This is a genomic window from Limnoglobus sp. (assembly GCF_059499385.1).
On record NZ_JCABYM010000061.1, the window covers coordinates 1 to 57,069 of the forward strand.

Genomic DNA, 57,069 nt, shown 5'->3' on the forward strand with positions numbered 1-57,069 from the left:
TTCACCATCGGCAAGTACAAGCTGCTCGAGCGGGTCGGCGTTGGCGGCATGGGCCAGGTGTTCCTGTGCGAGCACATGTTCATGAAGCGGCGGGTGGCCATCAAGGTGCTGCCGCCCGCGAAGGCCGAGCAACCGGCCGCCCTCGGCCGGTTCTACCGCGAGGCCCGCGCCGCCGGGTCGCTCGAACACCCGAACATCGTCCGCACCCACGACATCGACCAGGACGGCAACCTGCACTTCATCGTCATGGAGTACGTGGACGGGTCGAACCTGCTGGAGATCGTCAAGAAGTTCGGCCCGATGAACGTCGGCCGGGCGTGCTCGTACCTGCGGCAGGTGGCCGGCGGCCTCGACTTCGCCTTCCGGGCCGGGATCATCCACCGGGACGTGAAGCCGGGCAACATCCTCATCGACCGCAAGGGGAACGCCCGCGTGCTCGACATGGGGCTGGCCCGGTTCTTCAAGGACCAGTCGGACATGCTGACCGTGAAGTACGACGACAAGATCGTCCTCGGCACGGCCGACTACGTCGCCCCGGAGCAGGTCGCGAACAGCCACGGGGTGGACGTGCGGGCGGACGTGTACGCCCTCGGCGCGACGATCTACTTCCTGCTCGCCGGCCACCCGCCGTTCCCGACCGGGACGGTGTCGCAGAAGCTGCTGTGGCACCGGACCAAGGAGCCGACGCCGATCCGCCAGATCCGCCCCGAGGTGTCCGAGGAACTCGCCGGCATCGTCGCGAAGATGATGTCGAAGGACCCAGGGATGCGGTACCAGACGCCGGCCGAGGTGGTGACAGCTCTGGCCCCGTTCGTACCGTCGCACGTCCCGCCGCCGGCGGCGGCCGAGATGCCGATCCTCTGCCCGGCCGTGACGGACGGCCAGGAGCCGGTCGTCGATCTCGTCGCCCAGGACGGCCACCTGTCCGAAGATGCGTCCGGCGTGCCGCTGCTGGCCGTGGCGGGGGCCGCGGCCGTCGCGACGGCGGAAGCCCGCCCGGCAAGCCGGCCGATGGTCAACCCGTTCGGCCCGCCGCCGGCGAACCCGTCGCCGTTCGGAACGCCGACGAACCCGGCCCCGTTCGGCGCGCTGCCGATGTCGAACAGCCGGCCGCCGATGCCGGGGCTGCCGTCGTCGCACAACCAGCCGCGGTTCGAGTCACCGGCCGGCCCGCGGTACGAGCCGATGCCGCTACCGACTCAGGGGCCGTTCGCGAACCAGACGGTCGAGGCCCGCCGCGAGGCGGTCCGCCGGTCCCAGGTGCATTCGCCGACGCCCGCGGCGTCCCCGGCCCAGAAGGCGGCGCTGTACCTGATCCTCGCCGCGTCCATCTTCGTCGGCGGCGGCATCATCTACTGGAAGTTCGTGAAGCCTCAACTCGCCGCCCCGGTCACGCAGCCGGCCACCACCAGGGCGAAGTAATTGGGGTTCAACCTGCCAGCGTTCCGTTTGACGGGTAGATAATTCGGGGGAAATCCGCCGCCCCTGCAAAATCGTTCTTGACTCGCGGTGAGAAAAGTTTAACATCGGTACTTGTGTAGTCGTACCCGAAGACACATGTTCCACCCTCTCCCATCCCTGACGCGGTTCGCCGTGGCAACTCTGTTGCTCACGGCGGGGCTGCTGTTCACCGGCGGGCGGGCGGACGCCGGGTGCGGCGAGCCGATGCTCACCCTCGGCCACGCGGGTCACGACAATCCGGATCACGGCCCCGCGAAGCCGTGCCACGGTCCGAACTGCTCGGCGGCCCCGGGCCCGACGCCCGCCCCGATCTCCTTCCCGCCCAAAGTCTCCCCGACCTCCGAACAGTGGGCCACTCACGCATTCGTGGCCCAACCGGGTTCCGACGGTGATTCTTTCCGTGCCATTCCGTCCTCCTTCGGCCGACCCGTCCGCCGCTCGATCTGCCTGCTCGACCCCCCTCGGTTCGCCTAATCGCGGATTGACCTGAGTTCGTTGAATTTCTGCGCTCGAATTCCGTGCGCAAACACTCGCACCCGACTCGTCAATCCGGTCCCCGTCGTGACCCTCGCCCTGCGGCGCGGCTTCACGATCAATCCCCGTCGATCGTTCACAGCCATCCGCGTACAGGGTCCGTTTTCCGGCCCCGTTCGCGCGCAGTCGGTTCGGACACGTCTCCCGCTTCGGGGGCGTGCGGATTCATACTCGGTCCGTCATTATTCTCTCCTTCCCAGGTGCTCTCATGGTCATTCGTCGTCGCTCCGGGTTCACGCTGATCGAGCTGCTCGTCGTCATCGCCATCATCGCCATCCTCATCGGGTTGCTGCTGCCCGCCGTCCAGAAGGTCCGCGAGGCCGCCGCCCGCGCGCAATGCACGAACAACCTCAAGCAACTCGGCATCGCCACGCACAACTACCACGACGTGTCCGGGTTCGTGCCCGCGTCGGACGCCGGCCCGCCGCCGGCCGGCGGCGGTAGCACGGGCATCTCCGCCCACGCCTACCTGCTGCCGCAACTCGAACAGGACAACGTCTTCCGGCTGATCGATCTGAACGTGGCCCACAACCACGCGAACAACGACGCCGCCCGCGGCATCGCGGTCAAGACGTTCCTCTGCCCGTCGGACCCGGTGACCCAGGTTCCGGCCGGGTGGGCCGGCAACAACTACCGGACGAACTCCGGCAACACGCTCTTGAACGGCCAGCCGTCCACCACGGCCGGCGACCCGAACGCGACGATGCCCCGGCCGAACGGCCCGTTCGTCCCGCGGCTGACGTTGAAGTTCGCCGCCATCACCGACGGGCTGAGCAACACCGCCGGGTGGAGCGAGCACCTGAAGGGGGATTTCAACCAGGGGCAGGCCACGTTCACCGACACGTTCCAGCCCGGCACGTACCCGAACACCGCCGACGAGGCCGTGGCGCAGTGCGCGGCCATCGACCCGAACAACGTCTCGTTCCAGGGCAACTCGGACATCGGCGCGCCGTGGCTCCGCGGCTACCACTCGACCACGAAGTACTACCACGTCTCGCTGCCGAACACCCGGTCGTGCATGTTCCCGCCCGGCCGGATCGCGACGACGGCCAAGAGCATGCACACCGGCGGCGTCATGGTCGGCATGATGGACGGGTCCGTCCGGTTCGTGACGAACAACATTAGCATCACGTCCTGGCGGGCGATGGGGTCCCGCGACGGCGGCGAAACGACCATCGACTGACCGCGGGTGAACGTCCGACAGACTTCTCGTCCTCCCCCGCGGGGCGGGGTTCGGGCGGGGTGAGCTTTAACCCGTGGCAAGGACCGCCTCGGAGAACGGGCGAGCTGCTCCCCCCAAACCCTCCCCGCGGCGGGAGGACGAAACCGAGCACCGCGACCGGCTCGACCGGCCGACAAGGATTCGAACACTCTCGAAGAGACCTTCGCCATGTTTCGCGTTCTGATGCCGGCCGCGGTACTACTGCTTGCCGGGTGCGGTTCCGACCAGCCGCTGCCGATGGCGACCACCGCCGAGAAGGCGCGGCCGGCCATCGAGGCCGCGCTAAATGCGTGGAAGGACGGCAAGACGCCGGACGACTTGCAGAAGCAGTCGCCGGCGGTGTACCTGCTCGACGCCGACTTCAAGCGCGGGGCGAAGCTCGCCAACTTCACGATCGACGGCGACGGCCGCCCCTACGGGACCGGCTACCGGTTCGACGTGACGCTCCAGCTCGACGGCGGGAAGGCCGGCGGCAAGAAGCTCGCCTACCGCGTCGTCACCGACCCGACCGTCAGCATCTCCCGCGAGGACGACTGACACCGATTCCCTCACCCGTTTCAGGACACAGGCCATGAAGAAATACTTAGCCGCGTTCCTCGGCACGCTCGCCGCGGGGTCGGCGCACGCCGACCCGCCGGCGGCGAAGCCGCTGCCGGTCCCGCTGACCCGGCCGGAGATGAAGCAGGCGCTCGAAGACCTGAAGGGCCGCACGCCGCGGTTCGAGCTCCCGCCGCCGACGCAAGAAGAGATCGCCAACGCCGGCGAGCGCGGCCTGAGCTACGAGGGCCGGCTGCGGTCGGTCTACATCGGCGGCGGAGAGAACCGCGGCCGCGGCGGGGCCGGGTTCGGCCGCGAGAACGAGCCGGGCATGACGCTGACCTATGCGTTCAAGACGCAACTGTTCTGGATCGTCAGCCGGACGAACAACTGCCTCTACTGACTGGGCCACCAGGAAACGAAGCTCGCGGTCGCGGGCTTAACGGAAGACGAGATCGCCGCCCTCGACGGCGACTGGCAGGCGTCCACCCCCAAGGACCGGACGGCGTTCGCGTTCGCCCGGAAGGTCAGCTTCGAGCCGCACCTGCTCTCCGACGCGGACATCGACGGGCTGAAGAAGCACTACACGGACCTCCAGATTTTGGAGATGCTGCTGTCCGTGGCGCAGAACAACGCGACGAACCGGTGGAAGGAGGGGGCCGGGATTCCGCAGTCGAAGGAGAGCAGCAACTTCGCCCGGAACGCGGAGAAGCCGCTGCCGACGGATCGAATTCTGCCGATCAAGACCTACCTCACGCCGACCTCGGAGAAGAACCGGAAGGCGGTCACGAAGGTGACGCCGCTGGCCGTCGATCCGAAGACCGGCAAGCCGACGACGGAGACCGTGGCCGTCCGCCCGGCGCTCGAACCGCGGGAAGAGGTCGAGAAGATGCTCGCGAAGGCCCGCGCGCGACAGCCGCGGCTGCCGCTGGTCGGGGAGGCGAAGGCCCGCGAAGTCCTGGGAGACGCCGTGACGGACAAGCCGCTGACGCGGTTCGAGCGGCTGCTCGCGAACTTCGCCGTCGCCGGGAAGGCCCGCGTCGCCGGCCAGCGGACGGCGGAGGAGAAGGGGAACCTGACGCCGCTGCTGAAGGCGCAGGTGAGCTGGGTCATCGCCCGGCAGGACCGGGCGTGGTACGCCACGGCCGAGGCGAAGCGGCGGCTGAAGGCGCTCGGGCAAACGGACGACCAGATTTACGCCCTCGACGGCGACTGGTCCGCGTTCGCGCCGGCGGACCGGGCGATGCTCACGGTCGCCCGGCAACTCGCCGCCTCGCCGATCGTCCTGACGGACGCGGAGGCGGCGGAGGCGGTGAGGCGGACGAGCACCCGCGACGTGGTGCAGCTCGTCAACTACACGACGGTGCGGGCGTCCTTCGACCGCATCACCGAGGCGGCCGGGCTGCGGGTCGAGGAGTGAGTTTCTTCCGCCCGAATGAGAGAGGGGTACTCGACGGTCGAGTACCCCTCGTTCGTTTCACGGCCCCCGGTTACCCTTCCTGGAGCGACTGGTTCTTCTTCCCCTTGTCGAACCCGCCCTCCTTTTCGGCGTCCTTGCCGGGCGGGGTCATCGGCCCGGCCGGCGGGATCGCCTTCTTGTCGTCCCCGCACCCGGTGGCCGCGGCGACGAGGACGAGTACCGCACATCGTAAGAATCGCGTCATCGGTATCTCCTTTTCCCCGGCGGGGGGTTAGTTCATGATGGCCGAGTAGTCGGGGGTGGTCCCGTCCGCCTTGGCGGAGATCTGCCGGAAGATGGTCGTGTCGCCGCCGGCCCGGACGGTACGGACGGCCCCGTCGGCCATGGCGAAGTTGATGACGCCGGTGTGGTTCGAGCTGTTGTTGTAAAACCCGGCCGCCGGGTTCGGGATGCCGAAGCTCGTCGGCGAAACGCCGCTGCTCATCCACCCGAGGGCGAGGTCCCGCGGCATCGTGCCGGTTCGGCCGAGCGTCTCCCCGAACATGAACGTGTTGCTCGTCCCGTCCGTGATGCCCACCAGCGTCGTCTTCGACCGGTTGCTGAACACCCCCTCCTGGCGGTCCACCGCCCCCGCCCCGGTGAACCCCAGCCGGCCCAGGCAGCCGGTGTAGTTCGTCCGCCCCAGGCCCTGCTCGGTCGCGGCCGCGAACGTCCGCCAGCTCAGCGTCCCGCTCGTGGCGGCGGCGGTGGCCGCGGACGTGGTCAGCCGGCTGACCATGTTCGGGCTGGTGTACGGGTCGTCCGACGACGGGCAGATGAACCCTGGTAGGCGGGTGTGCGCCGCCGTCCACGTCGGGCCGTCGCTCGTCCAGATCGGCCCGACCTGATCGACGTTCCAGTTCACGTTCAGTTGCCGGTAGACGTTCTCCTGCTCGAGGTGCGGCAGGAGGAAGGCCAGGACGCACACCCATTGGCCGTTGGCGAAGATGGTCGCCCCCGGAATGCCGCGGGGCAGGTCGCCGAGGTAGCCGGGCGGCAGGACGCCGTTCGCGCTTTCGTAGTTGTGGGCCGCCAACGCGATCTGCTTGAGGTTGTTTTGACACTTGAGGCGGGCGGCGGCCTCGCGGACCTTCTGGACGGCCGGCAACAGTAACCCGATCAGGATCGCGATGATGGCGATCACGACGAGCAGCTCGATCAGCGTGAACGCCGACCGCCGGGCGGGGTGGGAACGGGACGCTAGCATGAAACACTCCGTTGCGGCGAGCGGCGCGAATGATGTGGACGAAGTCCACGAAGATGCCGGTCGCCTGGCCAGGACGAAACAGGACACCGAATTAAGTCGTCGCGCGGGGCGACGAAGGGAGAAGACGAACGAGGACGAACCGAATGAAAAATGGCCCCCGCCGGCGAACCGTTCGCCGGATGGAGGCCGAGATTTCAATCGCTGAGTAACGCGAGTCAACTTGTAACCGACGTACCGCGCGGCAAGCGGCGAGAGTACTCGCGCGGACCGAGTCCGCGTGCGCGACGGCGGCTACTCATTCGTATGCGGAATCGCGCAGCGGTTCGCGCCAGGATTTCTCGTTTTTTTCTCAGTTCCATCCGGTCGGGCGTCACGCCAACAAGACCGCCTCCGCGACGAGGCCGGGGCCGAACCCGAGCATGACGCACGGCCGCGGGGCGTCCGCCCGGATCAACTCCCGGACGATGAACAGCACCGTCGGCGACGACATGTTGCCGTGGGTCGCGAACACCTCCCGCGACGCGGCGGTCGCGGCCCGCGGCAGGCCGAGGGCGGCCTCGACGGCTTCCACGATCTTCGGCCCGCCGGGGTGGACGGCCCAACTGCCGACCTCCGCGACCGTCAGGCCGTGTTCCCCTAACCAGGCCGTCATCCACGGGCCGAGGGATTCGGCGATCCGCTTCGGCACTTGCTTCGCGAGCGTCATCTCGAACCCGTTGTCGCCGATCAGCCACGTCATCGCATTCGCCGAGTCCGGGACGAGGCACGACCCGGTCGCCGCGACCCGCCACGGCCCGGCCCCGGCCGCGCCGACGACGGCCGCCGCGCCGTCGGCGAACAGGGCGTTCGCCACCACCTTCTCCGGGTCGTCGCCGAAGTGGTAGTGCAGGCTGCACAGCTCGACCGCGACGAGGAGCACGACCGCCGCCGGGTCCGCGGCCGCGTAGGCGTTCGCGACCCGTAGCCCGTTCAGCGCCCCGTGGCAGCCCATGAACCCGACGTGCGTGCGCTGCACCGTCGGCCGCAGGCCGAGTTCCCGAATCAGCGCGAAGTCGAGGCCGGGGGCCACGAACCCGGTGCAGGACACCGTAACGACGTGGGTGACTTCGGCCGGGCTGACGGCGGCGTTCGCGAGGGCTTCTTGCGAAGCCGTCACCGCGAGCGGCGGGGCACTCTCGGCGTACATCGCGTTCCGCACGCCGGTCGAGGGGCCGGGGAAGTTCGGGTCGCCGCTCGGCAGGAACGGCGAGCCGGAGTGCCGCGTGCCGTCGAACAGGTCGGCGATCACGTCGCGGCCGTGGACGAGCGCCCGCCGCCGGTTGCCGGAGCCTTCGTAGACGGCCGGGAGGAACCCGGACTCCCGCGAGGTCGGCCCGCCGATGACGCGGGCGACGCGGAGGCCCTCGTCGGCCGTGACGTGGCCGGGCGGCAGAGCCGTGCCGAGGCCGCGAATCTGAAAGCTCATGCGGGTCCACTTTCCTAAACGGCGGGCCGGTGCAGCAAGCGGATCACCGGCCGCGACAGTGCGGGAGCGAGGCGGAGCAGCTGCACGGCCGCGGCGCACAGCCGCGGCCGGCGGAGCGTCCACGCGACCGCACGACAGAGCGTTTGCCGGCGGCCGACGATCCGCCGGTGCGCCCGCGCCCAGTCATGGGCGAGTTCGTCATTCCACGAAGTCGCGGCCCGAACGGCGAAGGGACAAACCCCGACGGCGGACGAAATCGCCCATCCGATCCCCTCGCCGGTGAACGGCTCGACGTACCCGGCCGCGTCGCCGACGGCGAACCACCGCTCGCCCGCGACCTGACGCGCGGCCCGTGTCAGTGCGGGCGTCCCCTTCCAGTCGGCCGTCGAAAGCCCTGGAAAATCAGGCAGTCCCGCGTCGGCGAGGATTTTCATCGCCGCCGGCCCGAGGCCGCCACTGACCTTCACGAACGCGGCGTCGAACGCCGCCGCGACATCGAGCCGGCCGCCTTCGACGAGAACGAGGCCGACGTACCCGCCGGCCGCGGACGCCATGTAAACCGTACCCGGCGCGCACCACGCCGGCGGGTCGGCGACCATCGCCCCGGCCCCGATCCGCGACCCCGGCGCGGCGTCGGCCGCGAGTTGCCCGTTCAACCCGTCGGCCACGATCACGACGCGGGCCGATGTGAAAACTTGTTCGAGGCGTACACGCCGGTATCCATCGACGACCTCGCCCATCGCCGCCCGCGTGCCCGGAAGGAACTCCGCCCCGGCCGCGACCGCCTCGCGAATCAACTCGGCGTCGAGCGCTTCGCGAGACAGGCTCACGCCACCCGGCCACGCCAGCCGCGCCGTTCGCCCGCCGGACGCGAGCTTCACCCCGTCGAGGGGTAAGGCCCCCAGCCGCGACGGGACTTCGCCCACCCCGGCGGCCGTGAGCGCCGCGAGCGCGGTGCGGTTCAGGCAGCTGCCGCAGACCTTCGACCGCGGGAAGTGGGCACGGTCGATGAGCAACGTCTTCAACCCGCGGCCGGCCAGCAGCCCAGCCGTCACCGACCCGGCGGGTCCGGCCCCGATCACGGCCGCGCCCCAAACGGCGTTCGCGGCTTCGGAAGTCGTGATGGTCGCGGGAATGCTCACGGCTTCCCCCACGGGAGCAGGAACCGGGCCGGAAACTGCGAAGAAGCGGTCACGCCCTTCAGCCCGGCCCGATCCGCGAGGGCGAGGGCTTCCGCCCGCGTGAACGCCGCGCGGAGGGAAGTCGGCCCGTCGTGTCGAACGACCCGCGTTCGCCCGACGAAGTAACTCGCCAGCCAGACGAGGACGTAGTTCATTCGCGAGCGGTCGAGATCGCTGACGAGCGCCAAACGTCGCGCTGCCCGGTCCATGCGTTGCAGCAGGAGAATCGCATCCGGCTCGTCGAGGTGGTGGAGGAAGAGGGAGCACGTCACCACGTCGAACCCGGTGGGAAGGTCGGCTTTTAACACGTCGTGTTCAAAGAACGTCACGGGCGCGGCCAGTTCCTTCGCCCGTTCGCGGGCGGCCGCGACGGCCGTGGGGCTGATGTCGCACCCGACGACTTCCATTCGCAACCCGGACCGCGCGGCCCGCTTCCACAGGCCGAGCGGCGTGTCGCCCGACCCGGTCGCCACGTCGAGGACGCGGAGCGTCCTCGACTGTTCGCGGGCGAGTCGCTCGATGGGTCGCCACAACCCGGCGGCGGGCCGGCTGACGCGGTTGATCCGCGCCAGCCCCGCCAGCGCCCGGCGGTGGTCGGCGGGGTCGAGCCGCGGGTCGTCCATCAGTTCGGCCCGCCGGACGCGGCGGCTCAACGACGCGAGCATGACCTCATTCTAAGCCGGTCGATAAAACTTCGACATGACACCCCAGCAAGCCCTCGCCGCCGGCCGGCTGGCCGACGCCCTCGCGTTGCAGGAAGAGGAGGTCGCGGCCCGGCCCGATGACGCGGCCGCCCGGCTGTTCCTGTTCGAGTTGCAACTGCTCGCGAACCGCTTCCGCGAGGCGTGGCGGACGGTCAGTGCCATCGCGTCGGCGGACCCGGCGTGGCCGAAGGCGCGGCGGTGGTACCGGCGGTTGGTGCGGGCCGCGCACGCCCGCACCACGGGCCGGCGGCCGAGTTTCGTGGCGGACGTTCCGGCCCACGCCCGCCGCCGGTGGAAGGCAATTCGCGCGAACGACCCGGCGGCCGCGCTCGACTGGATCGACCGGGCGGACCACCGTACGCCGCACGTCCTCGGCCACGTGGACGGCCGCGAGTTCGACGGCCTCCGCGACGCCGACGACCGGTTCGCGAGCGTGTTGGAGGCGTTCGTCGGAGGCGGGTACGTGTGGCTGCCGTTCGAGCAGTTGCGGCGGGTGACGATCCCGGCCGCGACCGGCATCCTGGAGGGGGCGTATCGCCCGGCGCGGGTACGGCTCTGCGACGGCGAGGAGTTCAACGCGGTGCTGCCGCTGGTGTATCCGGGGTCGGATTCGGACGAGGCGTTCCTGTTGGGCACGGACACCGACCACGTGAACCCGGACGGCGGCCCGGTCCGGTGCGTCGGGGCGAAGCTGCTGCTGATCGGCGAGGAGGAACTGGCGCTCGGCGAGGTGAGGCAGCTCGACGTGAAGGCGTGGGCGTGAGACCTTGACTTCCGAAGTCCGGCTTCGACTTCGGAAGTCGATCCCGCGCAGGGGGAGTCCGAAGTCCCGGCACCCGCCCCTCCGTCCGCTCGACTTCCGAAGTCGAAGCCGGACTTCGGAAGTCGGCCGCTAAGCCGCCGCCTGCGGCTCGTCCGGCCAGTCGTCGATGCGGGTCGCCACCTGCTTGCTCACGCCGCTCTCCTGCATCGTCACGCCGTGCAGCACGTCGGCCATCGCCATCGTCCGCTTCTTGTGCGTGACGATGATGAACTGCGACTTCTCGCGGAACTCCTGAATGATGTCCGCCAGCCGCCCGGTGTTCGCCTCGTCGAGGGCCGCGTCCACCTCGTCCAGCAGGCAGAACGGACTCGGCCGGCTGCGGAAGATCGCCAGGAGGAGCGCGATCGCCGTGAGCGTCTTCTCGCCCCCGGACAGCAGCGAGATGCTGCGGAGTTCCTTCCCCGGCGGGCGGGCGGTGATCTCGATGCCGGTTTCGAGGATGTCGGTCGGGTCTTCGAGCACGATGTCCGCCATGCCGCCGCCGAACAGCTTGCGAAACAGCTCCTGGAAGTGGACCGTGATCGTCTTCAGCGCCTCGGAGAAAAGGCGGCGGCTGTCCGTGTTGATCTGCTCGATGATCTCCAGGAGCGACTTCTCGGCCGCGTTGAGGTCGTCGAAGTCGTTGCGGATCGCCTTCTCGCGGGCCTCCTCGGCGGCGAGTTGCTCGAGGGCTTCGAGGTTCACGCTGCCGAGCTTCGCGAGCTTCCGCTTCAACTCGTCGATCTCGTCCTGCAGCTCGTCGAGCGGCCGGTCGAGTTGAACCGCCTCCTGTTTCGCGAGTTCCGGCAGTTCGACCTGATAATCTTCGCGAATCCGGCCGGCGATCGTTTCGCGGCGGTTCACGAGGTCGCGGACGGTCAGCTCGTGGGCGTGGGCCTGGTCCTGCCGCTGCTTCCAGGCGTCGCGAATCGCCTTCAGTTCCTCCTGGACGCGGTCCCGCTCGGCCCGCAGCGCCTCCCGCTTCGCGGCCCACTCGGCGACGGCGTGCTCGCGGTGTTCCTTGTCCGCGTAAGCCTGGGCCGCGGCCGCCGTCGCCCGGAGCATCGCGAGCTGGCACTCGACGATCCGCTCCCGCGACGTGCGCTCGGCGTTTGCCAGGTTGATCGCGTCGATCTTCCGCTGCTTCGTTTCGGTTTCGAGTTCCGCGCACCGCGACCGTAACGCCGCGGCCTGTTGCTTCACCCGCGTCAGCGCGACCTGGGCGGCCGTGTTCTCGGCCTGCCGCGTCTCGCGGTTCTGCTCGGCGGCGCGAATCTGCTCCTCGGCTTGGCTCAGTCGGGTCCGAAGAGTCGTCGCTTCCGCGTCGGCCTCTTGGGCGAACCGTTTCGCGTCCTCCCACGCGGCCTCGGCTTCCTGAAGTTCCCCCGCCTGGATGGCCGACTCGCTCACGACCAGCGCGGCCTGCTCGGTCAGCCGCTCCCGCCGCTGCCGTTGCTCCAGCATCCGGTCGCGGAGCGTGCCGGCCTCGCCGGCGAGCGTCTGAATCTCCGCGGCCCGGCCGCCGATCGGCGCGTCGAGCGCGTCGGCCTTATGGCGAAGCCGCGTCTGCTCCCGTTCCAGGCCGGCGACCTTCGATTCGAGGGTCGCGACCTGCTCGCGGAGTTCGCGGAGTTCGCTCTTCCGCGAGACGATCCCGGCGTCCGTGCGGGCCGGGCCGACGACGACCGTGCCGTCCGGTTCCAACAGCTCCCCGTGCCGCGTCACGAACCGCCGGCCGGCGTGTTCGGCCGCCGCCGCCCGCGCGGCGGCGAGGTCGTCCACGATGACCACGTCGCCGAGCAACTGCCGCGGAACGTCGGGGAGGGCGCAGGACAGGAGGTTCGCGGCGGAATTGGGCACCAGACTGTTATCGTCGATTGCAGACTTCAACGGGATGAACCCGACGCGGCCGGGGAGGTCCGCGAACTGCGCCAGCACGGCGTCGAGCGCGTCCGCCCGCACGACGAACCGCTGGGCCGCGTCGCCGAGGGCGATGTCGATGAGCGGCGCGATCTCCCGCGGGACGGTCAGCAGGTCCGCGACGAGGCCGTGAACCGCCGGGTGCGGCAATTCTGACAGCACGGCCCGGACGCCCGCGCCGATCCCTTCCAGGCTCAGTTCGAGGTTCTGCAACACGTCGGCGCGGCCGGTCAGCGCGCTCCGCTGCTCGCGGAGCGAGTCGAGGTCCGGCTGCAACCCGTCGGCCTGCCTTCGGTGTTCGGTCTGCTGGTGCTGGAGGTCGGCCAGCCCCTGCCGCGCCGCCGCCAATTTCTGTTGAACGTCCGCGTCCGACCGCGACAGGTCGTCGAGGGCCTGGCCGATGGCGTTCGCCTCGGCCGTCACCCGCTCGCCCTCGGCCTTCTTCCGCGCCAGTTCCCGCCGGAGCCGCTCGACCTCCGACCGGTTCCGGTCCGCGGACGAATGGAATTGGGCCGCCCGGCCGACGACGGCGAACTGCTGCTCGCGGTCCGCCTGCGCCTGCCGGGTCAGCTCGCCGAGGGTGGCCGTGACCACGTTCAGCGCTGAGGCCGCGGCGTCCGCCCGGTCCTGCTCCGCGTCCGCGGCGTTCGCCGCGTCGGTCGCCTCGGCCCGCCCCTTCGCCAACTCGGTTTCGAGGGTGCGGAGCCGGAGGCTCAGGTCCGCCCGCTGCTTCCCTAGCCGTAGGCTTTCGCTTTCGAGGTTGGCGAACTGCTCGCGGCCGGACTTCACGGCCGCCTCGTGCTCGGCGATCTGCTGCCGCGACTCGCCGAGCCGCTTCTCCTGCACGCGGAGCGCCTCGTCCGCCCGCCCCAGGTCCCAGTCGAGTTTGCCGATGGCCTCCTCGCCGGACTCGGTCCTCGTCGTCGCGTCGGCGACGGCGGCCCGCAGATTCGCCAGCACGCCCTCCTGGTACGTCAGCGTCTCGGTCAGGTCGCGGAAGTCGTGCAGCCCGACGTGGATTCGCAGGTCGCGGAGCTTCGCGTGGTACTCTTGATACTTCTGCGCCTTCGCAGCCTGCGCGGTCAGCTTCTGGAGGTTCTTTTCGAGTTCTTGCAGGATGTCGCGGACGCGGTTCAGGTCGGTATCGACCTTCTCCAACTTTCGGAGCGTTTCGAGCTTCTTGACGCGGAACCGACTGATGCCCGCGGCCTCTTCGAAGATGTGCCGCCGGTCCTTCGTGGACGCGACGAGCAGGGCGTCCACCCGGCCCTGCTCGATGATGCTGTACGCCCCCTGGCCCGCGCCGCTGCCGAGGAACATCTCCTTGATGTCCTTCAGCCGGGCGACGGTGCCGTTGATGAGGTACTCGCCCTGGCCGTCGCGGTAGACGCGGCGGGTCAGCTGCACCTCGTCGCCGTCGAACGCGAGCTGCCGCTTGGCGTTGTCGAACGTCATCGTCACCTCGGCCAGGCCGAGGCTCTTGCGGGTGGACGACCCGTTAAAGATCACGTCCGCCATCTCGCCGCCGCGGAGGGACTTGGCCGACTGCTCGCCGAGGATCCACTTGACGGCATCGACGATGTTCGACTTGCCGCTGCCGTTCGGCCCGACGACGGCCGTGACGCCGGGGGCGAAGTCGAACCGCGTCTTGTCCGCGAACGACTTGAACCCGATCAGTTCCAACCGCTTGAGCATGACCCACCCCGCCCGGCGGGATACTGCCGGGTCTCGTCATTATTCGGCTTTTCCGGGGTCGGAGGGTGAATTTCGTCCGCGGAAGCGGCATAATCGGAGCGACGGAAAAAGTCCCACGAGGTCGTTACATGATTCGCACGTTCGTTGCGACGTTCGGCGTGTTGCTCAGCGCGTCCGCGGCCGTCGCCGACCCGCCGTTGAAGGTCCCGGCCGGGTTCGAGATCAAGAAGGTCGCCGGGCCGCCGCTCGTCAAGTTCCCGGTCATCGGCGACTTCGACGAGAAGGGCCGGCTGTACGTCATCGACATGGCCGGGCCGATCACCCACAAGGAAGTCGCAGAGAAGAAACCGGCCCACAAGATCGTCCGCCTCGACGACACGGACGGCGACGGCACGTTCGACAAGGCGACCACGTTCGCGGACGAACTGCCGTTCCCGGAAGGGTGCATGTACCTGAACGGCTCCGTCTACTCCGCGTGCCCGCCGCACATCCTGAAGCTGACCGACACCGACGGCGACGGCAAGGCCGACAAGCGAGAGGTCTGGTGGGACGGCAAGACGCTGACCGGCTGCGCCAACGACCTGCACGGCCCTTACCGCGGGCCGGACGGCTTCGTCTACTGGACCAAGGGCGCGTTCGCGAAGCAGGAACTCACGCTCGGCAGCGGCAAGAAGTTCACGACCCGCGCGTCGCACGTCTTCCGCGCGAAGCCGGACGGCAGCGGGCTGGAAGTGATGATGACCGGCGGCATGGACAACCCGGTCGGCGTGGCGTTCACCGCGTCCGGCGACCTGATCGTGAGCAACACGTTCCTCCAGCACCCGGCCGACGGCAACCGGGACGGCCTCATCCACGCCGTCCCCGGCGGCGTCTGGGGCAAGGACCACGACCCGATCTACGAGCACCCGTGGACCTCGCCGAAGACGATGCCGATCATGACGCACATGGGGCCGGCAGCCCCGGCGGGGATCGCGCGGTTCCAGTCCTCGAGTTTCGGCGACGACTATAAGAACAACTTGTTCTGTGCCCAGTTCAACCTGCGCAAAGTGAGCCGGCACGTTCTGATTGCGAAGGGGGGAACTTACGAAACACGGGACGGCGACTTCGTCACGAGCGACGACCCGGACTTCCACCCGACGGACGTGATTCCGGCCCCCGACGAATCGCTCCTAGTCATCGACACGGGCGGCTGGTACAAGCTCTGTTGCCCGAGTTCCCAACTCGTGAAGGCCGACGTTTTCGGCGGCATCTACCGCATCAGGAACCCGAATCCGCCAGCGACGGTAGGCTTTCGAGCACCCCCCCCGCCGCTCCCGAGTTTCCCCGGTACATACTCGCTCCACGACCGAAGGCGATGGGCCGAGAAGGCCACCGCGAAAGACATCCCCAAGTTGCTCGAAACGTCCGCCGTGCCCCACGACCAACACGTCGATCATGCCATCACCTACGCGCTTATTCGGATCGCCGATTACGACGCCACCGCCCGCGGCTTAACGTCCGAGAATGCGTTGACGCGACGAAGCGTTCTAGCCGCACTCGAAGCCATCGACGCAAAGCGGTTAAAGCCGTCGGACGTGCTCCCGAACCTGTCGGTGAAGAGTGACGAACTCCGCGAAACTGCGTGGTGGATCGCCGCGAAGCACCCGGAATGGGGCGGCGAACTCGTCGGCTACTTCCGCGAGCGGCTCGCCGCGAAGCTGTCGGCCGTGGAGCAGGAAGACCTGACGAACCGGCTGGCGAAGTTCGCGAAGAACGAGGCCGTGCAGAAGCTGCTGGCCGAGCACGCGACGAACGCCGTCGCACTGCGGGCGATGGCCCGCGCGAACCCGAAGGCCGTCCCCGCGGCGTGGGCAGACGCCCTACCGCACGCAGTCGTCGGCAACGCGGCCGAAGCGTTCGCGACGGTCCGTGCCCTTCCATTCAAGACGTTCCCGAAGCCGCTCGCGGACGCCATCGCCGCCGTGGCGTCCGATGCGAAACAGCCCGCCGACCTCCGCCTCGCGGCACTGGGCAGCTTTCCGGACCGGGCCGACCAGCAGGAACTGTTCGCGTTCGTGTTGACAGAGTTGGCGACCGACAAGCGGTCCGCCGCCGCGGACGTGCTATCGCGCGGCAACTTCTCGCCGCCGCATCTCGTGAAGCTCGCCGCCGTGCTGAAGGCCGTCGGCCCCGTCGAACTCGCGAAGCTACTCCCCGCGTTCACAAAGTCCACGGACGAAGGCGTCGGCCTCGCGCTCCTCGCGGCCCTCAACGAGCCGAAGCTGCGGGCGGCCGTCCGCACGGAGCAACTCAAGCCGATCCTCGACAAGTACCCGGCGGCGGTGAAGGCCGAGGCCGCGAAGCTGTACGCGATCCTCGACGCCGAGATTCAGAAGCAGCGGGACAAGCTCGACGCGCTCGTGAAGGAGCTACCGGCCGGCGACGTGCAGCGCGGCCACAAGGTCTTCAACAGCCAGAAGGCCGCGTGCGCGACGTGCCACAAGATCGGGTACGTCGGCGGCACGACCGGCCCGGACCTCACCCGCATCGGCAGCATCCGCACCGAGCGCGACCTGCTGGAAGCGATCGTCTTCCCGAGCCTCAGCTTCGTCCGCAGCTACGAGCCGGTGAACGTCAACACGCTCGACGGCCGGCAGTTCAACGGCATCTTGAAGAAGGACGCGCCGGACGAGATCGTGCTGGTCGTGGCCGCGGACAAGGAGGAACGCATCGCCCGCGACAACGTCGAGACGCTGAAGCCGGGGAGCGTGTCGATCATGCCCGCGGGGTTGGATCAGCAACTCACGAAGCAGGACCTTGCCGATCTCGTGGCGTTCCTGAGGGCGAGTAAATGAGGCTTCTCGTCATACTCGTGGCGGCCGCCGCTCACGTCACGTGGCCGCTCGCCGCAGCCGAACCCAAGTACATCTTCGGGAGCGATGGGACCACGGCCGCGGTCATCGTCGAAGGCCGGGCGTTGGCCCATTCCGGTCAGGCGTTCGCTACGGATTGTGATGAGCTATTCCACGGCCTGCCGCCAAAGTATCGTTCCAACATCGTCAAGCTCAACGTCTACGCGAAGGACGTGGGGGCGGCCGACGCCGCACGGCAGTCCATCAAGCGCCAGTACCCGACGAACCCGCCGGCGGCGGCGTTCGTTGTCGGTCAGCTGGCCGACCCGAAGGCGACGCTCGGCATGGACATGGTCTACGCCGTGCCGCCCGACGGCGAGTATTCACACACCCTTCGCGCGAATGGTTCCCGCGTCTACGTCTCCGGGCAGGCCGAGAAGGGCGCGACGCCCGCCGAGGCCGCTCGTAACACGCTCGCGAGCCTCAAGAAGACGCTCGCTTGGCTCGGCTGCACGCCGGCCGACGTGGTGCAGGCGAAGGCGTTCCTGAAGCCGATCACGGCCGCCAACAACGTGCGAACGGAGTTCGCGGCGCTGTTCGAGAAGGGCAAGGCCCCGCCGCTAATTTTCGTCGAGTGGGAGTCGTCGTTGCCGGTCGAGATCGAACTGATCGCGAACGCCCCGACGCCGAAGGACGCGAACCCGCCGCCGGTCGAGTTCCTAACGCCGCCCCGCATGACCGCGTCGCCGGTCTACTGCCGTGTCGCGCGGGTGAACGCCCCGGAAACGATTTACATCAACGGCCTCTACTCGGCGAAGACGGAACGGGCCGGGCCGGGTGAAGTGCCGGACGTGTTCGCACTGCTCCGTGACGTGTTGAAGAAGTCGGACAGTGACTTCCGCCATCTCGTGAAGGCGACGTACTACGTCTCGGCGAACGACGTGAGCACGGCACTCAACGAGTTGCGGCCGAAGTTCTACGACCCGAAGCGGCCGCCTGCGGCGTCGAAGGCGATGGTCGCCGGCGTCGGGATGAAGGACCGGTCGTTCACGATGGACATGATTGCCGTACGGAATCGCTAGACTTCTACCTTCACCCATGTGGGCAATGAATTCGATGGCCAGTGATGACCCATTGCAACAGGTATACGACGAATACCAAGCCGTTTGCGAGATGCTTGAACAGGTCGGCCGGGGCGACCGTGATGCTTTCTTCTACCAGCTGCGAAACCATTACAGCGGCATGCGATATCACCTGAGCCTCTTCCACCTGGCTTGCGTACGAGCCTTTGAACGGTTTGAGCCTGACCAAGAACTTCAGCACTCGTGCCTCGGGGCGTTCTACGAGTACGGCAGCCGGCCGGAACTCGTCGCGTTCCGCCGGTGGTTCGAGGCACAACGCGATCATCCGAACGAAGTCCTCCGACAGTGCATACCTGTTTTGTTGGAGATGTGCGACTTGGCACAAGCCGAAGAAGATCGGCGATTGCTTGAAGGGTGCAACGAGTCGGGCAGCAGTTCTTCTTAGCGCGTCAGCCCGGTGACGGCGTACCAGCACGCGTCGAGGACCGGATCCCAGACGAGGCCCACGGCAACGACCCCGGCCGCCAGGAGCACCAAGTACACCCGCACGGCCACCCCCTCGCCGAGCGGGACGGCGTTCCCCTTCTCGTCAACCGCCGCCGGGTCGTCGAGGCCGACGGCCTTCAGCACCTTCAGGTAGTAGCCGGCACTCACGACCGTGTTCACCACGCCGGCGGCGAGGGCGGCGTAGAACACCGCGCCCAGCCACGGGTGGCCGGCGGCCGTGTGTTCGGCGGCGGCGCGGTAGACGGCCGCGAACACCTGGAACTTCCCGGCGAACCCCGCGAGCGGCGGCAAGCCGAGCAGGCTGAACAGGAACACGGCCGTGCAGACGCCTACTATCGGCGACCGTCGGAGCAGCCCGCGGCTCGATTCGATCTCCTCCGACCCGGTGGCGTTCCGCACGACCGCGGCCACGGCGAACGCGCCGACCGTCATCGGCAGGTAGCCGACGAGATAGAACAACAGGGCCGACCACGCGGGCAGCCGGAAGCACGCCACGGCCAGGAGCATGTACCCGGCGTGCGCGACGGTCGAGTACGCGAGCAGCCGCTTGAGGTTCGTTTGCGCGAGCGCGGCGACGTTGCCGAACGTGGCGGTGAGGATCGCGACGACGGCCAGTGCCGCCATCACGTGCGCCGGCTGGAACAGGACCTGGATGCCCCAGAACAGGTGGTACAGCAGGCGGATCGCCAGCGCGAGGGCGGCGGCCTTCGACGCGACGGCGAGCAGCGCCCCGACCTCCGCGGCCGCCCCGGTGAACACGTCCGGCAGCCAGAACTGGAACGGGAACGCGGCCAACTTGAACCCGAGGCCGACGAACAGGAACAGCGTGGCGACGGCCAGCGGCAGGTCGAACTCGCCGGTCGCCATCGCGATCGTGTACCCGTTTCCGACGATCATCAGCGACGCCGACCCGAATCGTCCGGCCAACAGGCTGATGCCGTAGAGCATGATCCCCGACGCGGCCGCCCCGTAGACGACGTACTTCAACGCCGCCTCGCTCGACCGGCTTTTCCCCTTCAGGAAACCCGCGAGGACGTAGCTCGGCAGGCTCGCCATCTCGACGGCGAGGAAGACGGTGAGCAGGTGGTTGGCGGACGCCATGAGCATCATGCCGAGCGTCGCGCCGAGGACGAGGGTAACGAAGTCGGCCGAGTCGGTCGCGTCCGGCAGGCCGGTGATCCGGGCGAGCGTCAGCACCAGGGCGGCGGAGAGCAACACGAACGCGCGGAAGAACGTGGCGAAGTTGTCGAGCCGGAGGAGGCCGCGGAACGCCTCGGTGTCCATCCAGTCGGTGGCGGCGTACCCGAACGCGATCACGACGAGGCCGACGGCGAACGGGACGAGGTGGACGCGGGCGGCCGCGCGGAACAGCTTCGCGAACAGCCCGCCGAGGATGCCGGCACAGACGAGCAACTCCGGCACGAACCGGAGCAGGTCGTGCGCGAGGTCGGTTTCGAGCCGCGCGAGTGCGCCGTCCAGCCCCATTAGACCAGGTCCTTCCCGCGGATTTGGGCCTTCAGCACGTGTTTCAAGCGGCCCTCGACCTTCTCGTGCGCCTTCTGAATTTCCTTCTCCCCGAGCGTCCGGTCCGCGGCCTGGTAGGACAGCGCGAACGCCAGCGACTTCGTGCCGGCGGGGATGGTCGGCCCCTCGTACACGTCGAACAGTTCCACGGCGGACAGCAGGTCGCCGCCGGCCGCGACGAGTTCGGCCTTCACCTTCTCGGCGGGCACGTCCTTCGCGACGACGACCGCGAGGTCCCGCTTCGCCGGCGGGTACGTCGAGAACGGCCGGTAGGCGTACCGGTCGGGGACTTGCTTGAGCACGGCCGCGAGGTCGAGTTCCGCGACCTGAACGGCCCGGTCCTTGAACTCGAACGCGGCCGCGACCTTCGGGTGCAACTCGCCGAACGGGCCGACGGGTTGGCCGTTGACGAGCAGTTCCCCGGCGCGGCCGGGGTGCAGGTGCGGGACGCCCTTCGCCAGTTGGAACGTGACGCCCGGCAGGTGCAGGTCGGCGGCGAGTTGCTCGACGACGCCCTTGAGGTCGTAGAAGTCGGCGGGCGGTAGTTGCTCGGCGGGGCGGTCCCAGGCGGACGACCCGTGGCGGCCGGTGAGGACGACGGCGAGGCGGGTCGGCTCGTCCGGCAGGGCGTTGGCCTTCGGCAGGTAGACGGGGCCGATTTCAAACAGGGCGACGCGGTCGGTCGATTCGAGGTTGTACTTCGCGACGGCGAGCAGCCCCGGTAGCAGGGTGCGGCGCATCGCGCCCCGCTCGGGGGAGATCGGGTTTTTGAGCTTGATGGACTCCCCGGCGACGTTCGTCGCCGGGCTTTCGGGGGATAGCCTTTTCTCCGCTTCCTCGGAAGAGAGGGAGTAGGTAATTGCCTCGTACAGTCCTCGATTCACCAACAGATCGCGGACCCGCTCTTCGAGTTCTAGCGCGCGGTTGCCGACCGGCGGCGGCATCTCCTGCGCGAGCAGCGACTCCGGCAGCTTGTCGTACCCGCTGACGCGGGCCAACTCCTCGATCAGGTCCGCGGCCCCGGCCTGGATGTCCAGCCGCGTCGGCGGCGTGGTCACGGCCCAGCCCCACATCGTCGGCTCGACCTTGAACTGCAACGCCGTCAGCACGCGCTCGACTTCCTCCGGCGGCAACTCGAACCCGAGGACGCGGTGAATCTCGGCCTTGTTCAGCTCGATCGTCCGCGGCGGGATCGGGGCCGGGTAATTGTCCACGACGCCCGCGAGAACTTTCCCGCCCGCGTGCTTGTGGAAGAGTTGCGCCGCCCGCTTCGCCGCCGGGCCGACGACTTCCGGGTGGACGCCCTTGCTGAAACGAGTGCTCGCCTCGCTGAACAGGTTGAACTTGCGGGCCGTCTTGCGGACCGACACGAAGTCGAAACTCGCGGATTCGAGCAGGATATTCTTCGTGGCCGCTGTCACTTCCGTTTCGAGGCCGCCCATCACGCCGGCGATGGCAATCGCCCCGGCGGTGTCGGCGATGACCAGGTCTTCCGCGGACAGCTCGCGGTCTTGGCCGTCGAGTGTTTTCAACTTCTCGCCGGCCTTCGCGCTGCGGACGATGATCGTCGGGGCCTTCCCGCCGGCCCGCTTCACGAGGGCGTCGTAGTCGAACGCGTGCAGCGGCTGGCCGTATTCCAGCATCACGTAGTTGGTGATGTCCACGGCGTTGCTGATCGGCCGCATTCCGGCGTACCGCAGCCGCGAGCCGAGCCACCGCGGGGCCGGGCCGATGGTCACGTCGCGGATGATCGTCGCCGAGTACCGCGGGCAGAGCTTCGGGTCTTCGATCTCGACCTTCACCTTGCCTTCGACCGATTCTGAGGTAGTGGGAAGGTCGAGGTTCGGCTCTTGAACCTTGCCGCCGGTGAGGGCCGCGACCTCGCGGGCAACGCCGAGCAGCGACAGGCAGCGGGCCATGTTCGGCAGCACGTCGAGTTCGACGACGATGTCGCCGAGCAGGTCCGCCAGCGGCGTGCCGGGGGTCGGGTCGGCGTCGTCGAGGATGATGATGCCGTCGTGGTCCTCGGCGATGCCCAGCTCGAAGTTCGACATGCACATCGCGTCGTTGTCGATGCCGCGGAGCTTCTTCGGCTCCAGGGTGAAGACCGTCTTCTTGCCGTCCTTGTCCGTGTAGAAGTACCGCGACCCCTTGAGGCCGAGGACGACCTTCATGCCGCTCTCGCCGGGGGCGATGTTCGGCGCGCCGGTCACGACCGTCTTCGGCGCGGCCGCCCCGTACTCGACGGTGACCAGCTTCAACTTGTCCGCGTCCGGGTGCTTCTCGATCTTCAGCACCTTCGCGACGACGACCTTGTCCCGGTCCCACGGCAGCCCGGCGTTCTCGGGCTTGACGCGAAGCCCCTCGGGAACGGGCAGGCCGTAGACGTAGACGCCGGCGGATTCGAGGCCGGCGAGGGTGAGCCGTTCGACGAGGTCGGCGGGGTTCTTCGGCAGTTCGACGTAATCCTTCAGCCACGACAGCGGCACGAGCATGGTCCGGTCCTTCACATGGGAATTGCCATGCTATTGAGACACGCCGGACGGCGGGAGGGGTTCACGGGGACATCAACACGCCTGCGACGGCGGCGTTAATCAGCGTGGCGAGGAAGCCACCGAGAAGTGCCCGCAAGCCGAGCTTCGCGAGGTCGCCGCGGCGGTCGGGGGCCATCGCGCCGATGCCGCCGAGCTGGATGCCGATGGATGCGAAGTTCGCGAACCCGGTCAGGGCGTAGGCCGCCAGCGCCACGGACCGCGGGTCCATCGACCCCTTGAACTTCTCGGACAGCACCGTGTACGCCACGAACTCGTTCAGCACCAACTTCGTGCCGAGCAACTCGCCGACCTTCGACACGTCCGCCCCCGGCACGCCCATCAGGCTCGCGATCGGCGAGAAAAGCCACGCGAAGATCATCTGCAACGAGAGCGGCTCCTTCCAGCCCCAATACGGTTTGAGGTTCAAGGCCCCGTCGAGTTTGCCGAGCAAGTGGTTGAACAGCGCGATGAACGCGATGAACGCGATCAGCATCGCGGCGATGTTCAACACGAGCTTCATCCCCTCGCTCGCGCCGTCGGCGGCGGCGTCGAACACGTTCGCGTGGACCCGCTCGACCGGCGTTTTCACCACCCCGCGGGTTTCCGGGACTTGCGTTTCCGGGAGCAGGATTTTCGCCACGTACAGCCCGCACGGGGCGGCCATCACGCTCGTCGCCAGGATCGCCGTCGCCTGCTCGGCCATGCCGATGCTGTTCAACATGCCGACGTAGGCGACCATGACGCCGCCGGAGATCGTGGCCATGCCGCCGACCATGAGGGCGAGCAACTCGGACTGCGTCATCCGCGAGACGTAGGGCTTCACGATCAGCGGGGCCTCGGTTTGCCCCATGAACACGTTCGCCACGCCGGACAGCGTCTCCGCCCCGCTCGTGCCCATGACCTTCACCATGAGCTTCGCGAACACGGTGACGATGAACTGCAGCACGCCGAGGAAGTAGAGGACGGTGAAGAACGACGACACGAACACGACGGCCGGCAGCGCCTTGAACGCGAAGATGAACCCGGTCGGCTTCGACCCGTCGGCGAGGCCGCCGAAGACGAACTTCGCCCCCTCGTCGGTGAAGTCGATGAACTTCTGAATCGCGTCGCCGACCGCCTTGAACCCGGCGTACACCGACTCGTTTTGAAGGATGAGGGCGGCGAGTAAGAGTTGGAGGACGAAGCCGGAGGCGACGGTCCGCCAGTTGATCGCCCGGAGGTTTGTCGAGAAGAGCAAGGCGACGCCGACGAAGAACGGCACGCCGAGCATTGCCCGCGTCCGCGGGTCGAGGGCGTCGGGGGCGAACGAGACGAACGCGAGGACGGCGGCGAGCGCGAGCGCGATGGGGATACGCGGCGACATGAGATACCCAGGGGCGGTTGCGAGAGGGATTTGGGTATCAACGTATGGGGTCGGTCGGCGACATAGTAGTAGGCACACTCCGTGTGCCGTCTGCTGCGGGTCGCAGCGACTCGGGCGAACTCCCCGCGGCAGGCAGGAGACGGCACACGGAGTGTGCCTACTACTATTTGATCACGTCCTTACCGACCCACGGCCGCAACGCTTCCGGCACGACGACGCTGCCGTCGGCCTGCTGGTAGTTCTCCAGGATCGCGATCATCGCCCGCGTGCAGGCCACGGCCGTGCCGTTGAGCGTGTGGACGAACTTCGTCCCCTTCTGGCCCGCCGGCCGGTAGCGGATGTTCAGCCGCCGGGCCTGGTAGTCGGTGCAGTTCGACGTGCTCGTCACCTCGCCGTACTCGCCGCCGGTCCCGCGGCCGGGCATCCAGGCTTCCAGGTCGTACTTCCGGTACGCCGGGCCGCCGAGGTCGCCGGTGCAGGTGTCGATGACGTGGAACGGCAGGCCGAGGCCGGTGAATATCTCTTCCTCGATCCGGCGGATGTCCTCGTGGATGGCGTCGCTCTGCTCCGGCGTGCAGAACGCGAACATCTCGACCTTCGTGAACTGGTGGACGCGGTACAGCCCCCGCGTGTCCCGGCCGGCGGCCCCGGCCTCCGTGCGGAAGCAGTGCGACAGCCCGACGTACTTCATCGGCAATTTCGCCTCGTCCAGAATCTCGTCCCGGTGCATCCCGCCGAGGGTGATCTCGGCCGTCGCGATCAGGCACAGGTCGCTGTCCGCGATGGTGTACACCTGGCGCGTCTCGGCATGGTCCCGCGGCGCGAACCCGATCCCCTCCAGCACGTCCACCTTCGCCAGGTCCGGCGTGATGATCGGCGTGAACCCCTTCGCCACGAGTTTCTGCATCGCGTACTGGACGAGCGCTAGTTCGAGCAGCACGGCCTCGTTCTTGAGGAAGTAGAACTTCTGTCCGGCGACCTTCACCCCGGCCTCGAAGTCGGCGAGGTGCAGCGACTCGACGAGCTGGACGTGGTCTTTGGGTTTGAAATCGAACTTGGTCGGCTCGCCGAACTTGCTGACGACGACGTTGGCGGCCGCGTCGGTCCCGACCGGGGCCGCCGGGTGCGTCATGTTCGGGATCGGCAGGATCGCGGCGTGCAGCGCCTTCTCGACTTCCTTCAGCTTCGCGTCGAACCCGGTGACCTGCTCCTTGAGCTTCGTGCTTTCGTCCTTGAGGGCGGCCCGCTCCTCCGGCTTCGCGGACTGGAACTTCTTGCTCAGCTCGTTCTGCTTGGCCTTCGTCTCGTCGGCCTGCCGCTGGATTTGTTTCCGCTCCGCGTCGAGCCGCACGACCGCGTCCACGTCGGCCGTGACGTTGCGGTTCTTGCAGTTCGCTTTCACGGCGTCGAGGTTGTCGCGGATGAAGTTCGCGTCGAGCATGGGACGGTTCCGATTGCTGGTGCGGTCGCGGTCTAGCTTGGGTGTATGACCGCGGCCCGGCAACAGCAACCGACCGCGATCACCGCCCGGCCGACGATTCGAGGAGGATCGGCTCTTCGTCTTCGACCGGCTCCGGCTCCCGGACCGGCATGGCCCGCCGCACCCGGGCCGACAGGCCGGCGGTCCCGAGCCGCTTCTTCTGCACGACGAAGTACGCGGCCAGCGAGACGCCGAAGAACGCGACCATGCCGAGGGCGACCGACCGCAGGAACGACTTGTTCGCGGCCTTTTCGCCCGTCGCCTTCATCGCCGCCTTGCTCGGGACGGCGGCGAGCATCTGCCGCTGCTTCGCCACCTTCGCCCGCTCGTCGACCGTCAGGTTGTCCCGCTTGTCGAGGTCGTCGCCCATCGCCCGCAGCTTCGCCACGTCGGCGTCCGAGACCGCGAGCAGGTCGTCCGGCTTGTTGAACTTCTCGACCGCCTTCTGGAACTCCGCGAACTGCCGGTCGGTCTCGGCCCGCAGGTGCTCCTTCAGGTTCACGATCGTCGTCGGCGGTTGTGCCGCCCGCGGGTCCTGGCGGCTCGTCGGCACGACCCGCGGGGCCGGGGCCGGGACGCCGGGCTTGGCGGCGTACACGAACCCGATGCCCCACGCCTTCACGTCGTCCGCCGCGGCCGTGACGCCGAGGATCGGGCGGCCGTCGGACTCGAGTTGCGTCATCGTCCCCTTCGTCTCGGCCGCGCCGAGCCAGTCGCCCTGGTACCAGTCGTTCAGGTCGAGGGCGTCGCCGGTCAGCTTGGCGAACCGCAACCGCACGGCCTCGATTAGCAGGCCGGTCTGCACCGTGATCCCGGAAACGGCGTACCCGTCCTTCGCGACGACCCGCACCACCTTCGTCACCAGCGCCTTCGCGGCCGGGCCGTCCCGGAACAGGCCGGCGTCCTTCTGCGGCTGCTTCTCGCCCTTGAAAATCGGGCGGAACGCGGACACCTGGTAGCCCATCGGCCGGTTCGCGAGGCCGAGTTCGAACCCGACGAGCGGTTGCCCGTCGGCGGAAACGGCCTCGTAAGCGGTGCGATTGCCGTCCGCCCCGCGGCCGACGTACTGGGTCCGGTCGAGGTCGGCGGCGGGGAGGCGGCCCGCGTTCAGGACGAGGCCGACAATTGCGACCGACAGTGCAAACAAGGTTCGGGACCGAAACATAACCGCGCCTCCGGGAAGGGTATCCGTAAGGGAGGTTAGTACACGGTCCGGCGGCGTGCGCTCGTTCGGCGGATTACCAGACAGGCGGTTGTCCGAGAAGCCGACGCAGGAGTCCGATTTGCCCGGCGTGGAGCATCTCGTGGGCGGCCGCCCAGAACAGGCACTCACCGCGGGTCTTGCAGAGGCGGTGCGGCGCGTGCATCGGCAGGTCGAACTCGGCCTCGTCGTAGGAAGCGATTGTGCGGGTCGTGAAGGCGTGGACGCGGTCGAACGTGGCACGGATGTCGGCGGGCGATGGGTATTTCGCCGGGTCGGGGTCCGGCACGGAATCCCGGAGGAACAGCGCGAGGAACGCCGGCGGGATGAGGTCGGCGTCCTCCGGCCGCACGCCCCGCCACCGTTCGAGGCAGAGCCGGTACTGGGCCATCGCGAGGTGGCCGACCTGCCACGCGACGTGCGTGGTACCCGGTGACGGCATCCGGAACCACTGGTCCGCGGGGATGGTGTCGAGCAGCTCCGTGGTGTACCGGCGGGCGAAGGTGATCTGGTCGAGGGCGGTTTGGATACGGGACATCATACCCCCTCCGTACTTCGAGTACTGGCAGGTTCAGTAGCCCGGCATCGCCCGCGTCCCTTCCAGGATTCCAACGTAATCGTGCCGCGAGTCGGGGAACCGTCGCTTGTAGGCGACGAACTGTTCCACGATCATCTCGAAGTGGGGTTCGAGGTCCGTCTCGTCGTCGAGAAACTTGGGCAAGAACTCCAGCACGTCGGCCAGGTGCGCGATCTGCTCCCCGTAGCCCGCGCACGGGGCGACGTTGCGGATGTCAACCAGCCCCATGTGGAGAACGTACCGCAGCCGGGATCTCAGGTCGGTGGTGAGCACGTGCATCGGCGACACCTCAAACGAGCTTCACAAGGTTCAACGGAATGCTCCGGCCCTGCCCCGGCTGACCGAGCGGTTCGACGTGAATGGGCGGCGGCTCGGTTCTCAATACCGCCGTCGGGTATTCCACGCCGGTCACGTACCGGTAATCTCGCAGGACGACGGCCTTCGGGGAATGCAACTCGCTCAGAAAGACCCTGAAAAACACGTCGGGCTGGCCGGGCACTTCCAGGCGTGCCGGTATGTCCACGTTACCACACGCTAGCGCCGCGACCGCCCGCCGGACCCCTTCGCAAATGTAGTAACCCGCGGGCACGAGTCATTCTCCGGGTTACGGCCGCTTCTCCAGCGGGACGTAATCCGCGTCGGCCTTGCCGACGAAAATCTGCGCGGGGCGGAAGATGCGGTTGCCGTTCAGCTGCTCCAGCCAGTGCGCCAGCCACCCGGCGACGCGGCCGATCGCGAAGATCGGCGTGAACACGTCCGTCGGGATGCCGAGGCTCTGGTAGACGACGCCGGAGAAGAAGTCCACGTTCGGGTAGACGCCCTTCGCCCCGTAGATGCCGGCCGTGACCCGCTCCAGTTCCAGGGCCGTCTCGTAGTTCTTCGGCCGGCTCGTCTCCGCGAACATGTGCTCGGCCAACTCTTGCAGCACCGTCGCGCGGGGGTCCTTCACCTTGTAGACGCGGTGGCCGAGGCCCATCACCTTGAACTTCGCGTCCTTCGCCAGCTTCGCGTCCAGCCACGGCTTCACGTTCGCGGCGGTCTGAATCTCTTCGAGCATCAGCAGCACTTCCTCGTTCGCCCCGCCGTGCAGCGGGCCGGACAGGGAGCCGATGGCGGCCGCGATCGTCTGGTACGGCGACGCCAGCGTACTGGCCGTCACGCGGGCGGTGAACGTGCTGGCGTTCATCTCGTGCTCGGCGTGCAGCACCAGGCAGGCGTCCAGCACCTTCCGGGTCGCCGGCGTCGGCTCCTTGCCGAAAACCATGTAGTAGAAGTTCGCCGCGTGGTCGAGGTCCGGCCGCGGGTCGAGGATTTCCTCCCCCCGGCGGACGCGGGCGAACGCCGCCACGACCGTCGGCATCGCCGCCAGGATGCGGCACGCCGCGTCCCAGTTCCCGGCCGCGTCCTTCACCTCCCGGTGCGGGTAGAACATGCCGAGGGACGAGACGCTGGCCTGCAACGCCTCCATCGGGTGACCGGTGGCCGGGAAGCACTTGATGAGGTCTTTGAGCCGGTAGTGGATGCCCCGCCGCTGGCGGAGGTCGTGGTCGAAGTCGGCGAGTTGCTTCTGGGTCGGCAACTCGCCCTTGAGCAACAGCCACGCGGTTTCCTCGAAGCTGCTCTCCTTCGCCAGCACCTCGACCGGGACGCCGCGGTACTCCAGCCGGGCCCGCTTGCCATCGATGAAACTGATCGCCGATTTCGCGGCCGGAACGTCCTCGAGTCCCGGCTTGTAATCTTGTTCACTCATGAGCGTCTCTGGCCAGAGGGGTGCGGCGGGGTGGGTGCGTGCCTACCCGTGGTTTATGGGTTGGCGGCACGCGCGGAAACGGAACCGGCGGAAGTGGTGGGGAATCAGTCCGCGCGGGCCGGGCCGGTCGGCCCCGGCACGACGTTGCCGCGGGGCGTGCCGGGCTGGAACGACCGCGTCCGCACCGCCCGCGCGACCGGGCGGGCCGCGACCGGCTCGGCCGCAGACTGGCACGCCCGCGCCGCCGTCGCCACCTTGACCAGGTGCAGCCCGCCGCGGAACACCACGAACCCGGCGAACAGGAACGGCCCGGCCGAGAAAATCCGCTTGTTTATGACGAACAGGCACGCCTCGCCGAACAGGATCAGCCCGAGCAGGACCAGCGCCCACCCGGCCACCTCGCGAACCCAAACGCTCATGCGAAACCCTCGACGTTAGAACTGCTGGCTACGGCGGGCGTCCATGATCCACACGCCGGCGCACACCATGAGGAGCGCGATGGCCACCGCGATGACAACGATCAGGCAGCCGCGGACCACGGCCGCGCCGAGCCACGGCCTGTCCGGCCGCGGCTTCGGTTTGAGCTTCGGCCGCGGCGGGGCCGGCCGGTGGCGGTACTTGCCGAACGCCCGCCACGTCTCCTGTCGGGCCGCCTCGCGGCGCATCTCGGACCAGCCGGTGTCAGCCAGCACCAGCTGCGCCTCGGCCCGGTTCAGCGTGCGGATCCGCCAGTACCAGAACGCGAGCCGCGCGAGGAAGATCGTCACGCCGAACGTGATGACGAACAGCAGCCACCGGCTCGTGGCCAGGGAGTGCGCGCCGTCGAACCGCACCCCGGCGGCCGGCCGCAGGCGGATCGGCGGGAGCTGGCGGAAGTCCAGCACCGTCTCGCTGAGGACGAGCCACGCGACCTGCCCGGCGACGAGGACGACGGCGGCCGTCACCAGCAACTGCGGCACTTCCCGCTCGTCGATCAGGTCCGGGTCGCGGCGGTCGGGCAGCGCGTTCGCCTTGCGGAACCGCGGGTCGCGTTCGTCCGGCACGGCCATGTGCGCGAGCGTGTAGACCCGGTACTGCGCGATCAGGTACACGACCACGGCCGCGCCGAGGAGCAGGTCCTGCATGCGGAAGTGGGTGAACCGCGGGTCCTGGTTGAACGCCCGGCCGACGGGGACGCCGAACGGCAGCGCCTGAAACCACGCCACGGCGACGACGCACAGGACTGGCATCGCCGTCCACCGCAGGCCGAGGGCCGTCGCCCCCATGATGAGCGGGATCAGTCCGGCGATGAGCGACCCGGACATGATCTGCGCGACGAAGATCACCATCAGCGCCGCGGCCGTGACGACGACGTAGGTTCGCACCCGCTCGTCGAGCAGCCGGTTCCAGTAGAACGTCAAGTTGTTCTTCTGCTCGCTCACCGGCGGGTCCTCATGCCACGGACGCGGTCGATGCGGTCCAGCACCGCGTGGACCGGGTCGTCCACCGTCACCCGCACGACCGTCGCGCCGACGCGGGCCAGCTCCGTCCGCAGCTTGTCGAACCGCTGCTGGTAGCCCCGCGTCAGAGCCAGGTGGATGAACCGGCCGGGCTGATGGATGCTCATCACGTACCCCGGCTTCGCCGGAGCAGCCACCGGCCGCGCCCCGGCCTTCGGCCGCGAACTCGCGTCCGGCGGCGGCACGTCCTCCGGCCACGGCACGACGACCATGACGTGATGGTGGCGGCTCCTCGCCACCCGCACGGCCTTCAGCAGCGGGGCGATATCGTCGCCGAGGTCCGCGAGGTCCGCGAGGAGGACGTACAGCTCGTTGTCCCGCGCCCGCGCCACGGCCGTCAGGATCGCGGTGGAAAGCACCGTCGCCTTCGCCTCGCACCGGTAGCGGTACTGGCCGTTCTGGTCGTACAGCTTCGGCGGGATGCGGACGTGGTGGTCGGCCAGGAACCGGCCGATCCGGTCCGCGTAAGCCTCGTCGTCCCGCAGGTAGCGTTCGATCATCCCCGGCGAGTCGCGGTCGAGGGTGACGAACACCGTTGCCAGTTGCTTCCGCTTGCGGGTCAGGGCGCGGGCCGGGTTGAACAGCCCGCGGAGGCCGTTGAAGAACCAGACGATGACGAACAGCGAGAACGGCCAGAAGAACACGAACACGAACGAGAACAGGAAGAGCGGCAGGTCCACCCAGATGTTCCCGGTCCGGGGCCGGGCGACGCGGACGATCTGGGCCGTGAGGTTCAGCACCCAGAAGAACTTGAAGAAGATCAAGAGCGCCCACACGAACACCGGGGCCGCGACGAGCCACCCCCAGCGGGTGTCCATGAGCGGCTTCCAGTACAGGCCCCACGGCAGCGTGTTCACGTCCCGCTCGAACAGTTCCGGGTAGAGGTCCTGGGCCAGCGGGTGGGCCACGTCTTGCAGCTCCGCCACCTCCCGCGGGCCGGGGTTCGGCATGAGCGCGGCCGCCTCCGCGAGCTGGCCGAGCAGCCGGATGGTGTGGACCTTCGTGCGGGCTGGGGACAGCGTCTCGGCCTTCTCCTCGTCGAACCGGGTGAGGCCGACGAGGTCGCGGGTGGCGGCCGCGGCCTGGGCGATGCCGGACGCCGTCTCCGCGAGCTTGCCGAGCGGCGTCTCCCCGGCCGGGCCGATGCGGACGGACTGCGACGTGTCCAGGAACAGGATCGTCCGGACCGGCACGTCGCTCTCGAACTCCTTCGTGATGAGCTTGTCCCGCCGGGCGGACGGCTTCCAGGCGATCATCTTCGGCGGGTCGCCGGGCCGGTACTCGCGGAGGTCGAGGAGTTCGCCGCCGCCGCCGGGCCGCCGGAGCCGGTGCAGGCCGGGCGGCGGCAGACTGTTGAACCGCTTGTCCGCCCGCTGCTTCCCCTCGTCGTCGGACAGCGGCGGCAGGATGAGCACGTCAAACGGCGACCGCTCGAACGCCCGGCGGTAGAACAGGCCGGCGAGGTCCGTCACCCGCAACTCGACGCCCTCGAACCGGAACATCCCGGCCGCGGACGGCTTCAGCTCGTACTCGATGACGACCGGCTCGTCCGGCTTCAACTCGGCGATGAGCCGGTTGTCCCCGGCCCGGACCTTGCGGCCTTCGGGTAAGCGATCGCGAATGAACACGAGCGGCCAGCGGGACGTGCTGCGGTTCGTGACGGTGACGCGGACGGTACACGGGGCCTTCGCCCACGCGGTGGCGACGGCCCGGCCGCCCTGGAGGATTTCGCGGACGATTTCGAGCTTGTTCCGGGCGTTGCGGTAGCGGTACGCGAAGGCGAGCCACTCGCCGAGGAACCAGAGGAGGACGGTGAGGCCGAGCAGCGGGATGCCGGGGGCGGTGTCGCCGAGCGTGGTGAGGCCGAGCAGGCACAGCACCGCGGCGACCGCGACCGTCCACCATCCGCGGGAAGTGAGCAAGGGGAAGCTCCGGGGGTGTCCCTACCACAGTTTCAACAAATCATTCCAACATAGAGCCACGAAGAAGACTACGACCATGAAGAAGGAAGTTATCGCCGTCCACAGGACGGCCAAAACTTGGGGCAACCTCGGATGAACAGCCGCGTGGGATGGTGGCTTGCTCAGCATTCGACGAAAGACGAGGTACGCGATGCCGGTTCCGGTCACCCACGCGGCGAAGTATGGAACCAACTCGCAGTACATCGTCGATCACCCGTCGGGTGCATCTCCTATTCGCAGAACCCTCTTCGGCCCCGGATGGGGCCGCGGGCTGTAGTCACGGGTGGAGCGCAGCACAACCCGTGGAAAAAGTCGCACGGGTTTTCGCCCCGGATGGGGCGGCGGAGGGAGTGCCCCGCGTTCCGCCGCCCCATCCGGGGCGGTTGATACCGCACTTGGTTCCACGGGTTTCACCCGTGGCTACACCCCGCGGCCCCATCCGGGACCGAGAACCAAGTTACCGCAGGCTCGTCAGCACCTCGACCTCGTTCAGCACGTCCTTCACCACGTCGGCCACGTCGCGGCCCTCGATCTCGGCCTCCGGCCGCAGGATCAGCCGGTGGCCGAGCACGCTCAGCGCCACCGCCTGCACGTCCGCGTGCGTGAAGTAGTGGTTGCCCTTCAGCACCGCCCGCGCCCGGGCGCACCGCATCAGGTTCAGCGCCGCCCGCGGGCTGGCCCCCAGCGACACGTCCGGGTGGCGGCGGCTCGCCTCGGCCAGCCGGACGATGTACTGGTAGAGCGCCTCGCCGCCGAACACGTGTGGCAACTTCGCCTGGAGCGACAGGATCAGCTCCGGGTCGAACACCGGGACCACGTCGCCGACCGGCTTGTTGTGCAGCTTGAGCAGGTTGACCTCGTGCTCGAAGCCGGGGTAGCCCATCTCGACGCGGATGAGGAACCGGTCGAGCTGCGCCTCCGGCAGCCGGTAGACGCCCTCCTGCTCGATCGGGTTCTGCGTCGCCATCACCATGAACGGCCGCGGCAGCGGGATCGTCTGCCCGTCCACCGTCACCTGGTACTCCTGCATCGCCTCCAGCAAGGACGACTGCGTCTTCGCCGGCGCGCGGTTGATCTCGTCGGCGAGCAGCACCTGGCAGAAAACCGGCCCGTGCCGAAGGACGAAGTCGCCCTTGTTCCGGTCGTAGATCGACGTGCCGGTCACGTCCGACGGCAGCAGGTCGGGGGTGAACTGAATCCGCTGGTAGTTGCAACCCAGGAGCTTCGCGAACACCTTCGAGAGGGTCGTCTTCGCGACGCCGGGCACGCCTTCGAGGAGGACGTGGCCGCCGGCGAGCAGGGCGATGAGCAGGTTCTCGGTGACCTGTTCGGCCCCGACGACGACCTTCGACACCTCCGCGACGACCTTCCGCGTCAGCTCGCCGGCCTGGAGGGCGAGTTCCTTCGCGGGGGCGGTGTTCTCGTCCGGGATGGTGGGGATTGCCGTACTCGGCCCGCTCATGCCGCACCCCCCGCGGCGAACCGCCACACCCCGGCCTCGTGGGCCTGCGCTAGATCGGCGATCATGTCTTCCAGTTCCTCCAGGTCGGCGGGGGTGACGGTGGTTCGCTCCGGGCGGAACGCGATTTCCCAGAGCTTGTATAAGTCCGCGTGTAGCCGTTGGCGCGGGCGGCCGGGCCGGTCGGTCGTGATTCCGGGGAACCGCGGCGGGTCGCCGGGGTTCGCGCCCCACTGCGCGAACACGAAACGCAGGTGGTCGCGGAGCGGCTCGTACAGGTTGCCCGCTTCCAGCAGCGCCCGGCGGCGCTCCGGGATCATACCGCCGTCGTGGTCCGGGTTGATCCGCAACCGCGGCGTTTGCTCCGGCGTGTGCCGGGTAGACCAACCGCGGGCGAGCAGGTATCGCAACAGCACGACGCTGGCGATGATCGCCACCACGTACAGCCACCCGCTTTGGAAGCTGTTGTTCGGATCCTTCCCCTGGATCGCGTTCGGGAAGTCCTTCTCCTCCAGCTTGGCCGCCACGTCGTTCCCCTTGTCGAGGAGGATGTCGAGCAGGATTGGCAGCGGTGGCAGCACCGGCGGGACGTTCTTCGGCATCTCCGGCCGCGGCACGGCCGCGAACCCGACGGCGTCGAAGTCGGTGCGGACCTCGCCGTCCTCGATGAACAGGCACTTCCGTTGACCGCGGTTGGCGAGCTGGTCCGCGAGAAACTTCGTGATCGTGTACGCGTACGCGAAGTTGTCCGCCCGGCCGTTCTCGTCGGCCGCGACCATGAGTTCGTTCGCGAACACGGCCCGGTTCGCGAAGGCCATCGCCGTGCCGGGGACGTTGCGGTCGGACAGGAGGCCGAGGGCGTGGCTCGCGTTCGGCGCGCCGGGACCGCCGGCGAACCGCGAGCCGGGCGGGAAGGTGAGCAGTTCGACCCCGAAAATGGGGTTGAAGTTTGCCATCTGCGCCGCCCGCGGCCGGTCGGTCGCCACGCGGCGAAACCCCGTGAGGTCCGGCAACCGCGGATCGACGACGCCCGCCGGGGGGACGCCGAACGGGGCGTCGCGGTCGCCGCGGAAGCAGTTCGCCGGCCGGTTGCACTCGACCTGGAGGGGAGTGATACGGTTGTTCCGGTTGAAGGCTTGGACCCGGAGCGGGTCGTAGAAGCCGGACAGCGGGAAATCGTCGTCGGAGATCACGAGCAGCGCCCCGCCGCTCGGCAGGATGCGGTCGGCGACTTCGTCGTACACCCGCCGCTGGGGCGGGGGGCTGCCGACGATCACGACGAGCGTGGCCCGCGGGTCGCCGTCCCCTGGCCGTTGGATCGGCTCGAACTCGTGGTACTTCAGCAGGCCGCGGAGGATGTCCGTCCCGTCGGCCGGGATGCGGGGTTGGGCGGAGGCGTTGAAGGCGACCGCGAGGAGGAGGCAGCCGGCGACGATCCACCGCGTCATGCGGGCACTCCGGCGAGGTGGCACAGGCAGCGGCGGGCGTCCGCCAGCGCCGCCGCGGACAGCGGCTCGCCCGGCGGCGTGTACCGGGCCAACTCGTACAACTTCGCCAACTCGTCCGCGACCAGTTCGGACGCCGGGATGCGGACCCGCAGCGCCCGCGCGATCGTTTCGTGGTTCCAGACGCGGGCGGCGTCGCCGCACAGCAGCACGGACAGGTACTCGAACGCCTTCACCAGTTCCTCGCGGGTGCTGATCCGCCGCGGATCGACCGGCCACCGGCCGAGGGCCAGCGCCCCCATCCCTGGTGTGGCGACCGCGTTCCGGTCGCGGATCATGGGCCAGAACTTCCAGGCGATCAGCGCGCCGACCGCGATGACGACGAGTAGGATGACCGGCAGCCACGACCCGCCGCCCCCGCCGCCGAGGCTCACGTCGCCGCCGCCCCAGTTGCCGCCGCCCCAGTTCCCACCGCCACCGCCGCCACCGCCACCGCCACCGCCCCAGTTCCAGCCGCCCCACCCGCCGCCGAACTTCGGCATGTCCCAGCCCTTGCCGAAGTCGAAGTCCCACTTCTCGCCCTGGAGGTTCATCTCCTTGAACCAGTCGCCCATGCCGTCCGCGTTGCCGTCCTTGCCCAGGTCGTCGAGCAGGTTCTTCCACTCGCCGTCCGCCAACTTGCCGTCCTTCGACATCTCGAACAGTTCGATGAGCGCGTCCTTCACCGCCGGCGTCTTCTCCAGCGGGCCGAAGTTCTTCTCCCAGAACTTCGCCATCTCCGCGATGTTCTCGTTCTGCTTCAGCCGCGGGTCCATTTCGAGCTGCGGCTGGAAGTTCAGCTTGAACGGCCCGCGGCCGACCGGGTTCGGCACGTCGTCCCGGTCCTGTTGCATCTCGACCACGTCCGGCCGGCCCTGCGGCGCGACCCGGAACTGCGGCGGCGGCGGCGGGTTGACCGGCGGCGGGGGCGGGGCCGGCGGGGCCGGGTCGCGGTCGAACTTGGGAAAGAAGTCTTTGAACTTTTCGACATCCTGCGGCCTGGCGTCCTTGGGGAGGTTGAACTTCTCGGCGAGTTGCTTCCACTGGTCCGGGTCGTCTTGCGGGTTCTTCCCGGCGAACTTCTGGAGCATCTCCAGCAGTTGCGCCTGCTCCTCCGGGGTCTTGCCCTTCAGGAACGACAGGGCGGCGAGTTGCTGTTGGAGCGATTGAATTTCCTGCGGCGTGAGGTCCCGCTTCGGGCGGTCCGCCGGCGGCTGGCCGAGGGCGGCCACGGCGAACGTCCCGACCGCGAGGGCCGCGGCCAACAGCTTCTTCCGCCCGGTCATCGCCCGCCTCCGCCGGTGGGGACCATCTTGCTGATCGCGTAGGACGCCTGCCGCCGCACGATCACCTCGTCGTCCTTGAGCAATTCTAACAGCGCCGGCAACGCCGACTTCCCCGACCCGCCGAGCAGCCCGAGCGTGTACGCGGCCCCGGCGCGGCGTTCGGGGATTCTATCCTTCAGCGCCGCCGTCAGTGGTTCGACGGCGGCCGGGCCGATCTTTGCCAGGGCGGTGGCCAAATTGTTTCGGACATCCGGGTCCGCGTCCTTGAGGGCGTCGATGAGCTGGCGGACGAGCGCCTCGTCGGCCGGGGCCGGCACGACGGTCGGGTTGCCGAAGAACGTGGCGGTGAGAACGACGGCGATCGGCAGCACGACGGCCTCGCGGACGGGCGGAGAGGTATTATTATTGTGCGGGACGTGACGGCCGACCGCAAGAGTGAAGGGGGTAGCCGCGACCCGGAAGCTTTTTGAGAGGGGGACACGGTGGCCCCTGGGACCGCGGGCGTCCCGCCCGCCCACCTTCCCGCCTCGGGGATCCGTCTTCAGTGGCTGGGGCCGTGGCGGGCGGGACGCCCGCGGTCCCAGGGACCGAACGCTCACTCGCCCATCAGCACCCGTGTTTCGTTCCGCATACCTTCCGGAATCTCCACCTCGTAGCTGAGCGTGGCCGACTCCAACTCGACGACCTCGTCCTCGTCGTCCTCGACCGGCACGCGACGGGTCACGCAATGGTTCGCGATGACGAGGAACCCGCCGTACCACAGCCACGTGAACCGGAACAGGTTGTGCCCGAAGTTCCCCATCAGCAGCAACAGGAACAGCCCCGTGCCGACGGCCGACGCCACCTGGAAGACGAACTCGTTCGCGTTCTCCGGTTCCTGTCGGCGGACCCGCTTGATCCGCCGTAGGTTCGTGACGAAGCACGCGACGAGGAACCCGAACGCGACGAGGCCGAGCGTGCCCATCTCGCCGAGGAGCTGGCCGTAAAGGTTGTGCGACTCGACCTTGCTCCGCGTCGCCGGCCGCCACGCGCCGGGGCCGACGCCGGTGAGCGGGTTCGCCCCCCACAGGTCGAAACCCTTGAGGAACCCCTCGATCCGCCCCTCGCCGGACTCCTTCGCGTTCTCCGGGCCGACATCCGGGTTCACGATGGTCTCGAACCGCGTCTGCAACGATTCGGGAAGCGCCATGAACGCCACCGGCGACAGCCCGACCGCGACGAGCATCCAGAGCCACGCCCGGCGGACGCGGATCAGCGTGAGGACGCCCCACACGAGCAGCCCGATGAGCGACGACCGCGACCCGGTGAGTAGGATGCAGAGCGAACACAGCCCGGCGAAGCCGAGGAGCAGGACCTTCCCCCGCCGGCCGCCGACGCCGCTCCGCCACAGGGCCGGGATGAACGGCAGCACGAACACGATGCTCGCGCCGAAGCTGTTCGGGTCGCCGAGCGTGCTGTCCACGCCGATCATCCGGGCGATGCCCATCCGGTACGTGTGCCGCCCGCCGACGTACTCGCGGAGCGAGTGCAGCAGGTACACGCCCATCACCGCGACGAACCCGACGACGACTTTTTTGAGCGCCCGCTCGTCGTTCACCGTCGTGACGAGCAGGACGTAGAAGACGACGACCTTGAACCAGTCCTCGACGACCGGCTGCCCCTGGTCGCTCCACGGGCTGAGCACCCAGCACGCGAGGACGGCGAACGCGAAGAAGGCGTAGGCGGCCTGTTGGCGGTTCGGCAGGAACCGCTTGCCGGGGTGGACGAGCCACACGGCCATCGTGAACAGCATGTAGAACCGCTCGACGTGCAGCTCGCCGAGCAGCGGCCAGACCTCGAACGGCCGGTCGATGAACAGGAACATGTATCCGATGAGCAGCCAGTGCATAGCCGGAGGATCGTACCCCGGCCGGTGGCCTGGTGAAAAGTCCAACCGTGCGGGTCGTGCCGGTCGCGGAAGGTGGGGAACGTCCGCCGGCGGGATTCTCCGACTACGGGCAATCGGGTCGGGCGGGTAAAACCACAGGGCCTGACTTCCGAAGTCCGGCTTCGACTTCGGAAGTCCAGAGGTATGAGGGGCGTTTACAACGTCCGCGGCGTTCCTGTGCGGGATCGACTTCCGAAGTCGAAGCCGGACTTCGGAAGTGAGGATTCCGTTGGAGCCAGAATGAGCCGAGAATTGAAGGGGAAGCGGGCCGTCGTCACCGGGGCGTCCGGCGGGATCGGGAAGGCCGTCGCCGTCGCGCTCGGCACGGCCGGGGCAAAGGTCGCATTCGCGGCCCGTACCGCCGACAAGCTCGCGGCCGTCGCCGCGGAGATCGGGCCGAACGCACTCTCCGTCCCGACCGACGTGACGAAGCCCGACGACCGCGAGAACCTGATCCGCATCGCCGTCGCGACGTTCGGCGGCCTCGACCTGCTCGTGAACGTCGCCGGCGTCGGCGCGTGGGGCCACTTTGCCACGTCCACCGAGGCGATCAACCGCGAAGTCCTCGAAGTGAACTTCTTCGCCCCGGTCGAGTTGATCCGCCTCGCCGTCCCGCACCTGACGCGCGGCAATCAACCCGCGATCTGCAACCTCACGTCGATGTGCGGCCGCCGCGGGATGCCGGCGTGGCCGGAGTACAGTGCGAGCAAGTTCGCGCTCGTCGGCATGACCGAGGCCCTCCGGGGCGAGATGGCCCGGTTCGACATCGACGTGATAACCGTCGTCCCCGGCCTGACGGCCAGCGACCTGAACCGCCACCTCCTCCGCAACGACGGCCGCGCGGACATCCCCTACGACAAGGGGATGACGCCCGAATACGTCGCCGCCCGCACCCTCGACGCGATCCGCCGCGGCAAGCGGGAGCTCGTCCTCGGCAGCGAGGCTAAGAAGATCCTGTTGCTGAACAGGTTCGCCCCGCGGTTCCTGAACTGGCGCATCGCCCGCGAGGTGAAGAAGCTGTATCAAAAATAGGGTATGGGGTATCGGGTGTGGGGTATGGCAGAGGTTGCTGCCGACTTCGACCCACTCCCCTCGGATGCCCGAACCTCAATCTGATGTCGAAATGCCGACAATTCTGCCATACCCCATACCCGATACCCCATACCCCAAGCTCTCCGACCCCGAGTTCAAGGCGAAACTTCAGGAACTGCGGCAGTCGGACAACGTCACGAACTGGTGGTACATCGCCCGCACGTACCTGTACTTCGCCGTCGTCATCGGCATGACGGTCGCTCTCTACGAGTACCTGCGGCTCAACGACGTGTCCTGGCTGTGGGGCGTCCCGGTCACGCTCGTCGCGGTCGTCCTCGTCGGGGCGGGGCAGCACCAACTCGGCGGGCTGGCCCACGAGGGCGTCCACCACATCCTGTTCAAGAACCGCCGGCTGAACGACCTCGCGTCCGACTGGTTCGCAATGTTCCCCATCTTCGGGGCGACGCACCTCTACCGGCTCCAGCACCTGGCGCACCACCAGTTCGTCAACGACCCGGACCGCGACCCGGACGTGTCGCAGCTCCAGACCAGCGGGCACTGGCTGAAGTTCCCCGTCGGCAAGCGGCAGTTCGTGATGACGCTCGTGAAGCAGTTGTGGATTCCGAACCTCGTCCGGTTCATGCGGGTGCGGGCGAAGTACAACGCGACCGGCACGGACAAGAACCCCTACGCGAAAAAGGGCAAGCAATCGAAGCTCGCCGTCCTCGTCGGCGTCGGGTTCATCCTGGCGCTCTTCTTCGGACTAATCGGGTTGTACTTCCTCGGCGACCCGGTGCTGCTCGTCGCCGTGCCGGTGGCGATGTGGCTGGCCGTGTGCGGCGTCTTCTGGCGGATGCCGGCGGAGAAGTTCAACCAAAGCCGGCTGCACCCGGTCGTGCCGCTGCGGTACATGACGATGCTCCGCCTCGGGTACGTCATGCTCGTCTTCACGGCGCTGGCGAACGTCACGTTCCACACCGGCGCGCCGGCGTGGCTCTACTACTACCTGTTGTGGTTGTTGCCGCTGTTCACGTCGTATGCGTTCTTCATGATCCTCCGGCAGATCGTGCAGCACGGCAACGCCGACCGCAGCTGGCTGACGAACACCCGCACGTTCCTCGTCGGCCGGTTCATTAACTTCGCCGTGTTCCCGATGGGCCAGGAGTACCACCTGCCGCACCACATGTACGCGACCGTCCCGCACTACCGGCTGAAGGAACTGCACGACTTGCTGATGCGGTATCCGGAGTACGCGGAGGAAGCGGTCGTGGTGGAGGGCTACTTCCTGCCGCCGCACACGCCGCAGACGCGGCCGACGGTGCTGGACGTGCTGGGGCCGGAGTACGCCCGGCGGAACAAGGACATCTACGTGGACAACACGGTCATCGAGGACGACGAACTCGACGAGAAGGACGAAATTCTGAAGCAGGAAGCGATCGTCAAGGTCGAGGGCAGGCAGGCCCACGGAGAGTAATCAGTTCCGGTTCGCCGGCGGGCGGCCGCGGCGGGGCCGTTGGGCCGGCGGGTTCAAGCTCCGCGCGAACGCGCCGAACTGGGCCATGCCGTCGCCGAACGCCGTGTACGGCAGCCGCGCCCGCAGCTCCGGCGTCAGTGCCCGGCCGCCGATCGACACCGGGATGCCCTTCGCCTGGGCCACCTGGTACAGGTGCTTGTAATCCAGCTCGAACAGGCTCACGTCCTCGATGTGCGAGACGGAAATCCACACGAGCGCCGGCTCCAGCGTTTGCATCGCGTGGATGAACGCCGACGCCGGGGTGTGCGGGCCGATGTTCACCGCGTTCCACCCGGCCTCGAGTAACGTCAACTTCGCCAACAGCGACGGCAGGATGTAGTGGTCGTGCTCCGGCGCGCCGCCGATCGCGACCGGCCGGGCCTTCGGCGCGTTCGACATCATCATCCCGCGGACTTCGTACATCGCCGCGACGACGGCCTGGGTGACGAGGTGCTCCTCGCCCACGTCGATCCGCGCGTGCTGCCACTGCCGGCCCACGAACACCATCGCCGGCGAGATGATTTGGTCCGCCAGCGTCTCGATGGTAATTCCGGACTGGTACGCCCCGCGGAGGGTGGCGCGAATCCGGTCCGCGTCCACGGCCTTCACGGCGTCGAGTAGTTGTTCGTGGACGACGGCCGGGTCCGCCGGCCCGCCGCGGGCGGGGCCGGTCAGTTGGCTGAGGTCCGCCTGCGGCAGCCCGCCCTCGCGGGTCAGCCGGAGTACGTCCGCCAATACGAGCTTCCGGTGTCCGCCGGGCGTCTTGTACGCCGGCAGGATGCCGTCATCGACCCACCGCTTGATCGTGGTGACGCTCACGCCGACCGCTTTTGCGACCTGAACCGTGCTCAGGTAGTTCGGCTCGGGGGGCGGGGCGTCCAAGTTATCCGGTCGATTCATGCGTTTTTCCAAAAACAGAGGCACGCGCCGAACGCCCGTGGGGGCTTGAGGATAGCTCAAAAATTTCCGAAATATCGGCGGCAATTCCCGTAAGGTTCCGCTTGACCGGGGGTAAGGTCCAGAATAATAATACGTTCGATTTGGACGATTTGCCTCAGAGTGAAGCAATCGCCCGAATCATCTTAGCACCGAGGCCGACCGTGAATCCACAAACCCGGCCCGTCCGCCGTACCCTTCACCTCGACACGCCGCTGCCCGGATTCGTCAAGCACCCCGCGTTCGCCCGGCCGTCCGCGGCCGAGAAGTACGACCCGCTCCCGCTCCTGGCCGAGTCGCCGTTCACCGGCAGCTTCATGCCGGACGAGGTGTCCCGCGAGCATTCCAAGCGGATGCACTACGCCGCGTACCGGATGCACCAGGCGAAGACGCGGCGGGAACTGCGGCAGTGGCAGGCCCGCTACCTCGAACTCCGCGACCGGATCGTCGTCGGCAACCGCAAGCTCATCTACCGGGCCGTGCAGAGCTTCGCGAACGCGACGCCGAGCCTCGAAGACCTCGCCGCCGACTGTCACATCGTCCTGATCCAGGCCGTCGTCGCGTTCAACCCGTGGATCGGCATCCGCTTTAGCACCTACGCCTACACCTGCCTCCTCCGGGCGATGTCCCGGCTCCGCAAGCGGGCGGCCCGCGACTGGACGCAACGGGCGATCTCGCTGGAATCGTTCGTCGAGGGCGAACCGACCTCGCGGGCGCAACTCCCGGCGTCCACGGCCCGCCAGTACCCGGTCGAGGAGTTCCTCCGGGCCGACCACCCGTTGCTCTCGGACCGGGAGAAGATCGTCATCACCCGCCGGTTCAACCTGACCGAGTATTCCGAGAATAACACGCTGGAACAGGTCGGGGCGGAACTCGGCCTCTCGAAAGAGCGGGTCCGGCAGGTCCAGGCGTCCGCGATCACGAAACTCCGCAAGGCCCTCACCGTCCACCCCTAACCGAAGGCCGACCCATGCTCCCGTGCCTGCTCGCCGCCGTCGTGATGGCCGCCCCGCCCGCGGACGCCTGGACCCAGTGGCGCGGCCCGAACCGCGACGGGATCGTGCCCGGTGCGGTCTGGCCGGGTTCGCTCAAGGACGACGCCCTCAAGCTCGTGTGGAAGGCGGAGAATCTTGGGCCGAGCTACTCCGGGCCGGTCGTGTCGAAGGATTTGGTCTACACGACCGAGACGGTGGACAAGAAGACGGAGGTGGTGACGGCGTTCGACCGCGCGTCCGGCGAGAAGAAGTGGTCGCGGTCGTGGGAGGGGTCGCTGACCGTCCCGTTCTTCGCGGCCGCGAACGGGAGTTGGATCCGCTCGACCCCGACCCTGGACGGCGATTCGCTGTACGTGGCCGGGATCAAGGACTACCTCGCCTGCCTGGACGCGAAGACCGGCGACGTGCGGTGGGCGGTCGATTTCGTGGAGAAGTACAAGGCCGGGAACCCGACGTTCGGGTGCGTCTGCTCGCCGCTGGTGGACGGCGACGCCGTGTACGTCCAGGCCGGGGGCGGGTTCGCGAAGCTGAACAAGAAGTCCGGCGAGGTGCTGTGGCGGGTGCTGGTCGAGAAGGACCAGATGATGGGCAGCGCGTTCTCGTCGCCTGTCCTCGGCACGTTCCGCGATACGGGCTGCGTGATCGTGCAGACGCGGACGGCCCTGGTCGGCGTCAACGCCGCGGACGGGGCGACGCTGTGGAAGCGGGAAGTCCCGTCGTTCCGCGGCATGAACATCCTCACGCCGGTCCAGTTCGGGGACGGCGTGTTCACCAGCACCTACGGCGGTAACACGCAGCTGTTTAACATCGACAAGACGAGCGTCGGGTTCCGTACCGCCGACGGGTGGTCGTTCAAGTACGAGGGGAACATGTCCACGCCAGTCGTGGTGGACGGGCATGCGTACCTGCTCGGCAAGGACCAGCGGCTGACGTGCGTGGACCTGAAAACGGGGACGCGGACGTGGACAACGGAGCGAACCTACGGCAAGTACTGGAGCATGGTCGCGGCCGGGGACAAGATTCTGGCGCTCGACCAGCGGGGGACGCTTTACCTGCTGAAGGCGAACCCGAAGGAGTTCGAGTTGCTCGACGAGCGGAAGGTGGCGACCGACAGTTGGGCGCACCTCGCAGTGGCCGGGGAAACCGTGGTGGTGCGGGCGCTGGACCAGTTGCTGGTGTTCAAGTGGGCGGGGAAGTGAAGCTAATTGACTCGCATCGGATTGGCCTACCCGAGTAGCGGTTCATCCATCTGGCTTCAACTTCCGCTCAAACTCGGCAATGATGTCTGCGATCGACTCACCGATTGGAGCGCATAGAAATTCGGCCTCTTCCTTGCCGCCGGGATGTCGCATCAGGACACTCCGTAGCAACTCGCGGTAGTGCTCGCAATCCCTTCGGCTCTTGGTCAACTCACGTTCCAGCCGTCGAATCCGTTCGGGGTCTGACTCGTTCTCGTTCACGGGCTGCCTCCACGCCGTTCGGCAATCGTCATGCTGTTTCAGCAAGTAATATTACCTGCTGGAACGCTCAGCCCTTTTGGTCGTTGGCGCTCCCCGGAAGCTCGTGGAAGTGGAAGCGAACGCCGTCCTGTTTTCCAAAAAGCCAGTCGGCTCACAGCTTCCCGGTCCGCTTCATCCGGTCCTGGAAGTACGCCATCGTCACCTTCAGCCCTTCGTCGCGGCCGACGACCGGCTCCCACCCGAGCACCTGCCGCGCCCGCGCGATGTCCGGCTTCCGCTGCTTCGGGTCGTCCTGCGGCAGCGGCCGGTAGACGATCTCGCTCTTCGACCCGGCCAGCTTCTTGATCTCTTCCGCGAACTCCTTGATCGTCACCTCGGACGGGTTGCCGAGGTTCACCGGCTCGTGGTAGTCCTTGAACAAGAGGCGGTAGATGCCCTCGACCAGGTCCGACACGTAGCAGAAGCTGCGGGTCTGCGACCCGTCGCCGAAGATCGTCATCGGCTCGCCGCGGAGGGCCTGGTACATGAAGTTCGGCACGACCCGGCCGTCGTTCAGCTGCATCCGCGGCCCGTAGGTGTTGAAGATGCGGATGACGTGCGTGTCCACCTTGTGCTGCCGGTGGTACGCCATCGTCATCGCCTCGGCGAACCGCTTCGCCTCGTCGTACACGCTCCGCGGGCCGATCGTGTTCACGTTCCCCCAGTAGCTCTCCGTCTGCGGGTGGACGAGCGGGTCGCCGTAGATTTCGCTCGTGCTCGCCAGGAAGTACCGGGCCTTGTGCCGCTTCGCGAGGCCGAGGGAGACGTGCGTGCCGAGCGCCCCGACCTTCATCGTCGGGATCGGGTGGTCCAAATAGTCCACCGGACTAGCCGGGCTGGCGAAGTGGAGGACGTTGTCGATCAGGTCCGGAATCTCGATGGGGTTCGAGATGTCGTGGACGATGACGCGGAACTTCGGGTGGCCGAGCAGGTGGGCGATGTTGTCCCGGTTGCCGGTGATGAAGTTGTCGAGGCAGACGACCTCGTGACCCTCTTTGATGAACCGGTCGCACAGGTGCGACCCGATGAACCCCGCCCCGCCGGTGATGAGCGTCCGCATGTCGATCCTCAGTGTTGGGCCGTGACAGAAGGAATCTAGAACACCGGCGGAACGGCGTCACCCCCAACTACTTCTTCCCCTTCGCCGGCTGCGCGTCGGTGAACGGCGGCCGCTCGAACCGGCACTCCGCCTCCGTCACGCGGGGGTCGCCGGCCTCCGTCAGCAGCTTCGTGAGCCGGGCGGCGAGTTCCTCCCGCGCCTTCGCGAACGCCGGCTCAGTGGCCACGTTCTTCACCTGATCCGGGTCGGTGCGGAGGTCGTACAACTCTTCGGCCGGCCGCTTGCCGAAGGCGTAGTCGTAGTGCCCCTTCCACTTCGGGTCGGCGCGGTTCGCGATGAGCCACGCCTTCGTCGGCCCGGCGTCCATGTCCGCGAACGCGGTGTGCGTCGTCGTTTCCAGTTCCTTCTGGCCCGCGTCGAGGTTCCCGGCGTCGCCCATCGGCGTGCGGTCCGGGGCGAAGTTGCGGACGTACAGGTACTCCTTCGTCCGCAGTGCCCGGTGCGGGTACGGTAGGTTTCCGGCTCGCGCCGCGCCGACGTGCCGCTCGCGGCCGGTCACCACCCACGTCCGCGCCGGGTCGATCTGCCCGGACGATTCGGCCCTCAGCACGTTGACGAGCGACTTCGCGTTCATCCCTTTGGGGAGATCGACGCCGCCGACTTCCAGGAACGTCGGGGCGAGGTCCATGAGGTTGACGAAGTCCTCGACGACGCGGCCGGGTTTGATGCCGGGGCCGGCGGCCATGAGGGAGACGCCGACGCCGAAGTCGTAGAGGTTGCACTTCCCGCCGGGGAACCCCGGCGCGCCGTGGTCGCCGGAGATCACGACCAGCGTGCGGTCCAGCTCGCCGGCCTCTTCGAGTTGTTTCAGCAGCACGCCGATGTACGAGTCGAACGCCTGCACCTCGCCGAGGTAGTCGGCGAAGTCCTCGCGGACCGCCGGCACGTCCGGCAGATTCGCCGGCAGCTTCCCGGCGAGCGACTCGGGGTCGATGTTCCAGAGCGCCTTGCCGGACCCTTTCACCCAGGTGCGGTGAACCGTCGTCGGGCCGAACCAGTAGCAGAACGGCTTCCCCTTCTCGCGGGCCGTCAGGAAATCGCCGAAGTTCCCGCGGACTTCCTTCAGCATGTCCTCGCGGGCGGTCTCGACGGTCTTCCCGGCCTTCACGAGGTCGGTCACGAACTCGGAGAAGTTGTTGAACCGCATCCCGGCCTTCTGGAAGGCGTGCTTCTGCCCGCCGAACGGCGCGTCGGCCGGCGTGCCCGGACTCCAGACCTTCTGCGTCTTGCCGATGAAGTAGCCCGTTTCCTTGAGCAACAGCGGCCACGCGGGGATGGCGGTGTCCCAGACCGCGCCGTTCAGGATCGCGGCCCGGCCGGTGTTGAAGAAGTACCGGCCGCTCAGCAGAGCGCTCCGGCACGGCGTACACGACGGGGCGTTGACGAAGGCGTTGCGGAACAGCACGCCGCGGTCGGCGACGCGGTCGATGTTCGGCGTCTTCACGACGAGGTTCGGCGACGGCCGCTTCTCGTGCTTCGCGTAGGCTGAGGCGTACCGGCCCCAATCGTCGGCGAAGCAGAACAGGATGTTCGGCCGGTCGGCGGCGGTGGCGGAGTTGGCGAAGCTAAGGGCGAGCAGCGCGAGGGTGAGGCGGAGCATGGGTCGCATCCGAGGGAAGGAATCGGGACGCGGAATCGCTATCGTTATATAGCCGCCGGTTTACCGGCGGGGTTTTGCGAACCCAGAACCCCGCCGGTAAACCGGCGGCTATATACGAGGCACCTCCCATGACCCGTCGGTCCTTCCTCGCGCTCGGATTTCTCACCGTCGTCACGCTCCCCGTCGTCGCGGAGCCGCCCCGTAAGCCGAACATCGTCTTCGTCCTCGCCGACGATCTCGGGTACGGCGACCTCGGGTGCTACGGCCAGACGAAGATCAAGACGCCGACGCTCGACCGGCTCGCGAAGGACGGCGTGCGGTTCACGCAGGCTTACGCCGGCAGCACGGTCTGCGCCCCGTCGCGGTGTGCGCTCATGACCGGCCTACACACCGGCCACTGCCGGACGCGCGGCAACGGCGGCGGTGGGTCGCCGCGGGCCAACGTCCCGCTCGCCCCGGAGGACGTGTGCGTCGCGGAGGTGTTGAAGAATGCCGGGTACGCGACCGCCCTCGTCGGCAAGTGGGGCCTCGGCGAGGAGAACTCGACCGGCATCCCGACGAAGAAGGGGTTCGACCACTTCTTCGGCTACCTGAACCAGCACCACGCCCACAACTACTACCCGGACTTCTTGATCCGAAATGAGACCCGCGAGCCGATCCCGCAGAACGTTCAGAGCAAGACTGACAACGTGGCGGAGAAGCCGACGGTTTACGCGCCGGACCTGCTGCTGAAAGACGCGCTCGGGTTCGTGGAGGCGAACAAGGACCGGCCGTTCTTCCTGTACTACGCGACCATCGCCCCGCACGCGAACAACGAGAAGACGCGGTTCGACAAGAACGGCAACGAAGTCCCGTCCGACGAGCCGTACACGAACGAGAGCTGGCCGACTCAGGAGAAGAACAAGGCCGCGATGATTACCCGCATGGACCGCGACATCGGCACGCTGCTCAGGAAGCTCGACGAGCTGAAGCTGGCCGAGAACACCATTGTCATCTTCAGCAGCGACAACGGCCCGCACAAGGAGGGCGGCAACGACCCGGCGTTCTTCACCAGCAGCGGCCCGTTCCGCGGGATCAAACGGGCGATGACCGACGGCGGCATCCGCGTGCCGTTCGTCGTCCGGTGGCCGGGCGTCGTGAAACCGGGGAGCGTGTCGGACCACGTCACCGCGTTCTGGGACTTCCTTCCGACCGTCGCGGAGGTCGTCGAGCAGCCCGCGCCGCCGGGCCTCGACGGAATCTCGATCCTGCCGACGCTGACGGGCAAGGGCGAGCAGAAGGAGCACGAGTTCCTGTACTGGGAGTTCCACGAGGGCGGCACGAAGCAAGCCGTGCGGCACAAAGATTGGAAGGCGATTCGCCAGGCTCCGGGGGCGAAGTTGGAGTTGTACGACGTGGCGAAGGACCCCGGCGAGGCGAAGAACGTGGCGGCGGAGAACCCGGCGATTGTCGAGAAGATCGAGGCGTACCTGAAGACGGCCCGGACGGAGTCGAAGGCGTTCCCGATTGTTAAGCCGAAGAAGTAGGGTGGGCCGAGTCTTCGAGGCCCACCGCAAGCGCGAATGCCGCACCGGTGGGCCAACAAGAAAAGGGCCACCCAACATCCGCCCCACCCCCGCGGCGGCGGCCTGGGCGGGGCGAATCTCCCGCTCCAAATCCGCGAGCATCTCCTGCCGCGACAGGTTCGCGTAGCGGTCCGGCGGGATCGGCTCGCCGACGTGGACCGCGATCCCCTTGCCGTTCCGCGGCATCATCAACGGGGCCGCGACCGGCAACTTCCGACTCCGCGGCCACATCTCATAAGCCCCGGCGATGCCGACCGGCACGATCGGAACCCGCACCCGCTCGATCAACAGCGAGACGCCCGCTTTCAACGGCTGAATCTCGCCGCCGTGCGTCCGCTCGCCTTCGGGGAAGACCAGCACCGCCCGGCCCTGATTCAGCGTCTCGATGACGGTGCGGATGCCGTCCTTGCCGAACCCGCGGTCGATGGGCACGGCCCCGTAGGTGCGGATCAGTCGCTCGAACTTCCCGCCGGTGAACAGGGAGCTGCGGGCCAGGAACGACAGCGGCCGGCCGGCCGCGAGCGAGACGAAGATCGGGTCGAGGAAGCACTGGTGGTTCGCCAGCACGAGCGCCGGTCCGGTGCGGGGGAAGTTGTGCCGGCCGGACCCGCGGTAGCTCCAGCCGAGCGTCAGCGTCCAGAAGACGGCCCAGTAGTGGGCGTCGTAGACGAGTCGTCCGGCGACGCCTTCGAACGGGATTGCTGCACCGACTGCCACAGTTGCTCCACGACTTCGTCGAGGGTGAAGGTCGAGGTGTCGATCTCGACGGCGTCGGCCGCCTTCATCAACGGGTCGATGGCCCGCGTCTCGTCCTGCCGGTCGCGGGCGAGGATTTGCTGAAGGATCGTGTCGCGGTCGGCGGATTGCAACTGCTTGCACCGCCGGTCGGCCCGCACGTCGGCGGTCGCCCGGAGGAAGAACTTCGCCGCCGCGTCCGGGAACACGGCCGTCCCCTGGTCGCGGCCCTCGCAGACAAAATCCCCGTGGGCGGCGATCCGCCGCTGCTCGGCCTTCAACTTCTTTCGCACTTCCGGGAACGTCGCGACCCTGCTGGCGGCCCGGCCGACTTCCTCGTCAAAGATATAGGCGGTCAGGTCCTCGCCGTTGAGGATGACCCGATGGTCGGGCATGTCGAACGTCGCGTCGGCCAGGAACCGCGTGATGGTTTCCACGTCCCGCGGGTCGGCGTACACGTCCACCCCGGCCCGCAGCAGCGCGAACCCGACGGCCCGGTACATGGCCCCGGTGTTGAGGAGCCGGAACCCGAGCCGGTCGGCGAGGCGGCTCGCGACGGCGGACTTGCCGGTCCCCGCGTACCCATCAATGGTCACGATCATGCGCCAACGGAAAGCCCACGGACGATCGTCCGTGGGCTTTCGGTCTCCTCCACTGTGGGTCAGTTCACCATGAGGGTGACTTCTTCGCCTTCCTTCAGCGTGCGGGTCTTCTCCGCGCCGCCGCCGGTCAGCAGTTGGTACGTGAACGACCCCGGGGTCAGGACGACGTTCCGCGACTCGTTCGGCGCGACGCGGTAGCCCTTCCCGTTCACGAGGATGTCCACGTCCGTCGCGTACATGTTCACGAGCTTTACGCTGCCGGTCTTCGCCTTCTCCGCGTCCTTCGTCACCGGCGACGCCAGGGACGTGCGGGTCGATTCGGCCAGCTTCCGGTCGAGGCCGTCGAGCTGCTTCGTCAACGCCGTCAGCTTGTCGTCGAGGGCCGTGATCTTCTTCACGAGGCCGTCGCCGGTCACGCCCTTGTCCGTCGTCCCTTCGAGCGTGTCCTCCACCCGCTTGCGGAACGTCTTGAGCGCGTCGATGTCCTTCTTGAGGTCGGCCACGTCCTTCGCCTTCAGGTCCGCGATCTCTTTCTTCAGGTCCGCGAAGTCCTTCGTCTTCAACTCGGACAGTTGCGTCTTCAGGTCCGCGAGGAGTTGGTTCGTCGTTTCGAGGTCCTTCTTCGTGATAGGGTCGGCCTTCGGCGGGTCGGTGTCGGCGTACATGGACCCGGTCACGAGGGCCGTGCCGAGGAGCGCGGACAGGGCCGTGCGGCGGAGGGACAATGGCATCGGAGTGTCTCCCTGCGGTGGTCTCGGTGGTGCGAACGATGTCAGCGTCGGAACGGGCATTTTGCCCGGCGGCGGCAACGGTTCCGTCGATTTGACATTATTCCGCGGGTCCGACGGCTGCAAGCGGAAATCGGGCGGCGGGGCGGCGGGAGACTTTGCCGCGTCCGCCGGCGGTGCGGGTTGCGCGGGCCGCGGGTTCTCGATCGGCTTCGGGTCGGCCGGGACGGGCAGCGGCGGCGGGAGCAGTTCGGGCGGCTCCGCGCGGGCCGTATGACAGGCGGCGACAACCAGGGCGAGGGCGGATAGGACCAGGCGGCGGTGCATCGCGGTGACGGTCATGTCCCACTCCGGCGCGGAAACGAAGCAAGGCGTCGCCGGTTCGCGGCGACGCCCTGAATAGTTTCGGCCGTTCGCGGGCCGTCAGTTCTCTTCAAACTGGGCAATGCGGTTCACGGGCACGGCGTAATCGTCGCCGTCCTCCTCGACGTGAAACTCCATCAGGAACGCGTCCTCGCCACTGTCCTCGTAATAGTCGCGGAGCACACGGACGGCCTTGAAGTCCTGCGTGCGGAAGAAGATCTGCGCGACGAGGTTCCGCTCCCGCACGGCGAGTGTGATCTTCGACCGCCGGTGGGTCGAGAGCTTGCCGATGAGCTTCTTGACCATCATCCGGCCGATGCCGGCCCGCCGGTGGCCCGGCGCGACGGCGAAGTTCAGGACGTGGAGCTTGTTCTTGTGCAACTCGTAGATCATGAACCCGATGATCCGGTCGTTCATCTCGGCGACCATGCCGATGCAGTTCCGCTGGCGGAGGCAGCGGAGGAAGTCGTCCTCCGTCCACGCGTACTCGAAACTGGCGACCTCGGCCTTGAGCACCTCGGCCATGTCCCGGCGGATCATCCAACGGATGTGAAGCTTCCCGGCTTCCTTAACGATCGTGCGTCCTGCGCCCATAAACAGACACCTCCCCCTGGCCGCCGGGTGTGACGCCGCCGGCCGGTCTGTTCCAACCCCCTGTCCATCCCTGGCATTCCCCCCGCCGGCTTCCCCAAACCGCCGGGGGATGGTTCGTTGTTTCTCGCCCGCGACAAAGTAGTAGGCACACTCCGTGTGCCGTTTCCTTTGTGCCGCGGGGAGTTCTCCGAAGTCGTTGCGACCGACAGCAGACGGCACACGGAGTGTGCCTACTACTTTGGTCAGTCCTTCACGAACCGCGTGCTCTCTTCCTTCGCGACGGTGCGAATCTGGTCGCACGTCACCTGCACGCGGAACCGCTGGTCGCCGGCCACGCCGCCCTTCACCTTCACCTTGAACACGACCTCTTGCTTCATGTCGAGCGACGCGACCGCGTCGAACGTCACCGTCTGCCCCTGGCCGCGGGCCTGCGTCGGGCCGGTCGCGCCGGTCGCCGCCGTGCCGTCCGCGAGCGCCGCCGCGATCTGCACGTTGGTACACGGGGCCGTCCCCTGGTTCACGACCTTGATCTCGTAAATCGCTTCCTTGCCGACCTCGACCGGGTCCTCCACGTCGAGCACCTCGAACCGCAGGGCGGGCACGCCCTCGGCCTTGATCGGGGCCTCGGCCTTCGCCTCCAGCGGGCGGGTGACGCGGGCCGCGGCGGGCGTGATCCCGCCCTCGGTCGTCGTGTCGGCCGCGACCTGGGCCTGGACCTTCAGCGTGCCGTCCGCGATGCCGGTCGCCCGGACCTTCAGGCCGACTTCCTTCTTGCCGCCGACGGCCAGGCCGTTGAGCTTCCAGGAAACCGTCCGCGTGCCGGGCGTGACCGCCCCGCCGTCAGTGGCCGAGACGAACTCGAACCCGTCGGGGATCGCGGCCAGCGCCTGCACCGCATCGGTCGGCGCGGAGCCGGGGTTCGAGAACTCGATCTTGAACTCCGGCTCGGACCGGACGAGGCACTTCGCCGGGCCGGCGACCTTCGCGGCGAGCAACGGCTCGATGACGGCGACGGCTAACTTCGACGTTTCGGACGGGTTGCCGTCGGCCGCGACGACGAGCGAGCAGGCTTGCGCGCCGGCCTTCGTGGCGAGCGTGCGGAGCGTGATCGTCCGCGACTCGCCGGCCGGCAGGTTCGCCAGCTCCGTCTCGATGACGCCGCCCTGGGCGTGGTTCAGGCCGTCCGTCAGGTTGGCCTGGAGCTGCATCTTGTTGGCCGCGCCCGTGCCGGTGTTCGACACGCGGATGGTGAACGCCACCTCGTCGCCGACGCGGACCGTCTCGACGGCGGTGACGGCGACGTTGATCTTCGGCCGCGTGACCTTCACGCGGGCCTCCGTCGCGGCCGAGAAGCTGACGACGGCCCGGCTGCGGACCTCGCCCTCGTCGCTCGGCTTGACCGTCACCTTGATCCGCTTCTCGGCGGCCGCGTCCAGCGCCCCGAGCTGCCACACGAGGCGGCCGTTGACCTGCTCCGCGGCCGGCTCGCTCGTCACGAACTTCGCGCCGGCCGGCGGCTCGTCCTCGACCCGCACGTTCGCCACGGCCGCGGCCCCGGTGTTCCGCACCACGAGTTCATACGTCAGCGGCTGGTTCACGCTCACCGAGTCGGGCGCGATCACTTCCAGCACGACCGTCGGCGCGCTCTTCGTCGCGAGGTTGGCGAACGGGAAGTTCGAGGTCGAAACCTTCGGCCCGACCGGCGGCTCGACGACCGCCGGTGGCACGCTTGGAATCACCGGCATTGCGCTGGTCGTGAGGGTCGGCGGCGCGGGCGGCTTCAGCGCCGGCGGGCCGCTCCTCTCGGACTCCGCGATCAGCTTCGGCACGGCCGGCAGCGGGACGCCGGTGGTCGGCGGCGGGGCGGTTCGCAGCGGCAGCGGGTCCGGCAGGTTGCTCTCGACCGTCAGCTTCGGCGGTGTCAGCGGCACGGGCGTCGGCAGCGGCTTCGTCAGCGACGGCGGCGCGCCCAACGGTTCCGCCGCGACCCGCGGCATCGTCAGCGGCTCGGATGTAATCTTCGGCGGCGGCAGCGTGAGCGGTTCCGTCGCCCCGACCTGGCGGATCGGCACGGGGTCGAGGCTCGCCCCGGACACCGCCGGCGTCGTCAGCTTGCCGGACGGCGACGGGTTCCACTTCGTCGGCTGGCCGTAAGTCCTGTTCGGTTGCGGGGGCGTGTTTCGGGTCTGCGGGACGCCGCCGGCCGGGACGAGGCCGGGCTGCGACGGCGACACCTTCGGCGGGTAGTACCCGTAAGTCGCGGGCGGCTCCTGCGCGGCGAGCCAGCTCGTGATGGTCGTGTGCCCAACGGCCCCGGCCATCGCGAACGCCGGCACGGCGATCCAACTTCCACGGATGCGCACGATAGCCCCCTTGCCCCGATTCGTCGAATGAGCGATCGGCCCGCCCCCGCGGGCCGCGCCGCCTCACGGCGGCGGGTACTTGATCTCGTTCTTCTGCATCTTCGCCGCCACCGCGTCGCTGAGATCGATCCCCGTGTGCTCGCTCAGCAGGAACACGATGTTGGCGATGTCGGCCAACTCGTCGGCGATGGCTTCCCGCTTCACCGGGTCGCCCGCCGCCGCCACCGACTCCTCGGCCGTGAGCCAGCGGAACAGGTCGCACAGTTCGCCGACCTCGCTGGCCAGGGCCATGACGAGGTTCTTCGGCGTGTGGTACGGGTCCCACCCCCGGACCGCGGCGAACGCCCGGATGCCGTCCTTGAGCGCCTGCACCGGCGTCGTGTCGTCGGCCATCGCGGCCCCTTTTCCGAGCGGAGGGCGGGTTATAACCGCTCCCGCCGGGATGTCAACCGAAGGTCGGCGGGCGATTCTCGTTGGCTTCCCCCGGCGGCGGGCGGATAATTCAGGATGCGTTTCGGCTTCCCCGCAGGGTTCCCCATGAGCGATCCGCCGGCCTCCGTCCCGCCCGACCTCGCGGCCCTCGCCGCCTACACCGACGTGCGCGAACTCAACAAGGGCGGCATGGGCGTCGTGTACGTCGCCAAGAATCGGCTGATGGGCCGGCTGGAGGTGCTGAAGGTCGTCAACGAGGCGTTCGTCAACGACCCGAACCTGCGGAAGCGGTTCCTCCGCGAGATTCAGGCGGCCGCGCAGCTGTCGCACCCGAACATCGTGGTGGCGTACTCGGCCCAGGAACTCGGCCGCACCATCGTGATGGCGATGGAGTACGTGCCGGGGGAGAACCTCGCGGACCTGGTGAAGCGGGTCGGCCCGCTGCCCGTGCCGCAAGCCTGTGCTTACGCCGCGCAGGTCGCGGCCGGGTTGCAGCACGCCCACGAGCGGAACTTCGTCCACCGCGACATCAAGCCGAGCAACGTGATCTGCGCGAACGAGACGACGGTGAAGGTCGTAGACTTCGGGCTGGCGAAGGTGAACCGCGAGAACCTGCCGGACAGCCACCTGACGGCGACCGGGGCGAGCCTCGGGACGCCGCTGTTCATGGCCCCGGAGCAGGCCCGCGACGCGACCGCCGCGGACATCCGGGCGGACATCTACAGCCTCGGCGCGACGCTCTACTTCCTGCTGTCCGGCCGCCCGCCGATCCTGGGGAAGAATTACAACGACATCATCATCAAGCTCATCACGGAAGAGCCGGACGCCCCCATCGAGACGCTCCGGCCGGACGTGCCGCCGGCGCTCGCGGCGGTGATGGCGAAGATGCTGCGGAAGAACCCGGCCGAGCGGTTCGCGACCCCGGCCGCCGTCGCGCACGCGCTGCAACCGTTCGCCCAGGAGGGGGCGGCCGCGGCGTCGTACCCGTACGTGTCGCAGGGCGGGCCGGCCGCCGCTTGGGGCAGCGGCTCGCCGCTGGTGCAAACGAAGTCGCTGGCCGTGGCGACGCCGATCCCGCTGGAACCGGCCCCGAGCACGCCCGTGCCGGACGCGACCGAGCCGGGCGGCCGCCGCGGTCCCGTCGCGCCACAGATTCAGAAGACAAGCTCCCGCCGCGGGGTGTTACTGGTCGTGCTGTTCCTGGGCGTGGCCGCCGCCGTGGGTGGATTCTTCGCCGTGCGGTCGCAGGTCGGCAAAGGCCCGGTCGCGGAGGGGCCGCCATCGCCGCCACCCGATCCGGGGAAGAAGGACCCACCCGCGCCGCCCATTGGGACCGATCAGAAATCGGACGCGAACGCCGGCAAGGTGGACCTGACCAAGCCGATGGGCGACCCGGCCCCGCCGGTACAGCCGATCAACGCGGCCCCGGACAAGAACACTTCGCCGGCGAATACGGCCAAGCCGCCGACGGAGCCGGTGAAGATGCCGCCCCAGGAGCCGACGAAGCTGACGCCGAACGAGCCGGCGAAGGGAACGACGGTCGCGAACGCGGCGAACGTCGCGGCGGAGCCGACGAAGGTGACCAACCCGTTCAAGTCCGGCGGCTCGTCCGCGACCGAGCCGGCCCTGTTGACGCCGAAGACGTTCCTGACCCGGTACGCCCCGAAGGGGGCGTTCCTGGCCGGGTCGTTTGACGTGCCGGCGTTGAAGAAGGGCCTGTCCGACGTGGGCATCCCGATCGCGAAGCTGTTTAGCGACACGCGGGGGTTCCGCGCCACCGACGCGGAGCGGTTCGAGCGGATCTCGTTCGTGGTCCTACCGACCGCGGCCAGTTCAAAGCAGCCGACCGGCTTCCTGGCGGTGACGACCGCCAACCCGGTGACGACCGAGCCGCGGGAGTTGCTTTTTACCAACGAGACCACGACCGACGTGACCGTGGCCGGCCGGGCCGGCTGGCGGGGCACGGGGAAGGTTTTCGACGACACGACCTTCGGGACGCAGTTGGACGGCCGCCGGTTCTTGTTCGGGGCCGAGTCGGCCATCCGCACGGCGCTCGAGGACGACGGCGGGTCCGGCGACTTGGCGGCGGAACTCGGCCGGGCGAACCTCAACCGCACGGCCGTCGTTGTCGTGGCCGTCAAGCCGCTGGTGGCCTGGGTTCGCGAGCACCCCGCGAACCCGGACCTGGACGCGAACAGCCCGTTCAAGCCGATCTGGGACGCGGTAAAACTGCTCGACGCCGCACACCTGTGGATCGACCTCCCGTCGGACCCCGTGCTCCAGGGGACGTTCCGCGCCCGGTCGGCCGAGGACGCCGAGAAGGTCCAGGAGGCGTTCCAG

Annotated in this window: 47 protein-coding genes and 1 pseudogene (1 of these 48 only partly in view); 15 read left to right on the plus strand and 33 right to left on the minus strand. The window is 68.2% G+C overall.

Annotation, left to right across the window (positions count from 1 at the left end):
* The 5 genes from AC5JJ2_RS11025 to AC5JJ2_RS11045 all read left to right on the plus strand — a co-directional run.
* On the plus strand, positions 1–1,422 hold a 1,422-nt coding region (locus AC5JJ2_RS11025), incomplete at its 5' end, for a serine/threonine protein kinase (RefSeq protein WP_495858037.1).
* Between the two features lie 781 nt (positions 1,423–2,203).
* On the plus strand, positions 2,204–3,178 hold the full coding sequence (locus AC5JJ2_RS11030) for a DUF1559 domain-containing protein (protein ID WP_495858038.1): 975 nt from the start codon (positions 2,204–2,206) through the stop codon (positions 3,176–3,178).
* 207 nt (positions 3,179–3,385) lie between these two features.
* Positions 3,386–3,754 carry a hypothetical protein gene (locus AC5JJ2_RS11035; RefSeq protein ID WP_495858039.1) on the plus strand — a complete coding sequence of 123 codons (369 nt, stop codon included), beginning with the start codon at positions 3,386–3,388 and terminating at the stop codon, positions 3,752–3,754.
* 34 nt (positions 3,755–3,788) lie between these two features.
* On the plus strand, positions 3,789–4,157 hold the full coding sequence (locus tag AC5JJ2_RS11040; RefSeq protein WP_495858040.1) for a hypothetical protein: 369 nt from the start codon (positions 3,789–3,791) through the stop codon (positions 4,155–4,157).
* Between the two features lie 204 nt (positions 4,158–4,361).
* On the plus strand, positions 4,362–5,174 hold the full coding sequence (locus tag AC5JJ2_RS11045; protein WP_495858041.1) for a carboxymuconolactone decarboxylase family protein: 813 nt from the start codon (positions 4,362–4,364) through the stop codon (positions 5,172–5,174).
* Positions 5,175–5,244: 70 nt separating this feature from the next.
* On the opposite strand, the gene AC5JJ2_RS11050 is transcribed toward AC5JJ2_RS11045, so the two are convergent.
* The 5 genes from AC5JJ2_RS11050 to AC5JJ2_RS11070 form a co-directional block, all read right to left on the minus strand.
* A complete protein-coding gene (locus tag AC5JJ2_RS11050; protein ID WP_495858042.1) occupies positions 5,245–5,418 on the minus strand; it encodes a hypothetical protein in 174 nt (57 codons plus the stop codon).
* A 27-nt stretch (positions 5,419–5,445) separates the two neighbouring features.
* On the minus strand, positions 5,446–6,420 hold the full coding sequence (locus AC5JJ2_RS11055; RefSeq protein ID WP_495858043.1) for a DUF1559 domain-containing protein: 975 nt from the start codon (positions 6,418–6,420) through the stop codon (positions 5,446–5,448).
* A gap of 370 nt (positions 6,421–6,790) precedes the next feature.
* Positions 6,791–7,885 carry a type III polyketide synthase gene (locus AC5JJ2_RS11060; RefSeq protein ID WP_495858044.1) on the minus strand — a complete coding sequence of 365 codons (1,095 nt, stop codon included), beginning with the start codon at positions 7,883–7,885 and terminating at the stop codon, positions 6,791–6,793.
* 14 nt (positions 7,886–7,899) lie between these two features.
* Positions 7,900–9,027 (minus strand): NAD(P)/FAD-dependent oxidoreductase, encoded by a 1,128-nt coding sequence (locus AC5JJ2_RS11065; RefSeq protein WP_495858045.1) that lies wholly within the window; start codon positions 9,025–9,027, stop codon positions 7,900–7,902.
* A complete protein-coding gene (locus AC5JJ2_RS11070) occupies positions 9,024–9,731 on the minus strand; it encodes a methyltransferase domain-containing protein (protein WP_495858046.1) in 708 nt (235 codons plus the stop codon). The genes AC5JJ2_RS11065 and AC5JJ2_RS11070 overlap by 4 nt, the downstream gene beginning before the upstream one ends.
* 34 nt (positions 9,732–9,765) lie before the next feature.
* Between AC5JJ2_RS11070 and AC5JJ2_RS11075 the strand changes: the two genes are divergently transcribed.
* Positions 9,766–10,533 (plus strand): type VI secretion system accessory protein TagJ, encoded by a 768-nt coding sequence (locus AC5JJ2_RS11075; RefSeq protein ID WP_495858047.1) that lies wholly within the window; start codon positions 9,766–9,768, stop codon positions 10,531–10,533.
* Positions 10,534–10,662: 129 nt separating this feature from the next.
* On the opposite strand, the gene smc is transcribed toward AC5JJ2_RS11075, so the two are convergent.
* Positions 10,663–14,187 carry a chromosome segregation protein SMC gene (gene smc, locus AC5JJ2_RS11080; RefSeq protein ID WP_495858048.1) on the minus strand — a complete coding sequence of 1,175 codons (3,525 nt, stop codon included), beginning with the start codon at positions 14,185–14,187 and terminating at the stop codon, positions 10,663–10,665.
* A 128-nt stretch (positions 14,188–14,315) separates the two neighbouring features.
* Between smc and AC5JJ2_RS11085 the strand changes: the two genes are divergently transcribed.
* The 3 genes from AC5JJ2_RS11085 to AC5JJ2_RS11095 are packed head-to-tail and all read left to right on the plus strand — an operon-like array spanning position 14,316 to position 18,545.
* Complete coding sequence (locus AC5JJ2_RS11085) at positions 14,316–17,021, plus strand: PVC-type heme-binding CxxCH protein (protein WP_495858049.1); 2,706 nt, start codon at positions 14,316–14,318, stop codon at positions 17,019–17,021.
* A complete protein-coding gene (locus AC5JJ2_RS11090; RefSeq protein ID WP_495858050.1) occupies positions 17,018–18,100 on the plus strand; it encodes a Rid family hydrolase in 1,083 nt (360 codons plus the stop codon). Before AC5JJ2_RS11085 ends, AC5JJ2_RS11090 begins: the two co-directional genes overlap by 4 nt.
* A gap of 34 nt (positions 18,101–18,134) precedes the next feature.
* On the plus strand, positions 18,135–18,545 hold the full coding sequence (locus tag AC5JJ2_RS11095; protein WP_495858051.1) for a hypothetical protein: 411 nt from the start codon (positions 18,135–18,137) through the stop codon (positions 18,543–18,545).
* Here AC5JJ2_RS11095 and AC5JJ2_RS11100 read toward each other — a convergent pair.
* From AC5JJ2_RS11100 to AC5JJ2_RS11180, 17 genes are all read right to left on the minus strand, one after another.
* On the minus strand, positions 18,542–20,092 hold the full coding sequence (locus AC5JJ2_RS11100; protein ID WP_495858052.1) for an NADH-quinone oxidoreductase subunit N: 1,551 nt from the start codon (positions 20,090–20,092) through the stop codon (positions 18,542–18,544). The two genes, AC5JJ2_RS11095 and AC5JJ2_RS11100, sit on opposite strands and share 4 nt — an antisense overlap.
* Entirely contained in the window at positions 20,092–22,626 is a 2,535-nt protein-coding gene (gene pheT / locus AC5JJ2_RS11105; protein ID WP_495858053.1) for a phenylalanine--tRNA ligase subunit beta, read from the minus strand. The genes AC5JJ2_RS11100 and pheT overlap by 1 nt, the downstream gene beginning before the upstream one ends.
* A 61-nt stretch (positions 22,627–22,687) precedes the next feature.
* The gene (locus AC5JJ2_RS11110) at positions 22,688–23,935 is read right to left on the minus strand and encodes a NupC/NupG family nucleoside CNT transporter (protein WP_495858087.1); all 1,248 of its coding nucleotides are present in this window, start codon (positions 23,933–23,935) and stop codon (positions 22,688–22,690) included.
* Positions 23,936–24,191: 256 nt separating this feature from the next.
* Complete coding sequence (gene serS, locus AC5JJ2_RS11115) at positions 24,192–25,469, minus strand: serine--tRNA ligase (protein ID WP_495858054.1); 1,278 nt, start codon at positions 25,467–25,469, stop codon at positions 24,192–24,194.
* A gap of 79 nt (positions 25,470–25,548) precedes the next feature.
* Positions 25,549–26,673: a hypothetical protein gene (locus tag AC5JJ2_RS11120; protein ID WP_495858055.1), complete on the minus strand. Its 1,125-nt coding sequence runs from the start codon at positions 26,671–26,673 to the stop codon at positions 25,549–25,551.
* A 73-nt stretch (positions 26,674–26,746) separates the two neighbouring features.
* Positions 26,747–27,247, minus strand: a complete 501-nt coding sequence (locus AC5JJ2_RS11125) for a DinB family protein (RefSeq protein ID WP_495858056.1) — start codon at positions 27,245–27,247, stop codon at positions 26,747–26,749.
* 33 nt (positions 27,248–27,280) lie between these two features.
* On the minus strand, positions 27,281–27,565 hold the full coding sequence (locus tag AC5JJ2_RS11130) for a hypothetical protein (protein WP_495858057.1): 285 nt from the start codon (positions 27,563–27,565) through the stop codon (positions 27,281–27,283).
* Positions 27,566–27,575: 10 nt separating this feature from the next.
* Positions 27,576–27,875, minus strand: coding sequence for a hypothetical protein (locus tag AC5JJ2_RS11135; protein WP_495858058.1), 300 nt, complete (start codon positions 27,873–27,875; stop codon positions 27,576–27,578).
* Between the two features lie 15 nt (positions 27,876–27,890).
* Positions 27,891–29,036: a citrate synthase gene (locus AC5JJ2_RS11140; protein ID WP_495858059.1), complete on the minus strand. Its 1,146-nt coding sequence runs from the start codon at positions 29,034–29,036 to the stop codon at positions 27,891–27,893.
* 104 nt (positions 29,037–29,140) lie between these two features.
* Positions 29,141–29,455 carry a hypothetical protein gene (locus AC5JJ2_RS11145; protein WP_495858060.1) on the minus strand — a complete coding sequence of 105 codons (315 nt, stop codon included), beginning with the start codon at positions 29,453–29,455 and terminating at the stop codon, positions 29,141–29,143.
* 15 nt (positions 29,456–29,470) lie between these two features.
* A complete protein-coding gene (locus AC5JJ2_RS11150) occupies positions 29,471–30,457 on the minus strand; it encodes a hypothetical protein (RefSeq protein ID WP_495858061.1) in 987 nt (328 codons plus the stop codon).
* Entirely contained in the window at positions 30,454–32,457 is a 2,004-nt protein-coding gene (locus AC5JJ2_RS11155; protein WP_495858062.1) for a DUF58 domain-containing protein, read from the minus strand. Before AC5JJ2_RS11155 ends, AC5JJ2_RS11150 begins: the two co-directional genes overlap by 4 nt.
* A gap of 496 nt (positions 32,458–32,953) precedes the next feature.
* Positions 32,954–33,958, minus strand: coding sequence for an AAA family ATPase (locus AC5JJ2_RS11160; RefSeq protein ID WP_495858063.1), 1,005 nt, complete (start codon positions 33,956–33,958; stop codon positions 32,954–32,956).
* The gene (locus AC5JJ2_RS11165) at positions 33,955–35,403 is read right to left on the minus strand and encodes a hypothetical protein (protein WP_495858064.1); all 1,449 of its coding nucleotides are present in this window, start codon (positions 35,401–35,403) and stop codon (positions 33,955–33,957) included. Before AC5JJ2_RS11165 ends, AC5JJ2_RS11160 begins: the two co-directional genes overlap by 4 nt.
* Positions 35,400–36,725 carry a hypothetical protein gene (locus AC5JJ2_RS11170; protein WP_495858065.1) on the minus strand — a complete coding sequence of 442 codons (1,326 nt, stop codon included), beginning with the start codon at positions 36,723–36,725 and terminating at the stop codon, positions 35,400–35,402. Before AC5JJ2_RS11170 ends, AC5JJ2_RS11165 begins: the two co-directional genes overlap by 4 nt.
* On the minus strand, positions 36,722–37,096 hold the full coding sequence (locus AC5JJ2_RS11175) for a HEAT repeat domain-containing protein (RefSeq protein WP_495858066.1): 375 nt from the start codon (positions 37,094–37,096) through the stop codon (positions 36,722–36,724). Before AC5JJ2_RS11175 ends, AC5JJ2_RS11170 begins: the two co-directional genes overlap by 4 nt.
* A 224-nt stretch (positions 37,097–37,320) precedes the next feature.
* Complete coding sequence (locus AC5JJ2_RS11180; protein WP_495858067.1) at positions 37,321–38,613, minus strand: O-antigen ligase family protein; 1,293 nt, start codon at positions 38,611–38,613, stop codon at positions 37,321–37,323.
* 279 nt (positions 38,614–38,892) lie between these two features.
* On the opposite strand from AC5JJ2_RS11180, the gene AC5JJ2_RS11185 reads away from it, so the two are divergent.
* Complete coding sequence (locus tag AC5JJ2_RS11185; RefSeq protein WP_495858068.1) at positions 38,893–39,684, plus strand: SDR family NAD(P)-dependent oxidoreductase; 792 nt, start codon at positions 38,893–38,895, stop codon at positions 39,682–39,684.
* 91 nt (positions 39,685–39,775) lie between these two features.
* Positions 39,776–41,158, plus strand: coding sequence for a fatty acid desaturase family protein (locus tag AC5JJ2_RS11190; RefSeq protein ID WP_495858069.1), 1,383 nt, complete (start codon positions 39,776–39,778; stop codon positions 41,156–41,158).
* On the opposite strand, the gene AC5JJ2_RS11195 is transcribed toward AC5JJ2_RS11190, so the two are convergent.
* The gene (locus tag AC5JJ2_RS11195) at positions 41,159–42,097 is read right to left on the minus strand and encodes a B12-binding domain-containing protein (RefSeq protein WP_495858070.1); all 939 of its coding nucleotides are present in this window, start codon (positions 42,095–42,097) and stop codon (positions 41,159–41,161) included.
* A 200-nt stretch (positions 42,098–42,297) separates the two neighbouring features.
* On the opposite strand from AC5JJ2_RS11195, the gene AC5JJ2_RS11200 reads away from it, so the two are divergent.
* Together AC5JJ2_RS11200 and AC5JJ2_RS11205 are read left to right on the plus strand one after the other, a co-directional pair.
* The gene (locus AC5JJ2_RS11200; protein WP_495858071.1) at positions 42,298–43,089 is read left to right on the plus strand and encodes a sigma-70 family RNA polymerase sigma factor; all 792 of its coding nucleotides are present in this window, start codon (positions 42,298–42,300) and stop codon (positions 43,087–43,089) included.
* Between the two features lie 14 nt (positions 43,090–43,103).
* Positions 43,104–44,327 (plus strand): PQQ-like beta-propeller repeat protein, encoded by a 1,224-nt coding sequence (locus tag AC5JJ2_RS11205; RefSeq protein ID WP_495858072.1) that lies wholly within the window; start codon positions 43,104–43,106, stop codon positions 44,325–44,327.
* 42 nt (positions 44,328–44,369) lie between these two features.
* Here the strand turns inward: AC5JJ2_RS11205 and AC5JJ2_RS11210 are convergent, their stop codons facing one another.
* From AC5JJ2_RS11210 to AC5JJ2_RS11220, 3 genes are all read right to left on the minus strand, one after another.
* Complete coding sequence (locus AC5JJ2_RS11210; protein WP_495858073.1) at positions 44,370–44,588, minus strand: hypothetical protein; 219 nt, start codon at positions 44,586–44,588, stop codon at positions 44,370–44,372.
* Between the two features lie 151 nt (positions 44,589–44,739).
* On the minus strand, positions 44,740–45,687 hold the full coding sequence (locus AC5JJ2_RS11215) for a UDP-glucuronic acid decarboxylase family protein (protein WP_495858074.1): 948 nt from the start codon (positions 45,685–45,687) through the stop codon (positions 44,740–44,742).
* A gap of 67 nt (positions 45,688–45,754) precedes the next feature.
* Positions 45,755–47,347, minus strand: a complete 1,593-nt coding sequence (locus AC5JJ2_RS11220; RefSeq protein WP_495858075.1) for a sulfatase family protein — start codon at positions 47,345–47,347, stop codon at positions 45,755–45,757.
* Between the two features lie 128 nt (positions 47,348–47,475).
* Here AC5JJ2_RS11220 and AC5JJ2_RS11225 point away from each other — a divergent pair, with 128 nt between their 5' ends.
* The gene (locus AC5JJ2_RS11225; RefSeq protein WP_495858076.1) at positions 47,476–48,873 is read left to right on the plus strand and encodes an arylsulfatase; all 1,398 of its coding nucleotides are present in this window, start codon (positions 47,476–47,478) and stop codon (positions 48,871–48,873) included.
* A 345-nt stretch (positions 48,874–49,218) separates the two neighbouring features.
* Here the strand turns inward: AC5JJ2_RS11225 and AC5JJ2_RS11230 are convergent.
* From AC5JJ2_RS11230 to AC5JJ2_RS11255, 6 genes and pseudogenes are all read right to left on the minus strand, one after another.
* A pseudogene (locus AC5JJ2_RS11230) lies at positions 49,219–49,629 on the minus strand (lysophospholipid acyltransferase family protein); the annotation flags it as partial.
* Positions 49,542–50,249, minus strand: coding sequence for a (d)CMP kinase (gene cmk / locus AC5JJ2_RS11235; RefSeq protein ID WP_495858077.1), 708 nt, complete (start codon positions 50,247–50,249; stop codon positions 49,542–49,544). The pseudogene AC5JJ2_RS11230 and the gene cmk, both read right to left, overlap by 88 nt.
* A gap of 59 nt (positions 50,250–50,308) precedes the next feature.
* On the minus strand, positions 50,309–50,980 hold the full coding sequence (locus AC5JJ2_RS11240) for a hypothetical protein (protein WP_495858078.1): 672 nt from the start codon (positions 50,978–50,980) through the stop codon (positions 50,309–50,311).
* 420 nt (positions 50,981–51,400) lie between these two features.
* A complete protein-coding gene (gene rimI, locus AC5JJ2_RS11245) occupies positions 51,401–51,934 on the minus strand; it encodes a ribosomal protein S18-alanine N-acetyltransferase (RefSeq protein WP_495858079.1) in 534 nt (177 codons plus the stop codon).
* 242 nt (positions 51,935–52,176) lie between these two features.
* On the minus strand, positions 52,177–54,297 hold the full coding sequence (locus AC5JJ2_RS11250) for a COG1361 family protein (protein ID WP_495858080.1): 2,121 nt from the start codon (positions 54,295–54,297) through the stop codon (positions 52,177–52,179).
* A 63-nt stretch (positions 54,298–54,360) separates the two neighbouring features.
* Positions 54,361–54,690: a nucleotide pyrophosphohydrolase gene (locus AC5JJ2_RS11255; RefSeq protein ID WP_495858081.1), complete on the minus strand. Its 330-nt coding sequence runs from the start codon at positions 54,688–54,690 to the stop codon at positions 54,361–54,363.
* 144 nt (positions 54,691–54,834) lie between these two features.
* Between AC5JJ2_RS11255 and AC5JJ2_RS11260 the strand changes: the two genes are divergently transcribed.
* A protein-coding gene (locus AC5JJ2_RS11260) for a serine/threonine-protein kinase (RefSeq protein ID WP_495858082.1) crosses the window boundary here: on the plus strand, positions 54,835–57,069 show its 5' portion. The gene runs 183 nt beyond the window's last position; 2,235 of the gene's 2,418 nt are visible here — the first part of the coding sequence; its start codon is at positions 54,835–54,837; its stop codon lies beyond the right edge, outside the window.

What these genes read in the sequence shown, in the direction of transcription:
- AC5JJ2_RS11030 (WP_495858038.1), top strand. Translation starts at nt 2,204, where the DNA reads ATGGTCATTCGTCGTCGCTCCGGGTTCACGCTGATCGAGCTGCTCGTC.
- AC5JJ2_RS11035 (WP_495858039.1), top strand. Translation starts at nt 3,386, where the DNA reads ATGTTTCGCGTTCTGATGCCGGCCGCGGTACTACTGCTTGCCGGGTGC.
- AC5JJ2_RS11040 (WP_495858040.1), top strand. Translation starts at nt 3,789, where the DNA reads ATGAAGAAATACTTAGCCGCGTTCCTCGGCACGCTCGCCGCGGGGTCG.
- AC5JJ2_RS11045 (WP_495858041.1), top strand. Translation starts at nt 4,362, where the DNA reads ATGCTGCTGTCCGTGGCGCAGAACAACGCGACGAACCGGTGGAAGGAG.
- AC5JJ2_RS11050 (WP_495858042.1), bottom strand. Translation starts at nt 5,418, where the DNA reads ATGACGCGATTCTTACGATGTGCGGTACTCGTCCTCGTCGCCGCGGCC.
- AC5JJ2_RS11055 (WP_495858043.1), bottom strand. Translation starts at nt 6,420, where the DNA reads ATGCTAGCGTCCCGTTCCCACCCCGCCCGGCGGTCGGCGTTCACGCTG.
- AC5JJ2_RS11060 (WP_495858044.1), bottom strand. Translation starts at nt 7,885, where the DNA reads ATGAGCTTTCAGATTCGCGGCCTCGGCACGGCTCTGCCGCCCGGCCAC.
- AC5JJ2_RS11070 (WP_495858046.1), bottom strand. Translation starts at nt 9,731, where the DNA reads ATGCTCGCGTCGTTGAGCCGCCGCGTCCGGCGGGCCGAACTGATGGAC.
- AC5JJ2_RS11075 (WP_495858047.1), top strand. Translation starts at nt 9,766, where the DNA reads ATGACACCCCAGCAAGCCCTCGCCGCCGGCCGGCTGGCCGACGCCCTC.
- smc (WP_495858048.1), bottom strand. Translation starts at nt 14,187, where the DNA reads ATGCTCAAGCGGTTGGAACTGATCGGGTTCAAGTCGTTCGCGGACAAG.
- AC5JJ2_RS11085 (WP_495858049.1), top strand. Translation starts at nt 14,316, where the DNA reads ATGATTCGCACGTTCGTTGCGACGTTCGGCGTGTTGCTCAGCGCGTCC.
- AC5JJ2_RS11090 (WP_495858050.1), top strand. Translation starts at nt 17,018, where the DNA reads ATGAGGCTTCTCGTCATACTCGTGGCGGCCGCCGCTCACGTCACGTGG.
- AC5JJ2_RS11095 (WP_495858051.1), top strand. Translation starts at nt 18,135, where the DNA reads ATGGCCAGTGATGACCCATTGCAACAGGTATACGACGAATACCAAGCC.
- AC5JJ2_RS11100 (WP_495858052.1), bottom strand. Translation starts at nt 20,092, where the DNA reads ATGGGGCTGGACGGCGCACTCGCGCGGCTCGAAACCGACCTCGCGCAC.
- pheT (WP_495858053.1), bottom strand. Translation starts at nt 22,626, where the DNA reads ATGCTCGTGCCGCTGTCGTGGCTGAAGGATTACGTCGAACTGCCGAAG.
- AC5JJ2_RS11110 (WP_495858087.1), bottom strand. Translation starts at nt 23,935, where the DNA reads ATGCTCGGCGTGCCGTTCTTCGTCGGCGTCGCCTTGCTCTTCTCGACA.
- serS (WP_495858054.1), bottom strand. Translation starts at nt 25,469, where the DNA reads ATGCTCGACGCGAACTTCATCCGCGACAACCTCGACGCCGTGAAAGCG.
- AC5JJ2_RS11120 (WP_495858055.1), bottom strand. Translation starts at nt 26,673, where the DNA reads ATGTTTCGGTCCCGAACCTTGTTTGCACTGTCGGTCGCAATTGTCGGC.
- AC5JJ2_RS11125 (WP_495858056.1), bottom strand. Translation starts at nt 27,247, where the DNA reads ATGTCCCGTATCCAAACCGCCCTCGACCAGATCACCTTCGCCCGCCGG.
- AC5JJ2_RS11130 (WP_495858057.1), bottom strand. Translation starts at nt 27,565, where the DNA reads ATGCACGTGCTCACCACCGACCTGAGATCCCGGCTGCGGTACGTTCTC.
- AC5JJ2_RS11140 (WP_495858059.1), bottom strand. Translation starts at nt 29,036, where the DNA reads ATGAGTGAACAAGATTACAAGCCGGGACTCGAGGACGTTCCGGCCGCG.
- AC5JJ2_RS11145 (WP_495858060.1), bottom strand. Translation starts at nt 29,455, where the DNA reads ATGAGCGTTTGGGTTCGCGAGGTGGCCGGGTGGGCGCTGGTCCTGCTC.
- AC5JJ2_RS11160 (WP_495858063.1), bottom strand. Translation starts at nt 33,958, where the DNA reads ATGAGCGGGCCGAGTACGGCAATCCCCACCATCCCGGACGAGAACACC.
- AC5JJ2_RS11165 (WP_495858064.1), bottom strand. Translation starts at nt 35,403, where the DNA reads ATGACGCGGTGGATCGTCGCCGGCTGCCTCCTCCTCGCGGTCGCCTTC.
- AC5JJ2_RS11170 (WP_495858065.1), bottom strand. Translation starts at nt 36,725, where the DNA reads ATGACCGGGCGGAAGAAGCTGTTGGCCGCGGCCCTCGCGGTCGGGACG.
- AC5JJ2_RS11180 (WP_495858067.1), bottom strand. Translation starts at nt 38,613, where the DNA reads ATGCACTGGCTGCTCATCGGATACATGTTCCTGTTCATCGACCGGCCG.
- AC5JJ2_RS11185 (WP_495858068.1), top strand. Translation starts at nt 38,893, where the DNA reads ATGAGCCGAGAATTGAAGGGGAAGCGGGCCGTCGTCACCGGGGCGTCC.
- AC5JJ2_RS11190 (WP_495858069.1), top strand. Translation starts at nt 39,776, where the DNA reads ATGCCGACAATTCTGCCATACCCCATACCCGATACCCCATACCCCAAG.
- AC5JJ2_RS11195 (WP_495858070.1), bottom strand. Translation starts at nt 42,097, where the DNA reads ATGAATCGACCGGATAACTTGGACGCCCCGCCCCCCGAGCCGAACTAC.
- AC5JJ2_RS11205 (WP_495858072.1), top strand. Translation starts at nt 43,104, where the DNA reads ATGCTCCCGTGCCTGCTCGCCGCCGTCGTGATGGCCGCCCCGCCCGCG.
- AC5JJ2_RS11215 (WP_495858074.1), bottom strand. Translation starts at nt 45,687, where the DNA reads ATGCGGACGCTCATCACCGGCGGGGCGGGGTTCATCGGGTCGCACCTG.
- AC5JJ2_RS11220 (WP_495858075.1), bottom strand. Translation starts at nt 47,347, where the DNA reads ATGCTCCGCCTCACCCTCGCGCTGCTCGCCCTTAGCTTCGCCAACTCC.
- AC5JJ2_RS11225 (WP_495858076.1), top strand. Translation starts at nt 47,476, where the DNA reads ATGACCCGTCGGTCCTTCCTCGCGCTCGGATTTCTCACCGTCGTCACG.
- cmk (WP_495858077.1), bottom strand. Translation starts at nt 50,249, where the DNA reads ATGATCGTGACCATTGATGGGTACGCGGGGACCGGCAAGTCCGCCGTC.
- AC5JJ2_RS11240 (WP_495858078.1), bottom strand. Translation starts at nt 50,980, where the DNA reads ATGCCATTGTCCCTCCGCCGCACGGCCCTGTCCGCGCTCCTCGGCACG.
- rimI (WP_495858079.1), bottom strand. Translation starts at nt 51,934, where the DNA reads ATGGGCGCAGGACGCACGATCGTTAAGGAAGCCGGGAAGCTTCACATC.
- AC5JJ2_RS11255 (WP_495858081.1), bottom strand. Translation starts at nt 54,690, where the DNA reads ATGGCCGACGACACGACGCCGGTGCAGGCGCTCAAGGACGGCATCCGG.